Origin of the sequence: Bradyrhizobium sp. 138 (assembly GCF_023074075.1) — a bacterium.
Classification (GTDB): domain Bacteria; phylum Pseudomonadota; class Alphaproteobacteria; order Rhizobiales; family Xanthobacteraceae; genus Bradyrhizobium.
This window is the reverse complement of sequence record NZ_JADPKT010000063.1, coordinates 226,575-282,362: the sequence shown is the minus strand read 5'-3', so window position 1 is coordinate 282,362 and position 55,788 is coordinate 226,575. Positions and strand designations below refer to the sequence as shown.

Here is a 55,788-nt window from a genome sequence, read left to right as displayed (position 1 = left end):
ATGTCGGCGACCGTATCGGCGCTGCCGTCGACGATATTGCCGGCCTTGTCTCGGGTGGCCGAGATCATCTGCGAGACGAAACGGATCGTGAGCTGGGCGGTACGGTCGCGCAGCTCGGCGCCGACGAGCTCGGCCTTGTCGATTGAGACGAAGCGGGTCTCGGTCTTCTGCTCGTTCTTCTCGCGCTCCTTGATGGCGGCCTCGAAGCTGTCGTAGACGTCCGACGACAACAGGTCGCGCAGCGCGCGGCGGTCGCCATTGGCAAACGCCAGCACGATCATCTCGTAGGCGCCGCGGGCGCCCGAGATGAAATGACGCGGGTCGAACGTCGAATCCTTCTCGACGATGGCATCCAGGCCCTGCGCCAGCGCGGTTCCCGGCTCGGTCAGGCCCTTCCAGCGGTCGGAGGGCGCGGTCGGCTCGGCCGTCGGCGCCAGCGGGGCCTGATCGATCACCTTGCCCGGCATGGTCACGACGTTGTTGTCCTGGGCACCCCCCAACGCATTGCGGGCGGCGGTCCGATCGAACGGCGGTCGCTCGTTGCCGGTTCGCTGCCCGAGCACGCTGCGCAGCCGCAGAAAGATGAAGACCGCCAGCGCCAGGAAGATAATGGTGTAGATGTCCACGTCGTATTCGCTTTCTGGTCTTTGCTCTGGGTCTTCGTTTTGGGGTCGTCGCCGGGAAAATCAATCCGGCCAGTAGACCGTTCCATACGAGAACGGCAAGTCTACATCGCTATTTTAGGTCCACGTCAGGTCCGTGGGATGTAGGCACGAAATCTTGCCGGGCCAATGGCGCCTTTTGGCACAGCGCTGAGTGTAGCGCGTTTTATGCTTAAGGGGAAACCCGATCCTGCCCGGAAATCGCGCATCTTCAATCATTTAAGGCGCGATTTTGCGGAAAAGGCAGGTCGAGCGTCACAGTTGTGGGCGAGGCCCGAATTCCCCTCCGGGACCGTTCGTCCTTGTGGAACGAGGCGGCCCTATGTTAGCCAACCGCCGCGAAATTCAGCCCCAATCGGGTAAGGAGAGACTCTCATGACCAACGGCAACGGCACCCCTCCCGAGGCGGCCCAGGCTCCCCAGCTCAACGTGCTGGCGCAATATACCAAGGACCTTTCGTTCGAAAATCCGAACGCGCCGAGCTCGCTGCAGCAGCAAAGCCAGCCGCCCCAGATCAACATCCAGATCAATGTCAGCGCCAACAATCTCAGCGAACAGGAGTTCGAGGTGACGCTGTCGGTCGAGGGCAAGGCCGAGACCGCCGGTAAGATCATGTTCTCGTTCGAGCTCGCCTATGCCGGCGTGTTCCGCATCGCCAACGTGCCGAAGGAGAATCTGCATCCGCTGGTCATGATCGAGTGCCCGCGCCTGCTGTTCCCGTTCGCCCGCGAGATCATCGCGACCGCGGTGCGCGACGGCGGGTTCCCGCCCCTGATGCTGGATCCGGTCGACTTCGTCGGTCTCTATCGCCAGAACATCGAGCGGCAAATGGCTGCTCAGGGTGGCCAGACCGGCCAAGCCTAAAATCAGGCCTGACCAGCGAGAGGGGCGACTGGAGCGGCGAGATACTCGTTCCAGATCGCCTTGTCGCCGAGCGTCGCAATGAAAGCCCGGTGGGCCTCGCGCTCGGCGTCCGAAGTCCGCGGCGCAAGCGGCACCAGCCGCTGCCGCCGCGGCGCATCACCCGCCGCATTGACGCGAATCTCCTGAGCGTCCGAAGCCAGCAGCAGCTGCGACTGCCGCGCCCCGACCAGATCGACATAGACCTCGGCCAGCAGCTCGGCGTCCAGCAGCGCGCCGTGTTTGGTGCGATGTGAATTGTCGATCGCGTAGCGCGAGCACAGATCGTCGAGCCGGTTGGACACGCCGGGATGCTTGCGACGCGCCAGCAGCAGCGTATCGACCAGCCGTTCGCGCGGGATCGCCGTGCGTTTGATGCGATCGAGCTCGGCATTGATGAAGCCGACGTCGAACGAAGCGTTGTGGATCACCAGCGGCGCATCGCCGATGAATTCCAGGAACTCGTCGACGACCTCGTGGAACAGCGGCTTCGTCGCCAGAAATTCGGCCGACAGCCCATGCACCGCAAACGCTTCAGCCGGCATATCCCGTTCGGGATTGATGTAGACGTGAAAGCTCTGCCCTGTCGGCATGCGGTTGAAGATCTCGACGCAGCCGATTTCGACCAGGCGATCGCCGCGAAGCGGATCGAGGCCGGTGGTTTCGGTGTCGAGAACGATTTCGCGCATGACTTGAGATTGGGTGGCTTGAGATCAGTGCCGTGAGAGCCGTGTGAGGCGGCGAATCAGGCTCGCCGCTGCGGCATCTTAACGACCTCGGCCAGGATGTGCTTGATTTGCGTGCGCACCGGCTCAAGTCCGTGTGAGGTATCCACCACGAAATCGGCGCGCCGGCGCTTTTCGGCGTCGGGCGTCTGCTTGGCGATGATCGCGTCGAGCTTTGCTTCGTCCATAGTGCCGCGCGCCAGCACCCGCTCACGCTGCAGTTCCGGCGAGGTCGAGACCACGACCACGGCATCGACCCGCTTCTCGCCGCCGGTTTCGAATAGCAGCGGGATATCGAGAACCACGACCGGCGCCTTGGCAGCTTCCGCCGCTGCGAAGAACTTTTGCCGGGAGGCACCGAGCATCGGATGGACGATCTGCTCGAGTTGCTTGATGGCGGCAGGGTCGTGCACGACGCGCGCCGACAGCTTTGCCCGATCGACCTTGCCGTTCACAGTGGTGCCAGGAAAGGCGGCCTCGATCGCGGGGGCCGCTTCACCCTCGTAGAGCTGATGCACGGCGGCATCGGCGTCATAGACGGGCACACCGGCCTCCGCGAACAGTTTCGCGGTGGTGGATTTTCCCATTCCGATCGAGCCGGTCAGTCCGAGGATCCGCATCAGCGCCCAGCCATGTCTGTCGTTCACACCGCAACTAGCCGCTCGCGCCGCAGGAACGCAAGCAGCGGCAGCAGCGGCAGGCCGAGAATGGTGAAATGGTCGCCTTCGATGCGCTCGAACAGATGGATGCCGAGGCTTTCAAGCTGATAGGCGCCGACGCTGGTCGTGACGGCGTCGCCTGCAGCATCCAGATAGGCTGCAAGCTCGTCCTCAGTCATCGCTCGCATGGTCATGCGGGCGATCGAGACGTCTTCGAAAACAATCTTGCCGTCATGGGCCACGGCCACGGCGGAGTTCAGCTCGTGGCTGGTGCCGGCGAGATCGCGCAATTGCGCCAAGGCCTGCGCACGGCCTGCGGGCTTGTTGAAAAGGCGCTTGCCCAGAGCCAGTGTCTGATCGGCGCCGATCACGTGACTCCCCGGATGATGCGCGGAGACCGCTTTGGCCTTTTCGCGCGCCAGCAGCAGAGCGATCTCGCGCGGGTTTGAAAGCTGGGAGGCAGCCTGAACACCACGTTCGTCGATATCGGCGGTCACAGCCCTAAACTCCAGCCCGGCATTGGCCAACAGCATTTTTCGCGCGCTGCTCTGCGAGGCCAGGATCAACGGAAATTTGTCGAGCCACAAACTCATCGCGAAAACTATTCGGAGGGTCGGTTGCGCTGGCGGTCACTGTAGAGCTTCATGATCGCCGCCGCGGTTTCCTCGATCGAGCGACGCGTGACGTCCAGCAGCGGCCAATCGTGCTTGGCGCTGAGCTTGCGCGCGAACGCGACCTCCTCGGTGACCGACTGCCTGTCGGTATAGGTGTCGTTGCCGGAGTCGGAGCCCATGGAGAGCAGGCGGTTCTGACGGATCTGGATCAAGCGTTCCGGCGTCGCGTGCAGGCTGACGACCAGCGGCCGCGTCAGCGTCTCCAATTGCGAGGGCACCGGAATGCCCGGAACCAGCGGCACGTTGGCGGTGCGGATGCCGCGATTGGCGAGATAAATCGACGTCGGCGTTTTCGAGGTGCGGGACACGCCGACCAGGACGACGTCGGCATCGTCGAGACCTTCGACGTGCTGGCCGTCATCGTGGATCATCGTGTAGTTCAGCGCGTCGATGCGCTTGAAATATTCCGCGTTGAGGACGTGCTGAGCGCCGACGCGGCCGGTGGTTGCTGCGCCAAGATAGGCTTCGAACAACTGCATCACCGGGCCGATGATCGACAGGCTCGGAACGTTGATCCCCTTGCACTTGTCCTCGAGCCTGGAAACCAGATCCTTCTCGAGCAGCGTGAACAGCACGATCCCCGGCGCTTCCTCGATCTCGTCGAGCACCCGGTCGAGCTGCTTCTGGCTGCGCACCAACGGATAGACATGCTCGACCGGGGTCACGTTAGCGTATTGGGCTGCAACCGCCCGTGCCACGGTGATCAGCGTCTCGCCGGTGGAGTCGGAGACGAGGTGCAGATGGAAATAATTGTTCGAGGTCGGCACAAAAACCCTTTGTATGAGCGCGGTGTAGTTTGTGGATTTCTGTGGAGCTTAACCCCTTGGAAAGGGATGTGCGACACCAGGGGCGGGACAAGTGCCAATTTTCTTCACACTGCTGCCCGTCTGAACAAGTTCGTCGCCTTGTCCGGACGGAAACGGGATTGCGCGGACAACCCCCTTGATAAGCTGCCGACAGAAAGGCGCAAGCCTTTGAAGCTGGCGGACTTATCGCAAAGCGCCAGGAGCGGTCGGGGATATGTTGATGGGTGTGAACAAGCGCGCGTGAACCCGCGGACGGAATTGCATGAGTCCAATCCACGGTCACATAGACTCAAACCTTAAGAATCTAAGATTCTAGATTTGAGGAAGGCGCTACGGACGGATATGTGTGGAGGTGAGACCTTAACGAGTTCTTACTATCCCCAGTTCCTTTCGCTGGGCAGCAAGCCGGACCGCGAAAATGTTCGAAGACGTCTATCTCTGGATCAAGGCGCTGCATGTGATCGCGGTCATCGCCTGGATGGCGGGCATGCTCTATCTGCCGCGGCTGTTCGTCTATCATTCCGAGGCGGAGATCGGCTCGAAGCAGTCGGAAACCTTCAAGGTGATGGAACGCCGGCTGCTCAAGGCCATTATCAATCCTGCCATGATGGTCACCTGGCTCGCCGGGCTCTTTCTCGCCTGGTCCGGCCACTGGTTCTCGTTCGGTTGGCTGCACGTAAAACTGGCACTGGTCCTGGCGATGTCGGCGGTCCACGGCTTTTTTTCCCGCTGGCTGAAAGATTTCGCCGCCGACCGGCGCCCGCGGTCCCAGAAATTCTATCGAATTATCAATGAGGTGCCAACCGTCCTCATGATCATCATCGTCATCATGGTGATCGTGAAGCCGTTCTAGGCAAGGCCCCTGACGATTAGCTCAGCGCTTCGGCTTGCGGAGCGGGATGCGATTTTCTATATTAGCGATATCCCACCCAACGCAGGCGGATGTGGTTGTGTCTGAGCTTTCCAGAGGCCGGACACCGCATCAGGTTTGAAGCCTCACCGGCACTTAACCTTGCCAGACCTGCGGACCTTATCTTCTCACGTCCGCATTTCCGAGCCTCCTCGCACCCCTCCCAAGGTTACCCCACAGGACCACCCCAATGCGGGAAATTAAACTCGAAGACCTCAAGTCCAAAACGCCGGCCGAGCTCGTCTCGTTTGCGGAGGAGAATGGGGTCGAGAACGCCAGCACCATGCGCAAGCAGGAGCTGTTGTTTGCCATCCTCAAGCAGCTCGCACTCGCCGAGACCGACATCGTCGGCCAGGGCGTCGTCGAAGTGCTCTCCGACGGCTTCGGCTTCCTCCGCTCGCCCGATGCGAATTATTTGCCCGGTCCAGACGACATCTACGTTTCGCCGTCGCAGATCCGCCGTTTCGGCCTGCGCACCGGCGACACCATCGAAGGCCACATCCGCAGCCCGAAAGAGGGCGAGCGTTATTTCGCGCTGCTGAAGGTCAACACGCTCAATTTCGAGGATCCGGAAAAGGCCAAGCACAAGGTCAATTTCGACAACCTCACGCCGCTGTTTCCGAATCAGCGTTTCCGCATGGAAATCGACGATCCGACGCGGAAAGACCTGTCTGCGCGCGTCATCGATATCGTCGCGCCGATCGGCAAGGGTCAGCGCGCGCTGATCGTGGCGCCGCCGCGCACGGGTAAGACCGTGCTGATGCAGAACATCGCGCACTCGATCACCGCGAATCACCCTGATTGCTATCTGATCGTGCTGCTGATCGACGAGCGTCCGGAAGAAGTCACGGACATGCAGCGTTCGGTGAAGGGCGAGGTCGTGTCGTCGACCTTCGACGAGCCGGCGGTGCGTCACGTCCAGGTCGCCGAGATGGTGATCGAAAAAGCAAAACGCCTGGTCGAGCACGGCCGCGACGTCGTGATCCTGCTCGATTCGATCACTCGTCTCGGCCGCGCCTACAACACCGTGGTGCCGTCATCCGGCAAGGTGCTGACCGGCGGTGTCGACGCCAACGCGCTGCAGCGCCCGAAGCGCTTCTTCGGTGCCGCCCGCAACATCGAGGAGGGCGGCTCGCTGACGATCATCGCGACCGCGCTGGTCGATACCGGCAGCCGCATGGACGAAGTCATCTTCGAAGAGTTCAAGGGCACCGGTAACTCGGAACTGATCCTGGACCGCAAGGTCTCGGACAAGCGCACGTTCCCGGCGATCGACATCTCGCGCTCCGGCACCCGCAAGGAGGAGCTCATCACCGATCCGCAGGTGCTCAAGAAGATGTACGTGCTCCGCCGCATCCTCAATCCGATGGGGACGATGGACGCGATCGACTTCCTGCTCGACAAGCTGCGTTCGACCAAGAGCAATTCCGAGTTCTTCGACTCCATGAACACCTGAGTGCAGTGCAATATGAGCTTAAAGGGCGCCTCCGGGCGCCCTTTTTGTTGTGCGGCTTTGCTGCGGCAAGAGTGCAGCATGGCGAGCATTTGGGATGAAGGTTTGATGTTTTTCGTAAGTTGTTGATATATTTACGTAGTTCTTGACGTGAGCTGATGATGAGTTTGGAGCCGCGAGCGGATTTTGCGGCAAATGCTGCCTGATTTGTTGCATGGCAATATTAATTTTGCTGCGCGCGGAACCGCAGCAAAAATTGAAGACTAAGGTCATCTGGAAAGCGGCGTTTGCCTTTTCCCCGCCAGCCGGACAAATAGGCCATGCATCCGCGAGACCAGACCATCTTTGCGCTGTCGTCCGGCCGAGCGCCGAGCGCGATTGCTGTGGTACGAGTCTCGGGTCCGCAAGCGGGCCGGGTGCTGACGACCCTTGCGGGAAAACTGCCGGCGCCGAGACGAGCGAGCCGCCGGCTGCTGCATGACGGCACCGGTCAGCCGATCGACGACGCCGTCGTGCTCTGGTTTCCGGGACCGGGCAGCGCGACCGGCGAGGACGTCGCCGAATTTCACGTCCATGGCGGCCGCGCGGTGCTGGCGGCGCTCCTCGCCGCTATTTCGATAATTCCGCATACGCGCGCCGCCGAGCCGGGTGAGTTCACACGGCGGTCCTTCGAGAACGGCAAGCTCGATCTCACCGAAGCCGAAGGCCTCGACGACCTCATCCACGCCGACACCGATCGTCAGCGGCGCCAGGCGCTGCGCCAGCTGCAGGGCCTGCTCGGCGACCGCACGCGCGACTGGCGCGAGCGCATCATCGAAGCGTCGGCGCTGATCGAGGCCGGCATCGATTTTTCCGATGAAGGCGATGTGCCTGCGGAGCTGAGAGCGCCGGCGGTCAAGGCGATCAAGGCGCTGCATGATGAGATTGCAAAAGTCCTTGCGGCACAGGGACATTCGGAACGCCTGCGCGACGGCCTCGTGGTTGCCATCGCCGGTGAGCCGAACGTCGGCAAGTCGACGCTGATGAATCAGCTCGTGCGCCGCGAGGTTGCGATCGTCTCGCCATATGCCGGTACGACGCGTGACGTGATCGAGGTGCAGCTCGATCTCGACGGCTATCCGGTCACCGTGATCGATACCGCCGGCATTCGCGAGACCGACGATCCCGTCGAGCAGGAGGGCGTGCGCCGGGCGCGGGCGCGGGCTGGCAGCGCTGACCTCGTGTTGTGGCTGGTGGAGGGTGGCGAGGTCGTCGATCTGAACGCGATACGGTCGCCATTGTCGTCCGGCGCCGAGAAGGATCTGTCCGACAGCTCGGTCTGGATCGTCCGCAACAAGATCGATCTCGGTGGGGCCGGGGCAGCGGGACCGCAGGATGAGTTCGGGATCTCGGCGAGCCGGGGTGACGGCATTCCAGGGCTGGTCGATGCGCTGGTGAAATTTGCCGCGGAGTTCTTCGGAACTGCTGAGGGTGCGTTGGTAACCCGGACGCGCCAGCGCGATCTGCTCCGCCAGGCGTCGGATAGCTTGCGCCGAAGTCTGGAGCTTGTAGAACACGGCGAGGAGCTGGCCGCCGAGGAGCTGCGTGCTGCCGCTTATGCCCTCGGTCGGCTATTGGGCCGGGTCGACGTCGAGGATGTCCTGGGGGCCATTTTCCAGAAGTTCTGCATCGGAAAGTAGCGCTAGTTCTTCATTGTAGAATTAGACCTTGTTCCATTGTTTGTGTTTCACGTGAAACAGGCCTCGGCCTCAGCCCACCGATGTTGGCTCAAGCGCAGCAATCGCCGAGACTTGAGGTGCGGCTGTTCAATCCCGTCATTGCGAGGAGCCCCTTGCGACGAAGCAATCCAGACTGCCTCCGTGGAGAATTTCTGGTTTGCTTCGCTACGCTCGCAATGACGCGGCGAGACCGTCCGGCCATACCTAGCGAAGTGACTTCGGCTGACAAGCGGCGCTTTTGTTTCACGTGAAACAGCAGTCCTTTCAGCGCCCTTCTACTGTGCATGGGGTTGTTTTCGCGAAATGACTTTGGGCCCCGCGAGCCGCCCGTTTCACGTGAAACACCCTTCCCCCTCCAGTTTCCACTTCCGGCTTTCCTGCCTCTGAGCTAGAAGTCCGCCCATGCGAACACAGCGAGAGAGCTTCGACGTCATCGTGATTGGCGGCGGCCACGCCGGCTGTGAAGCCGCGGCTGCGTCTGCCCGGATGGGAGCAACGACCGCTCTGGTGACGCACCGTTTCTCCACCGTCGGCGCGATGTCCTGCAATCCCGCCATCGGAGGCCTCGGCAAGGGCCATCTGGTTCGCGAAGTCGATGCGCTCGATGGTCTGATGGGTCGCGTGGGCGATGCCGGCGGCATCCAGTTTCGCGTGCTCAATCGCCGCAAAGGTCCGGCGGTCCGCGGACCTCGGGCTCAGGCCGACCGAAAGCTCTATGCCGCTGCCATGCAGGCCGCGATCCGGCAGACCGACGGTCTTTCCGTCGTTGAAGGCGAAGCAGACGAGCTGATCGTGGCCGAGGGCCGGGTGACGGGTCTTCGCCTGGCGGACGGCCGCGAGCTTCGGGCAGGGGCTGTGGTCGTCACCACCGGCACCTTTCTCCGCGGTCTGATCCATCTCGGCGAGCAAAATTGGCCCGCCGGACGGGTCGGTGAAGCGCCCGCGATGGGTCTTTCGGCCGCCTTTGAGCGTGCCGGCTTCACCCTTGGGCGGCTCAAGACCGGAACCCCGCCGCGTCTGGATGGCACCACGATCGACTGGTCCGCGGTCGAGATGCAGCCCGGGGACGAGCCGCCGGAGCCCTTCTCGGTGATGACCGAGCGGATCACGACGCCGCAGATCCAGTGCGGGATCACCCGAACCACGGCCGCCACTCATGAGGTGATCCGCGCCAATGTCCATCGCTCTCCGATGTACTCTGGCCAGATCAAGAGCTCCGGACCGCGCTATTGCCCGTCGATCGAGGATAAGATCGTCCGCTTCGGCGACCGCGACGGCCACCAGATCTTCCTGGAGCCGGAAGGCCTCGACGACAGCACAGTCTATCCCAACGGCATCTCGACCTCGCTCCCCGAGGAGGTCCAGCTCGCGATCCTCGCCAGCATTCCCGGCCTGGAGCGGGTCAAGATGGTCCGTCCGGGTTATGCCATCGAGTACGACCACATCGATCCCCGGGAGCTCGATCCGACCCTGCAGACCAAGCGCCTCCGCGGTCTGTTCCTGGCCGGACAGATCAACGGAACCACCGGGTATGAAGAGGCCGCCGGGCAGGGCATCGTGGCCGGATTGAACGCCGCACTCTCCGCCGGTGGCGCCGCGCTGACGGTATTCGATCGGGCCGATGGCTATCTCGGCGTGATGATCGACGACCTCGTCACCCGCGGGATCAGCGAGCCCTATCGGATGTTCACGTCGCGGGCCGAGTACCGGCTGACGCTAAGGGCCGACAATGCCGATCAGCGCCTGACCGAGAAGGGGATTGCGCTCGGTTGCGTCGGCAATGCCCGGACCCAGCATCATCGCGCCAAGATGGACGCCCTGAATGCGGCCAGGGCGCTGTCGAAGTCGCTGACGATCACCCCGAACGAGGCGATCAAGCACGGCCTGTCCCTGAACCGCGACGGCCAGCGTCGTTCGGCCTTCGAGCTGATGGCCTATCCGGAGATCGGCTGGAGCCAGGTTCGTGCGATCTGGCCCGAGCTGGCGGGGATCGACCCCGTCATCGCGACCCATCTCGAGATCGACGCCAAGTACGATGTCTATCTCGAGCGCCAGAGGGCCGACGTCGAGGCCTTCCGGCGCGACGAGGGACTGGTGCTGTCGGAGGTCGATTACAGCCTCGTCCCCGGTCTCTCCAACGAGGTGCGAGCCAAGTTGGAGAAGGCGCGGCCGTTCACGGTCGGCCAGGCCGGCCGGATCGACGGCATGACGCCGGCTGCGCTGGGCATCCTCGCGGCCTATCTCCGGCGCGAGGCGCGAAAGACCTCCAAAGCAATAGCATAGGCGTTTCACGTGAAACAGCGCGGACCGGGCGGGGACAGGCCGCTATCGCGACGACAAGGAAAAGGCGAGGGCGCAGCTCGACCCGAACCGGCGCCGGCGAAACCGAAGATCGACAAGGCCAGCGCCAACGATCAGGTGCTCGATTCCATCATCGCCGCCGACAAGCGCGAGGCCCTGAGGCTCGCGCCCGTTTCACATGAAACGGAAGCCCGGCTTGACCGCTACATCGCGCTGCTGCGGGAGTGGCAGGCCAAGACCAATCTGGTCGCGCCCTCGACCCTGCCAAACCTCTGGACCCGGCACATCGCCGACTCGCTTCAGCTGATCGATCTCGCACCCGCTGCAAGACGTTGGGCCGATCTCGGCAGCGGCGGCGGTTTTCCCGGAGTCGTGCTGGCCTGCGCCATGGCCGGGACGCCGGGCGCCACCGTCCATCTCGTCGAGCGGATCGCCAAGAAGGCGGCGTTCCTGCGCGAGGCGATTCGCGTCACCGCATCGCCGGGAGTCGTACATCTCGCTGAGATCGGGGATAATGTGGATAGAATCACCGGCCCCGTCGATTGCATCACCGCGCGCGCGTTGGCTCCGCTACATCAACTCATCGGCTTTGCGGAGCCGCTGATGCGCCAGGGCGCAAAGGCGCTGTTTCCGAAGGGTCAAGATGTAGAGGCTGAATTGACCGAAGCCGCTAAATATTGGAATATTGAGCCTGAGCTCCACCGGAGCCGCACCGGCGACGGCTGGATCGTGGAGCTCAATGCCGCCGAACGGCGCAGCTGAGGCGCTCAGGGGTTGAGTGGGGAAATTCGATGACCGTGATTGACGAGCCGCAGCAAGAGCAGACCCAAGAACCTGGTCAAGAATCGACCAGCGAAGTCCCGCACGGCCACCCGCGTATCCTGGCGCTGGCGAACCAGAAGGGCGGTGTGGGAAAAACAACCACAGCGATCAACCTCGGCACGGCGCTCGCGGCGATCGGCGAGCGTGTCCTGATCGTCGATCTCGATCCGCAGGGCAACGCCTCGACCGGTCTCGGCATCGATCGTCGCAACCGCTCCTGCTCGACCTACGACGTGCTGATCGGTGAAGCTCCGCTGCGTGAAGCCGTGGTCTCGACTGCCGTGCCGCGGCTGCACATCGCGCCCTCGACCATGGACCTCTCCGGCCTCGAGCTCGAGCTCGGTACCACGCCCGGCCGCGCCTTCAAGCTGCGCGACGCGATCGGCGCGCTCAACAACAACGTCTCGCCGGATGCCGACTACACCTATGTGCTGATCGACTGCCCGCCTTCGCTCAACCTGCTCACGGTGAACGCGATGGCGGCGTCCGATGCGATCCTGGTGCCGCTGCAGTGCGAGTTCTTCGCGCTCGAAGGTCTGTCGCAATTGCTGCAGACCGTGGAGCAGGTGCGCTCGACACTCAATCCGAACCTGTCGATCCACGGCATCGTGCTGACCATGTTCGACTCGCGCAACAACCTCTCGAACCAGGTCGTCGCCGACGTCCGTCAGTTCATGGGCGAGAAGGTCTACAAGACCATGATCCCGCGCAACGTGCGCATCTCGGAAGCGCCGTCCTACGGCAAGCCGGTGCTGGTCTACGATCTCAAATGCGTCGGTAGCGAAGCGTATTTGCGGCTCGCCACCGAAGTCATCCAGCGCGAGCGCGAGCTGCGAACGACGCATTGACGCTGCCGTAGGGTGGGCAAAGGCGTCTTCGCCGTGCCCACCATCTTTCGCACACAACCGGTGGGCACGCTTCGCTTTGCCCACCTACGAGAATTCAGTTCTGGAGTGCTGCACCGTGAATCCAAGGGAGCTGGCAATGGCCGATGAAGCGCGTTCGCGACTGGGCCGGGGTCTTGCAAGTCTGATCGGCGATGTCGGCGGCGAGGCCCAGCATGTCGATCGTCCGCGCGCGCAGCGCAAGGTGCCGATCGAGTTCATCAAGGCCAATCCGCGCAATCCGCGCCGCACCTTTTCGGACGCCGAGCTGAGGGAGCTTAGCGAGTCCATCAAGCAGCATGGCGTGATCCAGCCGATCGTGGTGCGTCCGGTGAAGGGCGCACAGGACCGCTACGAGATCATCGCCGGCGAGCGGCGCTGGCGCGCTTCGCAAATGGCCGGCCTGCACGAAGTGCCGATCGTGCCGGTCGACATCAGCGACAGCGACGCGCTCGAGTTCGCGATCGTCGAGAACGTGCAACGCGAAGATCTCAACCCGATGGAAGAGGCGCAGGGCTATCACGCGCTCGCCAACGAGTTCAAACGCAGCCAGGACGACATCGCAAAGGTCATCGGCAAGAGCCGCAGCCACGTCGCCAACATGATGCGGCTGACGAAATTGCCGGCCGAGGTGCAGGCCTTCATCGCGACCGGCGAGCTGACCGCCGGCCACGCCCGCGCGCTGATCGGCGTGCCCGATCCGCTCGCGGCCGCCAAGCGCATCGTCGAGGAGGGCCTCAATGTCCGCCAGGCCGAGGCGCTTGCGCATGAAGAGGGCGTGCCGGAGCGCAAGCCGCAAAAGGCGCGCGCGACCAGCGGCAAAGAGAAGGACCCCGACACGATCGATCTGGAGAAGCGCGTCAGCGACGCGCTCGGCCTCAAGGTCACCGTCAGTCACCGCGATCCCGGCGGCTCGGTCCAGATCAACTATCGCAACCTCGATCAGCTCGACGAGGTGATGAAGCGGTTGGCCAAGGGCGCGCTCTAAGCGCACCGACTCCCTATCACCGTCACCCCCGCGCAACGGCGAAGCCGTTGTCGCTGGAGGTGGCCGCTTCTTCAGCGGCCCTCGAAGGGCGACGGCCCGGCTGCATCGGGGCCGTTCATCCTTCGAGGCTCGCCTTGCTTCGCAAGACGAGCACCTCAGGATGACGGTTTGGCGTTTTTCTCCATCATTGCGGGCGCACTGCTTCCACAACGTCATTGCGAGCGCACCGTTGTCCATTCTCGTGTCCCGGACGCGCTGCAACGCGCAGCGTTGCTGCGCTGAGCCCGGATCCAGAAGGCCAAGAACGAAATCGCAGAGGCATGGGCCCCGGCTCTGCAGCGCACCGCTAGGAAGCGCTGCTGCGTCCGGGGCACGAGAGCGTTCGGCCTATCCCCGCCGCTTCGCATTCGCGGCGATCGCCATCAGCGTGCGCTGGGCGATGGCGGCGGCGAGCGTGGATTGCTTGCGGGTGTCGAGCGCGGCGGTCGCCAGCTGCTCGATGATGGCGGCGAGCCGTGCCACGCTGAAATTGCGTAGCGCGGTTTCGACCGCGGGCTTTCGCGAAAAGTGCAGGCGCGGATAGCCGCTATCGAGCACCGCCGAGGCAGGTTGGCCGTCGGCGATGGCCAGCGCCGATTTGTGCAGCCACGCGGCCTGGCGCTGCGCTGCCGAGATGATCACGCCGGGATAGGTGCCGGCGATCATCGCCTTGGCGAATTCGGTCTCGACGATGTCGGGCCGGCCGGCAAAGGCGCCGTCGACGATCGGATCGAGCTTCAGCTCGGAGGCATCGGCGACCACGGACATCACGTCGTCCAGCGTAATCTCGCCTTTGCCATGCGCGTAGAGCGTGAGCTTGCGCAGCTCGTTGCGCGAGGCCTGGCGATCGCCGCCGAGGAACGACATCAGCGCCGCGCGAGCCTCCTGCGCAATGCGCAAATTGGCGATACGGAGCTCGTCCTCCATCAGCTTGGCGAGATCACGCTCGGTGTCGGGATAGCAGCCGATCGCCACCGCGGTCTTGGCGCGTTCGCAGGCTTTGCGCAGGGGCGATTCCGGGCGCAGCTCGCCCGCCTCAATCACGATGCGGCAATCCTTCACGCTCATCTCTGCGAGCGTGTCGACGCCGCTGGCAAAGCTGCGCGAGCCGGCCCGGATGCGGATCGCGCGGCGACCGCCGAACAGCGGCACGGTCATGGCTTCGTCGACGAGGCGGGACGGCTCGGCGGAGAGCTCGTCGCCATCCAGCTTGACCAGTGAAAAGGGATCGTTGGGATCGTCCACGGCAGAGGCGATCAGCGCATCGGCGCGCTCGCGCACGAGGCCGGCGTCAGGGCCGTAGAGCAGGATGATCGGACGGCCCGCATCAGGACGGGCAAGGAAGGCGTCGATCTCTTTTCCGCGCAGCGCGACCATCGGGCTCAATCGTCATTCCGGGGCGCGCAGCGCGCGAACTACGGTGCGCAATTGCGCACCAGAGAATCCAGAGGTTGGAGATCGAGATTCCGGGTTCGTCCTGCGGGCGCCCCGGAATGACTGGAGTGATTTACGTGCCGGCAGTGAAGAACGAGGCAAGCCGGGTTGTGATGTTCTCGGCGATCTCGTTGGCGGCGCGATCCTCGGCATCGCGCACGGCGCGGGTGCGCGAGAAGCGCTGATAGGACCCCGGCATGTCGTAGGACACGCGGGAGAAGGTCGAGCCGGTCATGACCGACCTGCCGGTCGCGACCTCGACCAGATTGTACTGGGCGTCGATACCGAGATTTTCGCTGGTCGGCAGTCCCGTCATGGCGCTGACGATCAGCGAGGAACGGCTGGTGGTGAAGCGGATGTCCAGCTTGTGGGTCGGCGGCATGCCTGTCGCGCTCCCGTAAAGCTTGAAGGCGAGCGCGTTGCGGATTTCGACGCCGACGCGGGCCTCGCGGGAGGCATTGGGCTTGTTGATGGGAGGCAGCTCGATGCCCATCAGCTTCTCGCGCAGGCCGGGGGTGCCGTCGCTTCGCTCGGCATACATCGGCTGGAAGCAGCCGGCCGTCAGCGCGGCCAAGGCGGCGACCGCCAGCAAGCGGGCTGCGATGCGGATCCTAGCCGACAACATTTACGATCCTCTTGGGGACGATGATCACCTTGCGGACGGGCTTGCCGTCCAGGGCCAGCTTTACCGCATCGAGGGCCAAAACGGCAGCCTCGATTTCCGGATTCTGGGCCGCTGTTGCAACTGTGACCTCACCCCGCTTCTTGCCATTGACCTGGACCACAAGGGTCACGCTGTCTTCAACCAGCAAATCGCGTTCGATTTGGGGCCAATTGGCCTCGGAAACCAGCCCGCTCTGGCCCAAAACCTGCCAGCACTCCTCGGCGAGGTGCGGCATCATCGGGGAGAACAGCTGGACCAGGATCTGGCCGGCCTCCCGGATCGCCCAGGCCAAATCTGGCGGGAGGTTGGCCGCCGGCTGGCCGGGGCGCTGCAGGATCTCCGAGAAGGTATTGGCGAACTCGCGGATATGGGCGAGGCAGACGTTGAAGTGCAGCCGCTCGATCCCGGTGGTGACTTTGTCCAGCGCACCATGGGCGGCTTTGCGCAAGGCTGTGGCATCGGGGCCGAAGCTGGCCGGTCGGGCCGCCGGCGCGCCCTTGCCGACCTCGACGGAATCGTTCACCAGCCGCCACAGCCGCTGCACGAAGCGCGAGGCGCCCTGGACGCGCTCATCGCTCCAGATCACGTCGCGGTCGGGCGGGGAGTCCGACAGCATGAACCAGCGGGCGACGTCGGCGCCGTAGGTCTCGATGATGTCGTCGGGGTCGACCGTGTTCTTCTTCGACTTCGACATCTTCTCGATCGGGCCGATCTGGATGTCCTCGCCTGTGCCGAGCAGCGTGGCGCGGCGTCCGTTGCCGCCGACCTCGACCTTGACCTCGGCCGGCTGCACATAAGTGCCGTCGGCCTTCTGGTAGGTCTCGTGTACCACCATGCCCTGGGTGAACATGCCGGCGAACGGCTCGTCCATGCCGATATGTCCGGTCGCCTTCATCGCGCGGGTGAAGAAGCGGCTGTAGAGCAGATGCAGGATCGCGTGCTCGACGCCGCCGATATACTGGTCGACCGGGAGCATCCGGTTGGCGACGGCGGGCGTCGTCGGCGCGTTCTCGTTCCAGGGATCGGTGAAGCGGGCGAAATACCAGGACGAATCCACGAAAGTGTCCATGGTGTCGGTTTCGCGCTGGGCCTTGCCACCGCATTTCGGACAGGTGACGTGCTTCCACGTCGGATGGTGATCCAGCGCGTTGCCCGGTCTGTCGAAGCTGACATCCTCCGGCAGCACCACCGGCAGGTCGGCGTCCGGCACCGGGACCACGTCGCACGTTGGACAATGGATGACCGGGATCGGGCAGCCCCAATAGCGCTGGCGCGAGATGCCCCAGTCGCGCAGGCGGAAGTTCACCTGCCGCTCGCCGACCGGCGCGTTGCCGCGCAACTCGTTTTCCAGACGTTTTGCAACTTCGTCCTTGGCCTGATCGATCGTCATGCCGTCGAGGAAGCGCGAATTGATCATGCGGCCGTCACCGTCATAGGCGGTATCGGTGATCACGAACGTCTTCGGGTCTTGGCCCTCGGGGCACACGACGGGCGTGTTGCCGAGATTGTACTTGTTGACGAAGTCGAGGTCGCGCTGGTCGTGCGCCGGACAGCCGAAGATGGCGCCGGTGCCGTACTCCATCAGCACAAAATTGGCGACATAGACCGGCAGCTTCCAGGAGGGATCGAACGGATGCACCGCGCGGATGCCGGTGTCGAAACCCTGCTTCTCCGCGGTGTCGATGATCGACTGTGCGGTGCCGATCTTCTTGATGTCGGCGATGAATTCCGCGAGCTTCGGATTCTTCGCGGCGGCTGCCTGCGCCAGTGGATGATCCGCGGAGATCGCCATGAACTTCGCGCCGAACAGCGTGTCCGGGCGCGTCGTGAATATCTTCAGCTCGCTCTCGCCGGCCGGCGTCGTCGCCGCATCCAGCGCAAAGCGGACCAGCAGGCCTTCGGAGCGGCCGATCCAGTTGCGCTGCATCAGCCGCACCTTGTCAGGCCAGCGGTCCAGCCCATCCAGTGCCGACAGCAATTCCTGCGAGTACTTCGTGATCTTGAAGACCCACTGGCTCATCTCGCGCTGCTCGACGATCGCACCGGAGCGCCAGCCGCGGCCGTCGATGACCTGCTCGTTGGCGAGCACGGTCATGTCGACCGGATCCCAGTTGAGCTTGCGCTTCTCGCGCTCGGCGAGGCCCGCGGCGAGCATGTCCAGGAACATCTTCTGCTGATGCTTGTAGTAGCTGGGATCGCAGGTCGCGAATTCGCGCGACCAGTCCAGCGACAGCCCGATCGAGCGGAGCTGCTTCTTCATCGCGGCGATGTTGTCGTAGGTCCAGGCCTTCGGCGCGACCTTGCGCTCGATCGCGGCATTCTCGGCCGGCAGGCCGAAGGCGTCCCAGCCCATGGGGTGCAGCACGTTGAACCCCTTGGCGCGCATGAAGCGGGCCAGCACGTCGCCGAGCGTATAATTCCGGACATGGCCGATATGGATGCGCCCGGACGGGTAGGGGAACATCTCGAGCACATAGTATTTCGGCCGCGCATCGTCGTTGCGCGAGACGAAGATCGCCTGTTCGTCCCAGAGGCGTTGCCAGCGCGGTTCGGCGTCGCGGGCGTTATAGCGTTCGGAGGTCATGGAATCGTTCGGGTTTTCGTGGGTTCGGCCGTCTCAAGACGGCGGACTAGGCCATAAAAGTCCGTAACGGGTCAATGGGTTGCCGAAAACCGATGGAATCCCCTCGGTCACACGTCCAGGCTCCGGTCCATTACGGAGGAGGCTCGATCTCAAGAGGTGATTAAGGCTGTGGGGCCAAGTTGTTGGGAACCTGAGGCCGGGACCTTGCGTCTATGATCGCCACCGCTTTCGACGAACTCGATTACGATTACGCAGCATCCGTCGCGCAGAAAGCCGTTCAGTGCATGGCTGCGCAACACGTGCCCGCCACGCCGGATAATTTCAACGTCTGGTTCGTCTATTCGATGGGCGTGCCAAGCGACCTGCAGCGCGCCATCGATATCCTCATCGGCAACAGGTGCAAGTTCGACGCGAACGTCAACCGGGATCTGTTTTCCACCTATGTCGCCGCGCCCGATGGCTCGGCGGCCTCCTTGGCTTCCCAGCAGCTGCACTCGGTGATGGATGCGGCTCAGGTCTTTCTCGCAACCGCCATTGCCGACAACCACGCGCAGATGCGGGCGATCCATGATGTTGCCGACCAGGGACAGGCCGGCTCCGATCCGAAATTGCTCGTGCAGCAGTTGATGAGCGAGCTTGCCAAGGCCGCCAGTCGCGCAACCAAGCTCGAGGCAAGCTTCGCGGACAAGACGCGAGAGCTCGAGGCTATCAGGGAAAACCTGAGCAAGTCCGAGGAGCGCGCCAGGACCGATACGCTCACCGGCCTGCCCAATCGCCGTGCGCTGGAGGAGTTCTTCCGCAAGGCCCAGATCGCCGCGATGGAGCAAGGCGAGCCGCTCAGTCTGCTGATGCTCGACATCGATCACTTCAAGAAGTTCAACGACAGCTTCGGACATGGCGTCGGCGACCAGGTCTTGCGCCTCATGGCCCAGGTCCTGCGTGACAAGGTCCGCGAGGTCGATTTGCCGGCGCGCTATGGCGGCGAGGAATTGATCGCCGTGTTGCCCGGTGCCGATCTTTCTGCCGCGGCGGTGATCGCCGAGCGTGTCCGACGCTCCATCGCCGAGTGCCAGATTACCCGCCGTTCGACCGGCGAAACGCTTCCCTCCATCACGGTTTCGATCGGTGCTGCGCAGTTTCAGCCGGGAGAGGCCATGGGCGACCTGGTCGAACGCTGCGACCGCGCGCTCTATCTGGCGAAAAGAAACGGCCGCAATCGCGTGGTTGCCGAGACGGAGCTCGATCGGGAGATTGCGGCGGTCTAGCCCGCCATCGCGATCTCGGCCGCGCCGTGGTCGATCACCAGGATGCCGTGCTCGACGACGTTGTTGCGGCCGCGGTGTTTTGCGGCGTAGAGCGCGGCGTCGGCGGCTTCGATCAGGTCGCCCGGACGCAAGCTCTCGTTGGGCTTCGTGGCGGCAACGCCGATCGAGACCGTGACGATCATATGGGCCGACGTGATGTGCGGCAGGCAGAGCTTCAGCACGGCTGCGCGCACCTGCTCGCCGATTTCGACGGCGCGCGTCACGTCGGTGTTCGGCAGCAAAAGGCAGAATTCCTCGCCGCCGTAGCGTGCCGCGAAGCCCATGTTGTCGGCGGCAATGCCGGACAGGGATTCGCCGAGCCTGGTCAGGCAGGAATCGCCTTCGAGATGGCCATAGGTGTCGTTGAACAGCTTGAAATGATCGACATCGATCATCAGCAGCGCGAGGTCGCTGCCATATTGCTGCGCGCGCATCCATTCGAAGTCGAGCCGGCTCTGGAAGCCGCGCCGGTTGGCGAGCCCCGAGAGCATGTCGATCGAGGCCATCACCGTCAGGCGGTCGTTGCTCGCGATCAGCTCGCGCTCGCGCTGGCTCAGCTGCGCGGCCATCGCGTTGAACGCGCGGGCCAGCGGCACGAACTCGGCCGGCAGGCGATTGCGCGCCGCGCGGGCCGACAGATCGCCCTCGCCGAGACGCTTGGCCATGTCGACGAGCATCTCGATCGGCTTGATGACAAGTTTCTCGGCGGCAATCAGCGCGCCGAGCAGGACGAACACGACGACGAAAGCGAGCTGAAGATAGGCGGTGCGAATGTCGCGGCTGACCGCCGCGGACACCTTGTCTTCGTCGATGCTGGCGATCAGGCGGGCATTGGTGCCCGCGATGCGGATGTAGCTGACCGCGCGGCGGGAGCCGTCGGCGGCGAGGAAAGACAGCGAGCCCTCATCCTGGTCAGACCGTAGCGCACGGTCGGCGATCGCGGACATCAACGGCAAATTGTCGAGGGGCCGGCCGACCGCGCTGTGCTGATCGGCGGGGGCGGCGAGCACGGTGCCCGCGCTGTCGACCAGCACGGCGGTGATGCCGGCGCGGCCGCCCAGATTGCTCATCACCTTCGACATCCAGTCGAGATTGACCGTGGCGAGCACGACGGCATCGGGCACGCCGCTGAAGGCGGACACCGGGTAGACCGCCATCACGGTCGGCGTCGGCACCGGCCGCGACATGATGAAGTCGCTCAGTACGAAGCGGCCGGTTTCCTGGGCCTGCTGGAAGTAGGGCCGGTCACTGAGATCGAGGCCGACATACATGTTGTTGGTGGCGCATTGAATGCGTCCGTCCTGGCCGGCGATCAAAAGCGTGCGGATCCAGGGCAGGTTCGACGGCAGACTCGCGCGCAGCACGTCGCAGCTCTTGCTGACGCCGCCGGCGGAGGCGCGGATGAAAGCTTCCGATTTCAGGATGGTTTCGACCGACGAAATCACCTCGCGCTGCGCGTCGGCGCTGTGCCTTGCGACGGTCGTGAATTCAACCGTGGCCTGCGCGATCTGCCGGGCGCGGGTGTCTTCGAGCGAACGGATGCGCTCGAGCATCAAGGGCGCCACCAGAATCACCGCGAGCAACGCGAGCCGCGCCCGGATTCCGACAACCTGCTTGAGTTTCGCTCGCTTGCGGTTGAGACTGATGCTTGCCATCTTCGCTACCCACCCCGCGGGCCAAGGTAAAGCGAAGGGTTCAAAAACTCTTGCTTGAACTCGGTAAAATTGGACTTACCTCCGGTTACGAGCACAACCAAACGACGCCATGACAGAAGCCAATGCCGCGCCGGTAACCGGCCATTCACCAAACGCGCTCGCCGCGGTCGAAGCCGAAATTGCACGCGCCTGCAAGGATGCGCAGCGCGACCGCGCCTCCGTGACGCTGATCGCGGTATCCAAGACTTTCGCCGCGGATGCCATCACGCCGGTGATCACCGCCGGACAGCGTGTATTCGGCGAGAATCGGGTGCAGGAGGCCAAGAGCAAGTGGCCCGCGTTAACGTCTGTTTACTCTGGCATCGCGCTGCATCTGATCGGCCCGCTGCAATCCAACAAGGCGAAAGAGGCGGTCGCGTTGTTCGATGCGATCCATTCGGTCGACCGTCCGAGCATTTGCCAAGCGTTAGCCAAGGAAATCGAATCCCAGAACAAGCATCCGCAGCTCTTCGTCCAGATCAACACCGGCGAGGAGCCGCAGAAGGCCGGCGTCGCGCCCGGCGAGGCCGACGCCTTCCTCGCCAGCTGCCGCGACACCTATGGTCTGACGATCTCCGGATTGATGTGCATCCCGCCGGTCGACGAACCACCGGCGGCGCACTTTGCTCTCACCGCCAAGATCGCCGCGCGCAATGGATTGACGAATCTCTCGATGGGCATGAGCGCGGATTTTGCCAACGCCATCATGTTAGGTGCCACCCATGTGCGCGTAGGCAGCGCGATCTTCGGACACAGGTGATAGGCGTTGGCGAGGATCGGGAGTTACGCGAGCTCTCTATTTCGTCATTGCGAGCGCAGCGAAGCAATCCAGAATCTTTCCGTTGAGGCAGTCTGGATTGCTTCGCTGCGCTCGCAATGACGCGCTGAGGGAGATGGGCTCGGAATGACAGCGGAGTGGTTGCGCCTACACGAACCCCACCGACACCTTCCCCAACACACCAAAATCCACCGCAAACTGATCGCCGGCCTGGATCGGCAGCGGCGGATGACACGTGCCTGTTGTCACGACCTCCCCTGCCCGCAAGGTGATGCCGAGCCCGCGTAGCTCATTGGCAAGCCAGGCCAGCGCAACGCGGGGATCGCCGAGCACGTTCTTGCCGTGGCCGATATAGCGCTCGCCGCGCAGCGTGATCGCTGGCCGCTCCTCGACGAGATCCATCGCGCGCCAGTTCGCAGCCGTCGCCGCGCCCAGCACGAACAGATGCGCGCAAGCATTGTCGGCGATGAGCTGCGCCTCGCCGGCATTGGCGAAATCGGTAAAGCGCGAATCGGGAATCTCGATCGCGGGATGGAAGCTGTCGACGGCGGCCAGCACCTCGTCGACCGTATACGGCGCCGCGCGCGGCGGCAGGTCGCGTCCCATGCGGAAGGCGAATTCCGGCTCGCCGACGCGCATCTCGTTGCCCTTCATCGCGGCGGTGCCGCCGTCTGCGATCACGGTGTCGCTCAGGATGCGGCCGGCCAGCGGCCCCGCGACATTGATGTGCTTCTGTCCTGATACGCTGGTGGCCGCGATCTTCCAGCCGAACAGTTTTCCAAACGACTGGGTTTCGAGCGCAGCCTGGATGGCGTAGCCCTCAGCGCGGCTCTGCGGCCGCAAGCGCGTCTCCAGCGCGTCAAGCTTGGAGCCGTCGCGCCAATGTTGAACGAGGACGCGCGATGCGGCCGCGATCTGATCCCTGTCGAGCATGTATCCTCACCCGATGATGATTTTTGTTCTTGGTCCCAATCGCCGCAGCAATTGCAGCATCGCAGATTTCGTCATGGAGACGCAGCCTGCGGTCGGGCCGAAATTGTCGCGAGCCAGGTGCAAAAATACCGCGCTGCCACGGCCGGCGATCCGTGGCCGCGTGTTGTGGTCGATCTCGATGATGAAGTCATAGAGATGGTCGGCGCGTTTGAGCCGGTCACCGCCCTGCCCCTCGCCGAGCCGGATTCCCTGATTGTAATGGCGATCGCTGGGATCCTCGCACCAAGCGTCCGCTGCGGTGATGATCCGGGCCGGCAAGAAGCTCTTGGGACGACTGTGCCGGTCGCCCCGCCACCACAACCGCCTGGGACGGAAGCTGCCCCTGGGGGTGCCGCCGTCGCCCTCGCGCTTGTTGGCCAGGATGCCGCCACGCCCCAGCGCGACCGGTATGGTCAGCGATCCCGCCGTCAGCCAGCCTCGGCGCGGATTGCCGGCTGCAGGCTTAACGCGGATCGCGGAGAGCGGCCTGGCGCTTCGATTCATGGTGTAACCAACTGACGTTGCTTTGTTTTTCATGTGAAAATGCGATGTCGAATTCATTACAGGACATTCATCAAAGTGCCCTGCTATTCTGGGTTAGAGTGGTTCTGGCTTGTGAATCGGTGACAGCCCACTACTTCAACACGAACAACAATAACAACAGCGACCCCCTAAACTTCCCTCACGGCTGGGTGCAGCATGGATGCGCGCCGAGTCGGACCCCCAAAAGGATGACCCCCTATGGCCAATGCCCGCAAGATCCTGATCGTGGATGACGATACCGATCTGCGCGACACGTTGGTGGAGCAATTATCGCTACACGAAGAGTTCGAAGCTTCCGCCGTCGATACCGGCGCCAAAGGCGCGAGCGCCGCGAAGGCCAATGCCCCCGATCTCGTCCTGATGGATGTCGGCCTGCCCGACACCGACGGCCGCGAGGTGGTCCGCTCCCTGCGCAAGGGCGGATTCAAGGCCCCGATCATCATGCTGACCGGGCACGACACCGATTCCGACACGATTTTGGGGCTGGAATCCGGCGCCAACGACTATGTGGCAAAGCCCTTCCGCTTCGCCGTCCTCTTGGCCCGTATCCGCGCCCAGCTCCGCCAGCACGAGGCCAGCGAGGACGCGGTGTTCTCGGTCGGCCCCTACTCCTTCCGGCCCGGCTCCAAGATGCTGACCGCCGCCAATGCGCGCAAGGTGCGGCTCACCGAGAAGGAAACCGCCATCCTCCGCTTCCTCTACCGCGCCGGCCAGATGCCGGTCTCGCGCGAGACCCTGCTCCAGGAGGTCTGGGGGTATAATTCCGGCGTCACCACCCATACGCTGGAAACCCACATCTACCGCCTGCGCCAGAAGATCGAGAAGGACGCCGCCAACCCGGAAATCCTGGTCACGGAAGCCGGTGGCTACAAGCTGGTGCCGTGATACGCTTGAAGGGCGTGCGAATCGTTTTAGATCGCATGCCCTTGAGCCTCGGATCTGAATGTCAATCGACGACGACGTAGCGCTTCTCGAGCGTGTCCCGACATTGCGCCTGTTGGGAGACGCCTCGTTGCGCATGCTGGCGATCGGCTCCGAGCAGCGCAACTTCGTCCGCGGCGACATCCTGTTCAATCTTGGCGACGATGCCGATGCCGGCTTCGTGGTCCAACGCGGCGCCTTCCGGGTCGATGACGGCGCCGGCGCCGAAATGATCGCAGGTCCCGGCGCGTTGATCGGCGAGCTTGCGCTGGTGGTGCCGATGAAGCGGCCGTCGAGCGCGATCGCGCTGGAGCACTCCTCCGTCATCCGCGTCGCCCGCAGCCTGTTCCAGCGCGTGCTCGAGAGTGACCCGGCTGCGGCCGTGCGCCTGCGCGACGAATTCGCGGTGCGCTCCAGCCAGATTGCCAGCGACATTTTGATGGCGGGTGCGAAGCTGACGAGCTGAGGCCCGTAGCCTCGTAGCCCGGATGGAGCGAAGCGAAATCCGGGATTCTCGCCTGCGGAAAGACTGCCCCGGATTGCGCTTCGCTCCATCCGGGCTACGGACCTTACACCTCCAGCGTCACCGTAACAGGCACATGGTCCGACGGCCGTTCCCAGCTCCGCGCATCGCGCAGAATCCTGAAATCGCTGACCGCGTCCTTCAGCGCGCGCGAGACCCAGATGTGGTCGAGCCTGCGGCCGCGATCGCCGACGGTCCAGTCGGCGGAGCGGTAGCTCCACCACGTATAGACTTTCTCGGACAGCGGAATGCGATCGCGTGCGACGTCGACCCATTCGCCGGCTTCGAGCGCGGCCTGCAGCTTCTCGGTTTCGACAGGCGTATGCGAGACCACCTTCAGCAGCTGCTTGTGCGACCACACGTCGTTCTCGTGCGGGGCGACATTGAGATCGCCGACCAGGATGTGGCGGTCCTCTCCACGCGGATGCAGCGGCTCGCACGCCTTCATCTCGTCGAGGAAACGAAGCTTGTGGTCGAACTTCTCGTTCAGCGCGGGATCGGGAATGTCGCCGCCGGCAGGGACGTAGAAATTATGCAGCACCAGCGGCTTTGCAATGTTGGCCTTCTCGCCGAACGACACCGAGATGTGGCGCGAATCCACCTTGTCGCAGAATGTGCGGATGTCCTTCGACTCGAATGGGATCTTCGAGACGACGGCGACGCCGTGATAACCCTTCTGCCCGTTCAGCGCGACATGCTCATAGCCGAGCCGCTTGAAGCGCTTCAGCGGGAAGGCATCGTCGATACATTTGGTTTCCTGCAGGCACAGCACGTCCGGCCGCGCGCTCTTGAGGAATTTCGCGACCAGATCGATGCGCAGCCGCACCGAATTGATGTTCCAGGTTGTCAGGGAAAGACGCATGAGAGTTGCGTCTTAGCAAGCTCTCGTGGGGTGGGCAAAGGCGCAAAGCGCCGTGCCCACCGTCTTCTCGAGTCCGAATGCGAGGATCTGAGCGAGCTCTCGTAGGGTGGGCAAAGCGGAAGCGTGCCCACGTGCCCGCCCTGAGGCGAGAGTGGTGGGCACGGCGCAAGCGCGCCTTTGCCCACCCTATGGCAGCGGAGCGCTCAACCCGGCGCGGGGGCGTAATTGGTGAAATCGATCTTGAACATGCCGGGATCGAGCTTCTTGCTCGAATCCAGATTGTAGACCGCGATTGTGGTGTCGTAGCCCTGCGGGTCGGTGACGGTCCACTGTTTCAGCTGGCCGTCCTTGGCGCCGAACATCAACAGGAGGCGGCTGGTGCCGACGAGCGCCTGCTTCTCCTCGATGGTGACGCTGACGAAGACGTCGTCGGCGGAGACGTTGACGACGTTGGTGTCCTTCATCAGGTCGATGCGGTCGGACAGCAGGAAGCGCAGCGGCGTTTGCGACAGCGGGTAGACGTCCTGTGTCGCCAGCTTGCGGTCGCGCACCACCAGCGAGGATCCGTCGGCGACGATGTCGATCGGGCTCGGCTCGTCATATTCGAAACGCACCTTGCCCGGCTTCTGGATGTAGAAGTCGCCCTTCGTCTTGCTGCCGTCGGGGCCGACCTGGACGAAATTTCCGACCAGCGTCTGCAGCGACGAGAGATAGGCACTGACCTTGGCCGCCTGCGCCTTCTGGTTGGTATCGAAGGTCTGGAAGATGCTGCTCGGCACGTTACGGCGCGGATCGGGGATCACCGGGTTCGGCGGCGTCTGCGTCGCGCCGGTGACAGCGGGGCCACCGCCTCCGGATTGAGCACCATCACGGCCCTTCGGCGCGGGCTTCGGCACCGGCACGGTCTGCGCGAGCGACGTCGCGGTCACCATCGCGGCAGTGACAGTGACGAGCAGCACGCCGGCCATGCGCGCGCTTCGCGCAGCGATGGTGGCAGCGAATCGAATGTCCGGATGTCTGATCAACGCGTCGTCCTAACGTGGCTGGGCGTCTTTTAGCGTGATTTCGGGCAAAAGCAGATATCGATTTTGCGTGAAATGATGTGTCGAGGTGACTGCCTCACATATGGCTGTCTTCTTCCTCGACCAGAATCTCGCGCTTGCCGGCGTGGTTGGCGGGTCCGACGATGCCTTCCAGTTCCATGCGCTCCATCAGCGAAGCGGCGCGGTTGTAGCCGATCTGCAGGCGGCGCTGGATGTAGCTGGTCGAGGCCTTGCGATCGCGTTTGACGATGGCAACGGCCTGCGTGAACAGATCGCCGCCGCCATCCCCGCCCATGCCTGTGGCGTCGAACACCGCGCCGTCCTCGTCCTCGGTCGGCTCTTCGGCGGTGACCGCTTCGAGATATTCCGGCTGGCCCTGCGTCTTGAGGTGACGTACCACCTTCTCGACTTCCTCGTCGGAGGCGAAAGGTCCGTGCACGCGGCTGATGCGGCCGCCACCGGCCATGTAGAGCATGTCGCCCTGGCCGAGCAGCTGCTCGGCGCCCATCTCGCCCAAAATGGTGCGGCTGTCGATCTTGGAGGTGACCTGGAAGGCGATGCGGGTCGGGAAGTTCGCCTTGATGGTGCCGGTGATGACGTCGACCGACGGACGCTGCGTCGCCAGGATCACGTGCAGGCCGGCGGCGCGCGCCATCTGCGCGAGGCGCTGGACCGCGCCTTCGATGTCCTTGCCGGCGACCATCATCAAGTCGGCCATTTCGTCGACGATGATGACGATGTAGGGCAGCGGGTCGAGCGAGAGCTTCTCTTCCTCGTAGATCGCCTTGCCGGTCTCCTTGTCGAAGCCGGTATGCACCGTGCGCGTCGGCTCTTCGCCCTTGGCCTTCAGCTCGAGCAGGCGCGTGTTGTAGCCATCGATGTTGCGCACACCGAGCTTGGCCATGTTCTTGTAGCGCTCTTCCATCTCGCGCACCGCCCATTTCAGCGCGACCACCGCTTTCTTCGGGTCGGTCACGACCGGCGTGAGCAAATGGGGAATGCCGTCATAGACGGAGAGTTCGAGCATCTTCGGATCGACCATGATCAGGCGGCACTGGTCCGGACGCAGCCGATAGACCAGGCTGAGGATCATGGTGTTGATGGCGACCGATTTGCCGGAGCCGGTGGTGCCGGCGATCAGCATGTGCGGCGTGCGCGCGAGGTCGATGATGACAGGATCGCCGCCGATGGTCTTGCCGAGGCAGAGCGGCAGTTTCGCCACCGTATCGGTCGCCTCTTTTGCGATCAGCAGTTCGCGCAGATAGACCTTTTCCCGATGCGCATTCGGCAGCTCGATGCCGATGGCGTTGCGGCCGGGTACGACGGCGACGCGCGCGGACAGCGCGCTCATCGAGCGGGCGATGTCGTCGGCGAGGCCAATCACGCGCGACGACTTGATGCCGGGCGCCGGCTCCAGCTCGTACAGCGTGACGACGGGACCGGGGTTGGCCTTCACGATCTCGCCGCGCACGCCGAAATCCTGCAGCACGCCTTCGAGTGAACGCGAATTGGCTTCCAGCTCGGCCTTGCTGAGCGGCTGGCGATCGCCGGCCTTGGGCGCTGCCAGCACCGACACTGACGGGAGTTCGAACTTGTCGGAGGATTTCTTGGAAGCGGCTTTCGGGGCTGCCTTCTTGCGCGGGGCGCGCGCGGCCGGCTCCTCTTCCTCCTCATCTTCTTCTTCGTGCTGGTCGTCGTATTCCTCGTCTTCGGGCTGCGGCGAGATCGAGGGCGCGGCGCGGCTGCCGCCGAGATTCGGTTCCTGGCGGCTGAACTGAGCGGCCTTGGTCTTCGGGGCGCTCGAGACCAGCGAGCGGTAAGCGGCACCACACAGCCAGATCAGCCGTGCCTTCGTGCTCATCAGTGCATGGAACAACCAGCCCAGCGACACCGAGCCCCGGTCGCTCTCCTCGCCTTCGTCGAGCGGCTTGTCGTCATCCTCGATCTCCGCGAGCTCGTCGTCATGCTCACGGGCGCCGAGACCGCATGCGATCAGGAAGGTCGCGGCCATCGCGGCGAACAGGATCGTGCCCAGCACGATGCGATAGATCGTGCCGGCCGGTCCGAAGATCACCGCAGGCGCCCGCACCAGGGCGTCCCCGACCACGCCGCCAAGGCCGGTCGGCAGCGGCCATGCGCCGCCATGCGGCCAGCAGCTGACGAAGCCCGCCGCAATCGCCGTGCAGAGAATCCAGGAGCTCAGCCGCAGCGCTTCGCGGTCGAACGGGCGATGCGTCATCATACGCCAGCCCCAGACCGCGACGGTCAGGACCAGCATGATCGCGCCGAGCCCAAGAATCTGCATCGCAAGATCGGCGCCGATGGCGCCGGCATAGCCGAGGATGTTGCGGATCGGCCGCGAGGTAGCGTGGCTGAGGCTGGGGTCCTGCACCGACCAGGTCATCAGCGCGGCTGAGGCGACGCCGGACAGTGCGATCAGGCCGAGGCCGGTGAGCTCGCGCATACGCCGCGCCAGACCCTCGCGGATCGATGGCGGCAGATGACCGACCAGTGGAATGACACGTTCGATTGCCGACATGCTCATGGGCCCCGCCTAACCCAGAGTCTCGACCAGCCGGTGCAGCGCCTGCGCCGTGGTCTCGCCATCCTGCACCAGCGCGAGGCGAATGTAGCCCGCGCCGGGATTGAATCCGTCTGGCTGCTGCCGCGCCAAAAAGCTGCCGGGCACCACGCGCACGCCTGCTTCGGTGAAGAGTTTCAGACACACCGAGACATCGTCGCCGATAGCAGACGTGTTGAGCCAGACACAGAAGCCCGCATCGGGCCGGCGATAGCCGTAGCGATTGCCGATGATCTGGTCGGCGAGATCGAACTTGATCCGGTAGAGCCGGCGGTTCTCTTCGACATGCGCTTCGTCGCCATAGGCAAAGGTCGCAACGTGCTGGAGCGGCACGGGCACCTGGGGAGCAGCGATGTTGCGCAGCTCCAGGAACATGCCGATGAATCTCTTGTCGCCGGCGGCGAAGCCGACGCGCAGGCCCGGCAGGTTGGAGCGCTTCGACAGCGACTGGAACGCGGCCACACGGGTGAAATCCGCACCCGCGCATTCGAGCGCACTGCCTGGTGCTTGCCGGGTGTAGATCTCCGAATAGCACTCGTCGCTGAGGATCATGAAGCCGTAGCGATCGGCGAGGCCCTTCAGGCGCGTGAAGTAATCGCGCGAGGCGACCGAGCCCTGCGGATTGGCAGGCGAGGCCAGATAGAACGCCACGGTGCGCGCCAGCGTCGCTTCGTCGATGGCGTCGAGATCGGGCAGGAAGCCGTTTTCGATCGTGGTCGGCAGATGGACCGGCTCGCAGGCTGCAGCCAAGGCCCCGGCGCCATAGACCGGATAGAACGGGTTCGGCATCAGGATCGCCGGCTTGCCGGGACGCGGGCCGACGTAGCGCTTTGCGGCGATCGCGGCGAGGAACAGCCCCTCGCGGCTGCCATTGAGGACGAGAATCTCGCTTTTGGGATCAAGCGGCCGCGGCAGCTTGAATCGCGACGACAGCCAGGTGCTTGCGGCCTGGCGGAACGGCTCGGTGCCCTGGTTCATCGGGTAACGGCCGAAATCGGCGATGTGCTTGGCCAGCACCGGGCCGACGAAATCAGGCACGGGATGCTGCGGCTCGCCGACCGCAAGCGAAATCAAGGGCTTGCCGGGTTGATGCGGCGCCAGCAGCTCGTTCAGCCGGACGAAGGGCGAGCGTTCGTTGTTGGAGCTTCCACCGGCCTGCGGCGCGCGGGATGAAGCGGTCATGACCATTCTGGGCGCCAGTACTCTCGGAACGGCCGGTCGCAGCACGGCGCCGGCGGGAAGCGGTTCAGTTCACCATAGATAGGGCGAGGTTAAGACGCGATTAACCATCGGTCGCCGCCTCCGTCCAGAGCAGGAATATTAAGGCCGGATAACAACGGGATGCGGGGTTACTCCCGTATGCGGGGCTCGATCACGCCTTTGCTGGGGATCCGGATACTTCGGCAACGTCATGGCCGGGCTTTGTGAACCAGACAGCCTCAATGCCCCGGCAGCTTCGCGAATGCCGGCATGCCCTCCGGGATCGCATGAAACTTCTGCCTGTCGCAGGTGTAGATCGCCATTTGCGGCTGGAACTGTCCCGGCTCGTCCAACGTGCCAACCTTCACGACGACGACACGCAAGCCCGGAACGTTGTTCACCAGATGTGTGCCGCATTCGGGACAGAACTCGCGCGTGATGGCGCGTTCGAGGTCCCTGCGCGTGAACTGTTGGGGTTGGCCGGCGATGTAGGTAAAGCCAGCCGCCGGCATTGCGATGAAGATGTTGGGCGCGCCGCCGGTGATGTACTGGCACTCGCGGCAGTGACACTGGGCCTGCATGCTCGGATCGCCTTCGGCTTTGTAGCGAACTGCGCCGCAATAGCATCCGCCTTCCAAACGCATGGCGACCTCCCGATTTTCGTTTCTTGTGGTCGATATTTCTGCGCCGGCGGTGCGGAATGGCAATCCCTTTCTTCGGTGCGAAATCAAAAAGATCCCTGCCAAAAGAAAGGGGCTCCAGCTTGCGCTGGAGCCCCTCAACGGTCAGGGCATTGCCGGGTATGTGCCCGAACCGTAGTTCTGGGCGCGGTCTCCGTGGAGACCGCGCCCGGGAGGAGACTTACATGTTGTAGGCGCGCTCGGTGTGCTCGGTGATGTCGAGGCCTTCACGCTCGCTCTCGACATTGGTGCGCAGACCAACGATCACGTCGACGACCTTGTAGAGGATCGCCGATCCGATGCCCGACCACACCAGCGTGGTGCCGACGCCCCAGATCTGGGACATCATCTGCGCCGCGAAGTCGTAGTCGGCGGCCTTCGGCGGGATCGCGGTGTAGTCCATGATGCCGGCGCCGCCGAGGGCGGGGTTGACGAGAATGCCGGTGCCGATGGCGCCGACGATGCCGCCGATGCAGTGCACGCCGAACACATCGAGGCTGTCGTCATAGCCGAGCGCGTTCTTCACGACGGTGCAGAAGAACAGGCAGACCACGCCGACGATCAGGCCGAGGACGATCGCGCCCATCACGCCGGAGTAGCCGGCCGCAGGGGTGACGGCCACGAGGCCCGCGACAGCGCCGGAGATGACGCCGAGCACCGACGGATGACCCTTGATGATCCACTCCGCGAACATCCACGACAGCGCGGCGGCTGCGGTGGCGACGAAGGAGTTGGTCATGGCGAGGGCTGCGCCGCCATTGGCCTCTAAGTTGGAGCCGGCGTTGAAGCCGAACCAGCCGACCCAGAGCAGCGAGGCGCCGATCATCGACATGGTCAGCGAGTGCGGAGCCATCAGCTCCTTGCCGTAGCCGACGCGCTTGCCGATCAGGAGAGCGCCGACGAGACCTGCGATGCCGGCGTTGATGTGCACCACGGTGCCGCCAGCGAAGTCGATCGCGCCCTTCTTGAAGATCCAGCCGGCGTCGGCGTTGATCTCGTCGAGCTTGGCCTGTGCCGCGGTCTTCGCCGCCGCGTCAGTGGCAGCAGCGAGCGCCTTGGCTGCATCCTGGATCAGATCCGGACCCTGCCAGTACCAGACCATGTGCGCGATCGGGAAGTAGATCAGCGTGACCCAGAGCGGGATGAACAGCGCGATCGCCGCGAACTTCATGCGCTCGGCAAAGGCGCCGACGATGAGGGCGGGCGTGATCGCCGCGAAGGTCATCTGGAAGCAGACATAGATGAGTTCCGAGATGTTGGCGTCGACCGAGAAGGTCGCCGCCTTCGTATCGGTGGTGACGCCCATCATGAAGGCCTTGGAGAAGCCGCCGATGAAGTCGGAGCCGCCGGTGAAGGTGAGGCTGTAGCCGTAGACGGCCCAGATCACGGTGACGACGCAGACGGTGTAGAACACCTGCATCAGGACGGAGAGCATGTTCTTGGAACGGACGAGACCGCCGTAGAACAGCGCGAGGCCCGGGATCGTCATCAACAGCACGAGCACTGTCGATGTCAGCATCCAGGCGTTGTCTCCCTTGTTGACCGTTGGCTCGGCGTAGGCTGCGGTCGCAGCGAACAGGCCGACTGCGAGAGCCGCCAATCCCGCGCCATAGGGACGCTTGAACGTCATATTATTCACTCCTGAATTGGATAAAGGTTGAGCGCGAAATCAGAGGGCCGCGGCATCGGCCTCGCCGGTGCGGATGCGCACCGCGTGGTCGAGGTTGATGACGAAGATCTTGCCGTCGCCGATCTGCCCGGTTTTCGCGGCAGACGTGATGGCGTCGATGGTCTTGTCGACCTGGTCGGAGGCGACAGCGACCTCGATCTTGATCTTGGGCAGGAAGCTCACGGCATATTCGGCGCCGCGATAGATTTCCGTATGGCCCTTCTGGCGGCCATATCCCTTGACTTCCGTCACCGTGAGACCGTGAACGCCGATGGCGGTCAGGGCGTCACGGACTTCTTCCAGCTTGAATGGCTTGATAATCGCCATAACAATTTTCATGGGTCCTATCCCCGCTTGGCCCGGTCCGGACATGGCCGGGCGTTTCTCGACTGGTTCGCCACGAGGGAGAAGTTCACTACGCGGGCACAGCCGCACCCCTAGAATCAAATGCCGTGCCAGATCAGGCGCGTTGCCTAACGGACTATGAAGACGGGGGTTTTCGCGTTTGACGGGTATTGCGGCGCGGTGCGCCATTCGGTCGCGCCCAAAACGTGGTCACACCTGCTCAAAAGGCGGGCACGACAGGCTGCCGACACAATGTTGCTCATGCGTCGGGCAGCGGAAAGGTATCTTATTAAGGACGAGGGCGTCGCCAAGCAGCGAAATGTCGTAGCCCTGGCGCTTGTGCTCACGAGATGCGCGGCGGCGCGTGACTAGCTTGAGCGGGGTCGAGGCCTGGCGGACGGCTCAAGACCATCAAGCGGCTTCGCGCTCTGCAAACACCCTGTCGATCAATCCCCATTCAACTCCCTGCTGCGCGGTCATGAAGTGGTCGCGGTCCAGGGTCCGTTCGACCTCCTCTTCCGTCCGTCCGCAATGTTGCGCGTAGAGCCGGGTAATGCGCCGCTTGGTTTCCTGCATTTCGTTGGCATGGATCAGGATGTCGGACGCCTGGCCCTGAAAGCCGCCGAGCGGCTGATGCACGTGAAGGCTGGCATTGGGCAGTGTGGCGCGGTGACCAGGTTCGCCGGCCATCAGCAGGAACGAGCCCATGGAGCGCGCGGTGCCCATGCATAGCGTATGAACGGGCGCCTTGATGAACTGCATGGTGTCGTACATCGCAAGCCCAGAGGTGACCACGCCGCCATAGGAGTTGATGTAGAGATTGATCGGCCTGTTCGGATTCTCCGCTTCCAGGAACAGCAATTGCGCGCAGACCAATCCGGACATCGCGTCATTGACTTCGCCGTTAAGGAAGATGATGCGCTCGCGCAGGAGTCGCGAGTAAATGTCGAAGGACCGCTCGCCACGGGCGGATTGTTCGACGACCATAGGGACGAGCTGAAGCACGTCGCGCATCGGCGACCTCCATGTCTGCGGATGATGAAGTCTCGTTGGTGTTAGGCGGCGACGCGCATCAGGCAGCAATTGCTGTTGGCCGGCTGCGGCAGCTTCGCATCATCGTCGCAGGCTTGCTGGATGATACGAAACCGCGTGCCGCCATCCGCATTCGGCCCGATCCGGAAGATGACATGGCTCTCGCGATAGGGCGGTTCGGAATCGCGAAGCCGGTAGCGCACCTCTTCGCCCGGGATCGATGTTTCAGGCGCGGCGCCCGCAAGGTCGCGATCCGGCAGCCAGCGCTCCCGCAATTCAGGAATAGTCACGGCGCGCCAGACTTTTGCCGGCGGTGCATCGAAATCGAATTCCAGCACCAGCTTCGCATCGGGGCGATCAGGTTTCACGGCATCGCTCATTGATCCCTGTCCTTATTGATCCATGTCCTTCAGGAGGTCAGCGAGGGCTTCCATGCGCTTCGGCCAGTAGGCGCGGTAGCGCGCAAGCCAGGTCCCGATGGCGGCGATTCCGTCCGGGTCGACTTCGTAGTTCACAAAGCGGCCTTGCCGCTGCTCGCGCACGAGGCCTGCTGCGCGCAGCACCGAAAGATGCTGCGACATCGCCGGCTGGCTGATCTCCAACCCGTCGCGCAAGGCGCTGGCATTCAGGCTGCCCCCAGCGAGCTTTTCAAAGACCTTTCGACGCGTCGGGTCGGCCAGCGCCTTGAAGATGTGGGCTTCGATCATGACAACACATAAGCACGCGCTTATGTGTTGTGCAAGCCCCTATTGAAGCGCTTCGCCGTGCTGCGAAATATCCAGCCCTTCGAGCTCGTGCTCACGCGATACGCGCAAGGGCACGAACAGGCCGACCAGCTTGAGCAGAACGAAGCTCACGCCTGCCGACCAGACGAAGGTGACGGCGACGCCATAGAACTGGATCAGCAGCTGCTGCGGATGGTCCTCGAACAGGCCCGCGGTGCCGCCAATGGCGCTGGTTGCGAACACGCCGGCGAGCAGGGTCCCGGTCAGGCCGCCGATGCCGTGGACGCCGAACACGTCGAGCGAATCGTCATAATTGAAGCGGTGCTTCAGCCAGGTGCAGGCCCAATAGCAAATCGCACCGGCGATAATGCCGATGACGATGCCGTGCCAGGGCGCCACGAATCCGGAGGCCGGCGTGATGGTGCCGAGACCGGCCACCGCGCCGGAGATCATGCCGAGCACCGAGGGCTTGCGCCGGGTCGACCATTCGATCGCGCCCCAGGTCAATGCGCCGGCGCAGGCGGCGAGATGGGTGGCGATGATCGCCATCACCGCGCGTGAATTGGCCGCGCCTGCCGAGCCGCCGTTGAAGCCGAACCAGCCGACCCACAACAGGCCGGTGCCCATCACCGCGAGCGACAGATCGAAGGGCGAGAGATTTTCCGTGCCGTAGCCGTGGCGGCGCCCCATCACCTTCGCCGCAACGAGGCCGCCGGTGCCGGCCGACAGATGCACCACGAGGCCGCCGGCGAAATCCAAAACGCCCATGCTGGCGAGGAAGCCGCCGCCCCACACCCAATGCGCCAGCGGAATGTAGACGAAGATGAACCAGGCGACGGAAAAAAGCAGATAGGCGGAGAACCGCATCCGGTCGGCGACCGAGCCCGCCACCAGCGCCACCGTGATGATCGCGAACGTCATCTGGTACAGCATGAACAGCGCTTCCGGGATGGTCTTCGCCGCCGGGTTGACGCTGTCCATGGTCATGCCGGCGAGAAACCAGCGGTCGAGCGTGCCGATCCACGGGCCGTCGCCGACGAAGCAGAGCGAATAGCCGAACGCGACCCAGAGAATGGAGATCAGCGCCACCGCGGCGAGGCTCTGCGCCATCGTGGCGAGCACGTTCTTCTTGCGCACCATGCCGGAATAGAACAGCGCAAGGCCGGGGATCGTCATCATCAGCACCAGCGCGGTGGCGACGATCATCCAGGCGGTGTCGGCGGCGTTGATCTCGGAAGCGGCGGCGTGTGCCGACGATGTCGTGATCGACGCAAACCCTATCGGCGCAGCGATACACGCTGCGCGGCGCAACAGTCCCGCCATCTCGTTTCCCCCAGCATAGAAATTACGTCGCACGCTATGGCCTCGTTGCCCGGTGCGATCGACGAAAGTTGTTATTTGGTTAGAGCGTTTTTCGAGTGAAGTGGATTCCGGTTCGCGCGAGGAAAACGCGTCAAACCAAAATTCAGAGCGCGTCGCTGTCGGTTTCGCCGGTGCGGATGCGCAGCGCATGGTCGATCGGCGTGACGAAGATCTTGCCGTCGCCGATCTGCCCGGTGCGCGCGGAGGCGGTGATCACACCCACGGCCTTGTCGGCGATGTCGGAGGCGACCGCGATCTCGATGCGCAGCTTGGGCAGGAAGTTCACGACATATTCGGCGCCGCGATAGATCTCGGTGTGGCCCTTCTGGCGGCCGTAGCCCTTCACTTCGGTCACGGTCATGCCGTGGACGCCGATCGCCGTCAGGGCCTGGCGGACCTCGTCGAGCTTGAAGGGTTTGATGATCGCGACGACGAGTTTCATGGTCAGGCCTATTCCCCGGGATGCGCCGCGCCGTATGTCCCCGGCGCTGCGTCAATCTGGCATCTTTCCGGGCAAATGGCACAAAAAAGTTGCAGATTGAAGCGGAAAAACGTTTGGCCGTGTGAACGGCCGCCTCTGTACAGGGCAGCCGTTCATCCTTCACAATGCATTTTTGGCATGGATGCGGTGAACCCAAGCATCCGGGCCGGTACATAAGTATGTTCGAGGGGGGGACGGTACATGGCGAGTTGGTTCTACGCATCCGAGGGCAAGCAGCAGGGGCCCTTTCCGGAAGGGCAATTCCGCGATCTCGTCGCCCAGGGCATCGTGCGCCCGGACACGCTGGTGTGGACCGAGGGCATGGCCGGCTGGCAGAAGGCCGCCGAAATCCCCGGCCTGGTTGGGGGCGGCGGCGCGCCGCCGATGATGCCGGCGGGCGGCCCGCCGATGATGGGCGGAAGTGGCTACGGCAGCGCCGGCGGTTACGCTGCGGCCGGCACCGGAGGATCGCTGGCGGTCGATTTCGGCATTCTCGAGTTCACCTGGCGGACGCTGGTGCTCGTGATCGGCTCGTGCTTCGTCATTCCGGTGCCGTGGCTGTTCGTCTGGTACACGAAATGGATCGTGCCCTGCTTCAAAGTCCCCGGCCGGCCGAATCTCAGCTTTACCGGCACTGCGATGACGCTGGTGCCCTGGTTCTTCGGCTTCATCGTTCTGGCGATCGTCATCGGCTTCATCGGCAGCCAGATCCTGAGCAATCTGCTGTTCATCGTGCAGATCGTTCTCTACTGGCTCCTGATCAAATGGTTGATCGCGAACCTCGCCTCCAACGGGCAGCCGTTGGGCTTGAGCTTCACGGGCTCCATCTGGGCCTATATCGGCTGGAATCTGCTGTTCGCGATTTCCATCATCACCATCATCGGCTGGGCCTGGGTCGCCGCGGCACAGATGCGCTGGTTCTGCCGTAGCATCGAAGGCACGCGGCGCGAGATCATCTTCAAGGGCAGCGGCCTCGGCATCCTCTGGCGCGGCATCGTCGCCGCGATCCTGTGCAGCCTGATCATCCCGATTCCGTGGGTGTATCGCTGGATCATGAACTGGTTCGCATCGGAGACCGTACTCGCGCCGCGCGGGTCGCAGGCGGGCATGTAATGGCCGCTGGCTTTCGGTAGCGGGCAGACGAGATGTCGAATCGAATCTGGTTTCATGCATCCGAAGGCCAGCAGAGAGGGCCGTTTCCGGAGCCTCAGTTCCGCGATCTGATCGCTCGGGGAATCGTGCGATCAGATACGCTGGTCTGGAGCGAAGGGATGACGGGCTGGCAAAAGGCCGGCGCGGTCCCTGGTCTCGTGCCCGGTGGGTCACCGTTGGTAGCTTCAGGCACAGACAGCGGAGGCCGGCTGTCGGTCGACTTGCCGCTATGGTCGTTCCTGGGATGGTGCATCCTGCTGGTGGTCGGCAACCTCGCCGTGGTTCCGGCTCCCTGGATCGCCACCGGCTACTATCGCTGGCTCTTCCCGCGCGTTCACGTTCCGCAGCGGCCGAACATCAGTTTCACCGGCCAGGTCGGCGATATCTGGTACGTCTTCGTCGCACTCGCGCTGGCGGGCTATGCGGGCCTTGTCGACGACCTGCTTCAGCTGGCGACGATCCCGCTCCAGGCGTTCCTGTCCTGGATGATCATGCGATGGGTGGTCGCCAATGTCAGCTCGAACGGTCAGCCGATTCCGATGACGTTCAACGGCAGCCCCTGGGTCTTTATCGGCTGGCAGCTGCTGATGTTTCTCGCCATGTTCACGATCATCGGCTGGGCCTGGGTCATGGCCGCATGGATGCGCTGGATTTGCCGAAACGTCGTGGGAACGCGGCGTGAGATGATATTCGTCGGCACGGGCCTGCAACTGCTTTGGCGAACCCTGGCATTCGGTTTCGGCTGCGTCCTGATCATTCCGATTCCGTGGCTGCTGCGCTGGTACTTCACCTGGACCATGACGCAGTTCGAGCTCGTCGAGCGCGCGAGGGCGACAGCCTAAGACTTGCGCTCGCGCACGGGAGCCTTCCTGCGCGACCGAGGCCACCAGCGTGCCGTCGGGCTTGAAGATGGAGCCGCGGGTCAAGCCGCGGCCGCCGCGCGCGCTCGGCGAGTCCTGCGCGTAGAGCAGCCATTCATCGGCGCGGAAGGGGCGGTGAAACCACATCGCGTGGTCGAGGCTCGCGGGCATCATGCGCTTGTCGAACAGCGTGCGGCCATAGCGCGCCATGATCGCGTCCAGCAGCGAGAAGTCGGAGGCATAGGCGAGCGCGCACATGTGCAGCGCCGGATCGTCCGGCAGCTTAGCTGCTGTCTTGATCCAGACGTGAATGCGGCCGTCATCGATCTTCTGGCCGAAATAGCGGCCGAGCTCGACCGGGCGCAGCTCGATCGGCCGATCGGATTCATAGTAGCGGCGGATGAAGTCCGGCATCTCCCGGAACATCGGCTGCTTCGCCACCTCCTCCGCCGTGAGTTTTTCCGGCGGGGGCACGTCAGGCATCCTGTCCTGATGGTCGAACGCGCTCTCCTCCTCGGCATGGAACGACACCATGATCGAGAAGATCGCGTTGCCGTGCTGGATCGCCGTGACGCGGCGTGTCGAGTAGCTCTTGCCGTCGCGCAGGCGCTCGACCTGGTAGATGATCGGGATCTGCGGATCACCCGGCAGGACGAAATAGCAATGCAGCGAATGCGGCAGCCGGCCCTCGACCGTGCGGCAGGCCGCCACCATCGCCTGCCCGATCACCTGACCGCCGAACACACGCTGCCAGCTCGTCTTCGGGCTGTTGCCGCGGAACAGATTCACCTCGAGCTGTTCGAGGTCGAGGATCGAAATGAGGTCGATCAGGCTTTTGGACATGAAATGAACTTTCTCGCCGTCATTCCGGTTCAATGCTCCGGTATGACACATCTGGGCCGCTCAGCCCTTGTTTCACCGCACTGTTTCGCCCAGCTCAAGTCTGCTAGCAAGACCATGGATGAGCCGGGAAGCTTGGTATGTCGGTACAGGGTAGCATTGTCATTGGTGGTGGCGCGTTTGCAGGGCTTGCGCTGGCGCTGGCGCTGCGACAGGGGCTCGGGCCCGAGATTCCCGTCGTCGTCGCCGATCCCGCGCTCGCCACGCGCCCGAGCCACGACCCCCGCGCCACCGCGATCGTGGCCGCCTGCCGCCGCCTGTTCGAGGCAATCGGCGCCTGGGACGACGTCAGGAGCGAGGTGCAGCCGATCCTCGACATGGTCGTCACCGATTCCAAGCTGGAGGACGCCACCCGCCCGGTGTTCCTCAACTTTGCCGGCGATGTCGCGCCGGGCGAGCCCTTTGCGCATATGGTCGAGAACCGCCGTCTGATCGATGCGTTGGTGGCGCGCGCCGAAGCCGAGGGCATCGATCTGCGCGCCACCGCGGTGACTTCCTACGACGCGCGTTCCGAGGGCATTGATGTGACGCTCGGTGACGGCAGCGTCGTCGCAGCAAGTCTTCTGGTCGCCGCGGACGGCGCAAGGTCAAAGCTGCGCGAGCGCGCCGGCATCGCGACCCATGGCTGGGAGTATGACCAAGCCGGCATCGTCGTCACCGTCGGCCATGAGCGCGATCACGAGGGCCGCGCCGAAGAGCATTTTCTTCCCGCAGGCCCGTTCGCGATCCTGCCGCTCTCGGGAAGACGCTCGTCGCTGGTCTGGACCGAGGGCCGCGCCGAGGCCGCGCGCATCGTTGCGCTCAGCGACGAGGAATTTCACGGCGAGCTCGAGCAGCGTTTTGGCCTGCATCTCGGTGAGGTGAAGGCGCTCGACAAGCCGCGCGCGTTTCCGCTGTCCTATTTCGTCGCGCGCTCCTTCATCGCCCCCCGCCTCGCGTTGGTCGGCGATGCCGCCCATGTCATCCACCCCATTGCGGGCCAGGGCCTCAACATGGGGTTGAAGGATGTCGCGGCGCTGGCTGAAGTCGTCGTCGATGCCGCGCGGCTCGGCATGGATCTCGGCGGGGCCGACGTGCTCGAACGCTACCAGCGCTGGCGCCGCTTCGACACCATGGCGATGGGCGTTGCCACCAATTCGCTGAACTTCCTGTTCTCCAACCAGTCGACGCTGCTGCGCACCGTCCGCGACATCGGCCTCGGCCTCGTCGACCGCGCCCCGCCGCTGAAGAACCTCTTCATCCGCCAGGCCGCCGGGCTGACGGGCGAGGTGCCAAGATTGTTGAAGGGCGAGGCTTTGTGAGGAGCGAATAGGGAGTGGCGAATAGCAAGTAGATCCATTCGCTACTCGCCACTCCCCACTCGCTCTTTCTCAATCGATCTTGCGCGCCTCTTCCGGCAGCATGATCGGGATGCCGTCACGGATCGGATAAGCCAGCTTGGCGCTGCGCGAGATCAGCTCCTGCTTTGCAGAATCGAACTCCAGCGGGCCCTTGGTCAGCGGGCAGACGAGAATCTCCAGCAATTTGGGATCGACGCTGGCTTCGGGACGGTCGGTGGGCGCGTTCATTGGGGTCTCCGGCAATCGATTGCCTCTAGCACAGAAATTCGCGCCCGCCCATCACGTGGCTCAAGTGGAAACCATCATTAAGATCTCGTCGAGCAGGGCCTGGAGCCGCGCTGCCGGCACCGGCGCCCCCGACAGGGCGAAGCCGAGAAACGTCCAGTACAGGATCTGTGCGCGGGCCTGCGCCGTCGCCGGGGCGAGCCCGCGCTTCGCCAGCAGCTGCTCGATATAGTCGAGCCTGCGGCGGTCGATCGCGCGCACGGCGCCTTGCGCGGCTGCATCGAAGGCCGCCCAGTTGCGCACCGCGCGTTCGAGATCGAGGCGCGCGCCGAACGACCTGCGCAGCAGCGCCTTCAGTGGCTCGTCGCTGGTGGCCTCGACGTCGGCGATGACCTGCTCGGCCGCGATCTCGCGCCAGCGCTTCAGCACGGCGGCGTGGAACGCGCCGAGATCGGCGAAATGCCAATAGAAGCTGCCGCGCGACACGCCCATGGCCTTCGCCAGCGGATCGGCCTTGAGCGCGGTGAAGCCGCTCTTGGCGAGCGCCTTGAGGCCTTCCTTGATCCAGTCGTCGGCGGAGAGCTGTTCGGTCATGTCGAGTTCCCGAGACTCGACCATACACTAGTGTATTGACAGCGCGAAACAAGCGGGTGCATAACCATACATCACTGTATGGAGATCTTCCCATGCGCGACCTGCTCTTGCAATGCTCCGGCCTCGCCGCGATCGTGATCGCGCTGATCCACGGCATGCTCGGCGAGACCAAGGTTTTCGCTCGCGCCCGTATCGAGCCGCCGCGGCTCCGCACGCTGATCCGGCCGGTATGGCAGGCCGGCACGGTGGCGTGGATCGGCGGCGGCGTGCTGCTGCTCGCCGCGCCCTGGATGGACTCGAACCCCGCCCGCCACTGGATCGTCGCCACATTCGCGGTCGTGTTTGGCTTTGCGGCCCTGGCCAACGCCTTCGCGACGCACGGTCGGCACTTCGGCTGGGTCGGCATGGGCGCCGTCGTCGCGCTCGCCGTAGCCGGCTACTAGCGCCGCGCATCCGTCCTGTGAGGCGTAAGGCCGCAGCAGCCGTTCAAATGCACGCGGCGCACGGAGAGCATTCGCCTTTTTGCCGACGTTAGAACTTATCTAAAGCGTTGCATGCTCGTACCGGATTGACTTCATCTCCCCCTTTGCTTCCTTCAGTTCCGCTTCGCGGCTCGCGTAGCGCACGACAGAGGAGGAGACGTTCGTGAAGGTTATTCGTGTTGTTGCCATTGCACTGGCGGTCGGGATGGGCATGGGGTCGGCGGCCATGGCCGACGGCTTCAAGGACTGCACCAAGCTCGACAAGGCGTCATGGAAGCCGGCCAGCGAGGCCGAAGCCAAGGCCAAGGCGCTCGGTTATGAAGTGCGGCGCTCCAAGATCGAGGGCTCGTGCTACGAGGTCTACGGCGTCAAGGAAGGCAAGCTTTACGAGCTGTTCTACAGCCCCGAAGATCTCAGCCTGAAGCACACGGTCGCCAAGTAAATCGCCAAGTAAGGCGTGAAGTAGACTGCGCGAATTGATCCGCGCAAAGCAGGACTCGAGGATGGTCTTTGCTTGATTGATGAAGCGATGCCAGAAGCGCGCGGGGTGTCCCACAGGACCCCCGCGGATCGAGCCGCTTCGCGGATGGTCGCAGTCTGGGATCTCCCGCTGCGCCTCTGGCACTGGGCTCTCGCGGCCTGCGTTCTGGCCGCGTGGTTCACGCCCACCGTCTATGATCAACTTCACCGCATCGTCGGCTATGCGGTGATCGGACTTCTAGCCTTCCGCCTGGCCTGGGGTTTTTGGGGAAGCCGCTATTCGCGCTTCCGCATGATCAGGGTCAGGCTCCGGGCCGCGCCGGGCTATCTCTGGAATCTGCGCCGCGGCATCACCGGCCGCTATATCGGGCTCAATCCCGCCGGCACGTTGATGCTGGTGGCGCTGCTGGTCTCGCTCGCGGTCTCGACCATCACGGGCGCGATGTCGGTGACCGTCACCTTCTTCGGCGTCTGGTGGGTCGAGGATACCCACCATTATTCGTCGGATGCGGTCATCGTCCTGGTCGTGCTGCACGTGCTCGGCGTGTTGATGATGGCGATTCTCCAGCGCGAGAATCTGATCCGCGCGATGCTCACCGGCCGCAAGCACATCCGCAATCGCCCCTAGACCTTTGCTGCCGATCACTGCTGTGGCGCTTACGGCGCGGCATCGTCGCGCGTCAATTGTCGGGATATTTCAAATTGCGCGGATGCGCTTAATGCACCGATAAGCATCCAACCAGCCACGGCACAAAATTAACGCGATTAGCTCGTTTCTAATCGACGATGTCGCCGATGGGAGGCCTGGATGTTTCGCGTTTTGTCTTGCCTTACCGTCGAGCATGACCTTCGGCTCGTCGTCCTCGCCGGTCTCGTCTGCTTCGTCGCGAGCATTGTCGCGGTCAGTATTTTCCATCGCGCGATCGCGGTGCGTGCAAGAACGCGCCTGATCTGGATCGCGATTGCCGGCGCCGCCATCGGATACGGAATCTGGGCGACGCATTTCGTCGCCATGCTCGCCTACGAGCCCGGCGTCACGACCGGCTACGGCATCGTGCTGACGACGCTTTCGCTTGCCATCGCAATGCTTCTGACGTCGGGGGGCTTCGGCGTTGCGGTCGGCGAATCCGGCCGTTGGCGGGCGGGGGCAGGCGGCGTCATCATCGGCGGTGGCATCGCCAGCATGCACTATCTCGGAATGTGGGCACTTGAAGTGCCGGGCCGCGTCGCATGGTCGCTCGACCTCGTGCTGGTCTCGATCATCCTGGGCATGTGCTTCGGTTATGCCGCCCTGGCTGTCGCGATCAAGTACCGGAACTACCGCGGAACGCTCGCGGCGGGAATCCTGCTGACTCTCGCCATCATATCGCATCATTTCACGGCGATGGGCGCGGTGCACATCACACCGGATCCAACGCGTGCGACGGGCGCCCTGTCGCTGTCTCCGGCGGTGCTCGCGCTTGCGATCGCGGGTGTCGCACTGTCCGTGCTGGGCATGAGCCTGATCGGCGTGCTGGCCGATCGTCGCCTGGCAAGCAGGACCGCCAAGTTCGAGGAGATCATCAGCCAGCTTTCGGACGCCCGGCAGCAGCTCGAGGATTCGCAGCACGAATTGCAGGAGCAGACGCTGAGGCTGGATACGGCGATCAACCATATGGTCGAGGGCCTTTGCATGTTCGATGCCGAGAAGCGGCTCGTAATATGCAACGAGCGCTACGCCAATCTGTACCGTTTGCCGCCGCAGCTGCTGCGCCCGGGAACGCCGCACGGCGACATCATCAGGCATCGCATCATCAGCGGCACGCTCAAGGGCGATACCAGCGACGTTGCCGCCAAGCAGCTGATCGCGAAGCTCGATGCCCTGCCCGTCAATGCGGTTTCGAGCCGGATCGACGAGTTCTCTGATGGCCGGTTGATCTGCGTGACGAGACAGCCGATGGCCGGGGGCGGCTGGGTGGCAACCCATCTCGATGTCACGGAGCAACGCCGGTCCGAGGCCAAGATCGCCTATATGGCACAGCATGACGCGCTGACGGAGTTGCCGAATCGCGTGCTGCTGCGGGCGAGCTTGGATCAGGCCTTTTCCATTACGCGCAATGGAGATCTCCATCTGACGGTCCTCATGCTCGATCTCGACCGCTTCAAGGAGGTCAACGACACGCTTGGCCATCCGGCGGGCGATTCGCTGTTGCGCGCGGTGGCGACGCGCTTGCGCCAATGCAGCAGGGAGATGACGTTGATCGCCCGGTTGGGCGGCGACGAGTTCGCCGTCGTGGACTACGCGACAAATCCGGTCGTGGAGGCGGCCGCCCTCGCGGAGACGATCAAAGCGGCGCTCTGCGAACCGTTTGACCTCGGCGACCATCAAGTCACGGTGGGAGCCAGCGTCGGCATAGCCATTGCGCCCCGCGACGGCGCCGATTCCGATGTCATTCTCAAGAGCGCCGATCTCGCCCTCTACGCGGCGAAGGCCGGCGGACGCGGCGCATTCCGTTTCTTCGAGCCGGAGCTGGACCAGCTCATGCACGTCCGGCGCAACCTGGAAAAGGACATGCGGAAGGCACTGGCGCGAGGTGAATTCGAGCTTCACTACCAGCCGTTCGTGAGGGTGGAGAGCGGACGAACCTGCGGCTATGAGGCGTTGTTGCGGTGGCATCACCCCGAGCGCGGTCTGGTCTTGCCTGGCGAGTTCATTCCGCTCGCCGAGGAAACCGGCCTGATCCTGCCCATCGGCGAATGGGTCTTGAGGGCGGCCTGCGCCGAGGCCGCCAACTGGCCTTCCGATCTGACGATCGCAATCAACCTGTCTCCCGCTCAGTTCAGGAGCAAGGAGCTCGTCTCCATCATTGTCGGCGCCCTCGCAACCTCAGGCATTGATCCGCAAAGGCTCGAGCTCGAGGTCACCGAAACGGTCATCATGCATGACAGCGAAGCGGTGTTCGCAGCCCTCGGACAGTTGCGCGAGCTCGGCGTGCGGATTGCCCTCGACGATTTTGGTACGGGCTATTCGTCGTTGAGCTTCCTGCAGAAGTTTCCGTTCGACAAGGTCAAGATCGACCGCAGCTTCGTCAGTGAGCTCGCCAGCGAGCGGGAAGAGGCGCGTCGAATCGCCCGGGCCGTGGTTGCGTTCGCCGTCAGCCTCGGCAAGACGACGACTGCCGAAGGCGTCGAAACCGCCGAGCAACTGGCTGTTCTGCGCGAAGAGGGCTGTAGCGAGGCGCAGGGCTACTATTTCAGCCGGCCCATGCAGGCCTCCAGGATCGCGCAATCCACCCAGCGGAAGACCGAAGCGGAAATCTGCGCGGCCTAACTGGAATACACCCTCACTGCAGCGGCGGATCGCCGCTGGTGCGCTTCTTGGCGAGGTCCATCTCGGTGACGGCGATCAGAATCTCTGCGCGGGTCTTCAGGTCGGGCGCCTCCAGCATGGCCTGCTTCTCCGCGGGGCCATAGGGCGACATCATCGCCAGCGCATTGACGAGCGCTTCGTTGGGCGCGCTTTCGACGCCTTCCCAGTCGACCTTGAGATTGTTTGCCTTCAAAAAGTCTGCCAGCACGGCCAGCAGCGCCTCGCGGTCGACCTGATCCTCGCCCATACGGGCGGTGAAGTCATCGACGAAGGCGAAGAAATCCACCTTGCACTGCCGGTAGGCGGTGAGCACTTCGAGCTCCTCGACCACCTTGAAGCGCGAGACGCCGGTGAGCTCGAGGATGTAGCGGCCGTCACCGGATTCGGCGAGCTGGGTGATGCGGCCGACGCAGCCGACGCGGAACAGCGTCGGCTTGTCGGAATTTTTCGGAGAGTGCGCGACGTCAGGCTGGATCATGCCGATCAGGCGATGGCCGTCGCGGAAGGAATCATCGACCATCGCAAGGTAGCGCGGCTCGAAGATGTTGAGCGGCATCTGGCCGCGGGGCAGCAGCAGCGCGCCCGGCAGCGGAAACACCGGAATGATCTCCGGCAGGTCAGCGGGCCCGCGATATTCGATGTTGATCGGCATCTGCCCGGTCCCCCTGGCGTTGCCAGCACGCCGTTACGAAAACAGGATCGTCGACAAACGCTTGCGTCCCTCGACGGTTGCATCATCCGTGCCGCCCCAGGCCTCGAAGAACTGCACCAGCTGCTTGCGGGCGCCGTCGTCGTTCCATTTGCGGTCGCGCTTGACGATCTCGAGCAGCTGCGCGGTGGCAGCAGTGCGGTCGCCTTGCGCGTTGAGCGCGGTCGCCAGATCGAATCGCGCTTGATGATCGAGCGGGTTTGCGGCGACTTTCTGTTCCAGCTCCGCGACCGGTCCGAGCGATTGGGCCTGCTCGGCGAGATCGATCGCGGTCTGCACGGCCTTCACCGCGGGGTCGTTGCGCTTGGATTCCGGCACCATGGCCAGCGTCTGCTTGGCCTGCTCCATCGCGCCGGAGACGGCGTAGCATTTTGCGAGCCCGGCAAGCGCGGCGATATTGGTCGAATCGTACTGAAGCACCTCGGCATAAATCTGCGCGGCGGCCGCGGCATCGCCCTCGGCGAGCACGGCCTCGGCCTCTTGCAGGATTTCAGCGATGTTCGGCTCACCCGGCGCGACCACGCCCTTGGTCAGCTTTTCGATGAAGGCATTGAGCTGGCTCTCGGGCACCGCGCCCATGAAGCCGTCGGCCGGCTGGCCATTGACGAAGGCGATCACGGCCGGGATCGACTGGATGCCCATCTGGCCGGGGATCGCCGGGTGCTGGTCGATGTTCATCTTGACCAGCTTGACCTTGCCCTTGGCCGCCTTGACCGCCTTTTCCAGCAGGGGGGTCAGCTGCTTGCAGGGGCCGCACCACTCCGCCCAGAAATCGATCAGCACAGGCTGGCGCTTCGATTCCTCGATGACGTCCTTCACGAAGGTCTGGGTGGTGGTGTCCTTGATCAGGTCGGCCGCAGCCGGGCCTGCCGCTCCGTTACCCTGGTCGATGATCGTCACGGGATCCCCTCGTCTGATGTCCGGAATGGCGGGTCTTTAGCACGTCGCCGCTTCCTATGCTTCGCTGTCGGCTCCTAAATTGGGCCGAATGGGCCGAATTTCAATCCACCGCGGCCGATTCGGCAGTTCCGGGGCCTTTTCGGGCGATTTGGTCACATCCGGGGTCGATATGGGGCCTCCAAATGCGAATTGATGCCGCCGGTAGCTGTTGCATTCCCCTCCCGCTTTTGGCATACGACAGCCGTTGCCGGCGCGTCACGCGACCGACACAGGATGCGGGTGTAGCTCAGTGGTAGAGCACGACCTTGCCAAGGTCGGGGTCGAGGGTTCGAGCCCCTTCGCCCGCTCCAATTTTCTCCAGAGCATCCAGCTGATCCGGGCGGAAACGTGGTTCTCCACGCCGCTGGCGGCTGTCTTGGGTTCGCGATGGCAATCCTAATCACCGGCAGCGCGGGCCACCTCGGCGAGGCCATCCTCCGAACGCTCCGTGGGCGCGGTTTGCCCGCGCGTGGGGTTGATCTGAAGCCATCGCCCTTCACCGATGCCGTCGGCTCAATCACGGACCCCGGCTTCGTGCGGCGCCAGATGGATGGCGTCACTGCTGTGATCCACACCGCGACGCTGCACAAGCCGCATGTGGCGACCCACGCCAAGCGGGATTTCGTCGACACCAACGTGTCAGGCACGCTCAATCTGCTCGAGGCGGCCGTGGCCGCCGGCGTGACGAGCTTCGTCTTCACCAGCACCACCAGCGCGTTCGGCTCGCAGCTTCGCCCCGCGGCGGGCCAGGCGGCCGTGTGGGTCACCGAGGATTTGCCGTCCGTGCCGAAGAACATCTACGGCACGACAAAGCTGATGGCCGAGAACCTGTGCGAGTTGTTCTATCGCGAGCGCGGACTGCCGATCGTCGTCTTGCGGACCTCGCGCTTCTTTCCGGAGGCTGACGATGATCCGGCGATGCGGTCGGCGTACACGACGGAGAACGCGCAGGCCAATGAGCTGCTGTATCGCCGGCTCGATATCGCGGACGCGGTGAGCGCTCATCTGCTCGCTGCCGAACGCGCGCCGAAGATCGGCTTCGCCCGCTACATCGTCTCGGCCACCAGCCCGTTCGAGCAACGCCAACTCGCGGCGCTCGCGCACAACGCGGCCGATGCCGTGCGCGAGCTTTATCCGGATTGCGCGCAGCTCTATGCGGCGCGCGGCTGGAACCTCTTCCCCGCCATCGACCGCGTCTATGTCAACGAACGCGCGCGGCGCGAGCTGGGCTGGCGGCCCGAATTCGACTTCGCGCATGTGCTACGCAGCCTTCGCCAGGGTCGCGATTTTCGCAGCCCGCTGGCGCGCGAAATCGGCTCAAAAGGCTATCATGACGCTGTGTTCGACGACGGGCCCTACCCCGTCGCCGGTTAAGCGCCGCGTTTGCTATTTTGCGCGACAGGTCAAATGCCTGTCCGGCGCACCGCGAGCAGCGCGCGTATGCCGTTCTACTGTGCATGGGGTTGTTTTCGCGTTTTATGTTGCCCGCCCTTTGTGCCTGCCTGCAAATGAGGCGCGCGCGGTTTTGATTCCGCGTTGCAGCGAGGGTTTTCGCGGCCTTCGCCCTCGTTGACATTCCGTCTCAATTTTTGCGCGGCGCAATCGCGGTGGATGCGCCGCGCTTCTCACCGCTCGCAGATGTGCTAACCTTTTTGCGTCTGTCGTGCCGACGGACCCAAAACTTCGCCTCTCGACTAGCAGAATAAAATAAATCGCAGCCCTGACGGCTGCCTTAGGGGAGTGACGCGATGACATCGATGTTCCATCGATCCGTGTTGGTGCTTGCGGCCGTGGCCCTCTTTGCGGGGACCAGCGCCGGCAATGCGCAGCAGCAGGACAAGAACAGGGCACTGAAGAAATACGAATCCGGCACCAAGGAGTTCTGGACCCATCCGCCGGATGACTGGTTCCTGGGCGATGAGACCGAGGCACAGAAGGGCCTCGCGCCGCCCTCGGGTCCACCGACCGGCGCCTCCGATGCCGAGCTCGCCAACATCATCAAGAAGATCAAGCTGCCGGCGGGATTCAAGATCGAGGTCTATGCTTCGGGCGTGCTGGCCGCGCGGCAGATGGCCTGGGGTGACAAGGGCACGCTGTTCGTCGGTTCGTTCGGCCTCGGCAACGTCTATGCCATCAAGGACAACAACGGAAAGAAGGAGGTCAAGACCGTCCTCAAGGGCCTGAACATGCCCACCGGTCTCGCCTTCAAGGACGGCGCGCTCTACGTCATCGCCGTCGACAAGCTGATCCGCTACGACAACGCGGAGGCCAATCTCGACAAGCTCGGTGATGGCAAGGTCGTCTATGACGACATGCCGTCCTATGCCGCGCATGGCTGGAAATACATCGCGGTCGACAAGGACGGCTGGTTCTTCCTGCCGTTCGGACCGCCCTTCAACGTCGGCATCCCGCCGACCAGCGTGTCGCAGATCCGGCGGGTCGATCCGAAGACCGGCAATGCCGAAATCTGGGCACTCGGCGTTCGCAACTCGGTCGGCGGCGACGTCGATCCGCGCACCGGCAAGCTCTGGTTCACCGAGAATGCCCGCGACTGGATCAGCGATGATCTTCCCTCAGACAAGCTGAACATGATCAACAGGATCGGCGAGCACTTCGGCTATCCCTACTGCCATCAAGGCAATTTGCTGGATGACAAGTTCGCGATGGGCCACAAGTGCTCCGAGTTCACGCCGCCTGTGCTGAATCTCGGTGCGCATGTCGCGCCGCTCGGCATGAAGTTCTACACCGGCAGCCAATTCCCGGCCGAGTACAAGAACAACATCCTGATCGCGGAGCACGGCTCCTGGAACAGGCACAAATATCAGGGCGCGCGCATCGTGCGCGTGATCGTCGGGCCCGACGGCAAGAACCCCAAGCAGGAGATCTTCGCCTCCGGCTGGCTCGAGGGTGATCAAGGCTATCTCGGCCGTCCCAACGACATCCTGCTCGACAAGGATGGCTCGATCCTCGTTGCCGATGACTGGGCCGGCGCGATCTACCGCATCAGCTACAGCAAGAAGTAGCGCACACACGATAGGAGGCTGCGGTGGCCGGAAGCTGCCGCAGCCTTTTGCTTTTAGGTCGATGTCGTTACGGATCACGCGTCGGTGTGAGTCCGGAACCCATAGCCGCAAATCGAGGTTATGGGCTGCGGAGGCCTCTTGGGAGGGATGACGCGCTTGTCAGATCGGGATTCAATCATGCGCCGCCAGTTTTCCTCGTATGTCGTCGGCGCGCTTTCGCTCGCAGCGCTCGCATTCGTCCCAGCTCGGGCCGCTGACAATTCTGCGATCAAGGAGAAGGCTTCGGCCTGCTCCGGATGTCATGGCGAGAACGGCATTTCGCAGATGGAGAACGTCCCCTCGCTCGCCGGTCAGCCCGATCAGTTCGTCCAGTGGCAGCTCGTGTTCTTCCGCGCAGGCTCGCGCAAGAACGACCAGATGCAGCCGATCGTCGAGGAGATCACCAACGAGGACATCCGCAATTTCGGCGCCTATTTCGCCTCGTTGCCGCCGCCGAAGGGCTCGGACGACGACGACCCGGATTTGTCCAAGAAAGGCGCGCAGGTCGCAGCAGGCCGCCGCTGCGCCTCATGCCACACGGACAGCTATGCCGGCACCAAGGCGGTTGCGAGGCTTGCGGGTCAACGCGAGGAATATCTCGTCAAGGCGCTGCGCGACTACAAGGCCGGCCAGCGCGTCGGCGGTGGCGTTGCCGCGATGGCCGATGTCGCCTATCACATGAGCGAAGAGGAAATCACGGCCGTCTCGCACTATCTCGCGCATTTGAAATAGTGCTGAGCTGCTACGGCGGAGTGTGCGCCTACCCCGCCCGCTGCTTCTCATACGCCTTCAAATGCGTGTAGGCGATGCGCAGCTTCGGCACCGGCACCTTGGCAGCGTCAGCACGCGTGATGAGGTCGCCGATGACGTGGTCGGCCTCGACCGGCAGGCCCGCCTTGACGTCGCGGAACATCGAAGCGGTCATCGGTGAGCCTTCGGTGGTGAGCAGACCCTTGACGCGCTCGAAGAACGGCCCGCCCGGCGGATAGCCCGACGCGGCGGCGATCGCGCTGGTCTCATCCAACATGCCGAGCAGGAAATCCCGACCGCCGGGAGCGGCGAGGATGTTGCCGACGGAGGTCCGCATCAGGCTGGTGGATGCCGCGAGCGAGGACAGGAACACCCACTTCTCCCACATGTCCTGCATGATGTTCTGACTGGCGGCGGCCCCCGTGATGCCGCTCTTGAAGGCCTCGTCGATCGCCTTGACGCGATCCGACAGCTTGCCGTCGCGTTCGCCGTAATTGATCGACTGCATCGGTTGGAGCTGCACAACCTCGCGCTTCTCGTTCAAGGTCGCGGCGATGGCACAGAGGCCGCCGAGCACGCGCTCCTTGCCGAACTTGGCATCCAGCGTGTCGAGATGCTTCATGCCGTTCAGCATCGGGATGATCGCGGTATCAGGCCCGACCGCCGCGGCAAACGATTTGATGGCGTCGTCGAGATCGAACGCCTTGCAGCTCAGGAGCACGACGTCGAACTTGTCCTTGAGCGCGTCGGCCTGCACGGTCGGCGGATTCTTCAAGGTCACATCGCCGTTCGGGCTCTTGATGACGAGCCCGGCGCTGACGAGCTCGCTGGCCCGGCGCGGCCGGACCAGGAAGGTGACGTCGCGGCCGGCCTGCAACAGCCTTCCACCAAAATAGCCGCCGATGGCGCCGGCGCCGACCACGAGGATACGCATGGAGTGCTCCGTTCTATTCCTGGCGAATGGCGAATAGGGAGTAGCGAATAGTAGGTACGATTTCCACTCGCTATTCGCTATTCGCCATTCGCGCGATTCACTTTCCCGACACCATCTCCTCGACCTCGCGCAGCTGCTCCTTGCCGAAGAACATTTCGCTGCCGACGAAGAAGGTCGGCGAGCCGAACGCGCCGCGGGCCACGGCCTCCTCGGTGTTCTTCATCAGCTTGCCCTTCACCTCGGGCTCCCCGGCGCGGGCAAACAGCTTCTGAGCATCGAGGCCGGAGGACGCCAGCGCCTTCGCCGCGGTTTCGGGATCGTCCATCTTCTTCGGCTCGCGCCACATGTGGTGGAAGGCGGCCTCGACATAGGGCTCGAACACGCCCTCGAGCTGCGCCGCGATCGCCGCGCGCATCAGGTTCAGCGTGTTGACCGGGAAAAACGGATTCATGACGTAAGGCTGGACCTTGAAGCGCTTGATGAAGCGCTCGGTCTCGATCGCGTGGAACTCGCGCTTGTTCTTGATGCCGGCGAGGGTCTCGGCCGGCGACTTGTTGTTGGTCGCTTTGAAGATGCCGCCGAGCAGGATCGGGACGTATTCGAACTTGAGGCCAATGCGCTGCTCGATCGCCGGAATCGCCAGATGGCTGAGATAAGCGTTCGGGCTGCCGAAATCGAACAGGAATTGCGGGGCGGTGCGGGTCAAATTCGATCTCCCTGACTTCTCTTCCGCTCATTTTGGCGCAGCATACGCCACAGGTCCACCGTTTAATGACGATCGTAATACCTAGGCGGTCAGACCAACCGTTCGATCGCTCGCCTGCGCCACATCAGGACGTAATAGCCCATCTGCAAAACAAACATGGCGCAGAACACGATGGGATAGGCGGCCCATACGCCCGCAAGGCCGACGCTGCGGCTCAGGATCACCGCGGCAGGCAGCTCGATCGCGACAATTGCGAAGATCGAGAGCAGCATCGGCGTCAACGCGGTGCCGGCCGCGCGCATGGCGCCGGAGAACACCGTGGCGAGGCCAAACGGCACCGAGCTCCACAGCGCGATGTCGAGCAGGCCTTTCGCCAGATCGAGCACGGCGACGTCGGTGATGAAGATGCCGAGAATGGCGCGCGGGGCGAGATAGATCAGCGCCACCAGCCCGCCGGTCAGGACGAGGTTGAAGGCGAGGCCGGTCCGCACGATGCCATTGAGCCGGGCTCTGTCGCCGCTGCCAACCGCCTGCGCACCGAGGATCGAGACCGCGATCGAAATCGACATCGCCGTGAACTGCGTGTAGCCCATCACCTGGTTGACGGCACCATAGGCCGCAGTGGCGTCCGACCCAAAGCCGTTGACGAGACCGAGCAAGACCAGCTCCGCGATCGCCATCACCACCATGCCGATGGCGCTCGGCAAGCCGATGCCGAGAATCTTTCCGAGCATGCCGCCGTCGAGCCGCAGCTGACGCAGCAGCGCCGCATCCGGTGCGAGCGCGTGCTTCTTCCGCCGCAGATAGAGGGCCAGAACGATCAACGTGATCGCGTTCGAGATCGCTGCTGCCCAAGCCGGACTGGTGATGCCGGCCGCCGGCAATCCGAACGACCCGCGGATCAGCAGCGGCGTCAGGATCAGGCCGATCGCGGTCGACAGTGCCAGCGCCAGCAGCGGCGTGAGCGCATCGCCGACGCCGCGGACCATTGCCGTCATCAGCAGGAAGACGAAGCCGAGCGGCATGGTGAGCAGCATGATCCGCGCATAGGCGCTGGCAGGAGCGAGAATGTCCGCGGGCGTCGCGAGCGCCATCATCAGTTGACGGCTGCAGAGCCCGCCGATCAGCGCAACCGAGATGGAGAGCAGAAGGCCGATCGCAAGCGTCGTGCCCGCGACGCTTCTGATCTTGTCGTGCTCGCGTGCGCCAAAGGCCTGACCGATCAATACGGTCGCGCCGGTGCTCAGCCCCATGACGAAGGCGAACAGGAAGAACATCACCGGAAAGAACACCGAGACGGCCGCCAGCGCGTCGACGCCGAGCATCTGACCGAGGTAGACGTTGCTGACGGTGCCGAACAGCGATTGCAGCGCGTTGCCCAGCATCAGCGGGGCCAGGAAGCGGAGGAATGTCGTCCAGAGCGGTTTGGTGGCGGGCATGGATGTGTCTTTCATCAAGGCATGCGAAGCCGCTGCCGCGCAAGGTGCACGGCTCGGCCGTCGATGGAGTTGAGCGAAGGGCCGCGCGGTTAAGCGCGGTCGCTGTAGGCGAGCTTGACGATGTGGTCGCGGATATCGGTCGGCCAGTCCGCGATCAGTCCGGTGAAGCGGCGCCGGTCATCCGCGAACAGCGCCCGCGAGGCTTCCTCGAACTGCGGCAGGTTGCCGGCCATGGTCGACATGAAGTGATAGGCCGCCTCGCGCGCCTGCCGCTCGCGGTCCTTGTCGCCGCTCGCGCGCCTGGCCTCGTCAACGAGCTTGCGCAACGCGACGGAGGCGCCGCCTGGCTGCGCACCGAGCCATTCCCAATGCCGCGGCAGCAGCGTCACCTCGCGCGCGACCACGCCGAGCTTCGGCCGGCCGCGGCCGCGCGGCTCGCTTGGTGCCGTGCTCTCCTCGACCGGCGGCGGGACAAGCTTGGCCAAGCGCGCCAGCACCTCGCGATCCCCGCCGCGCAGATCGAAGTCGATCGATCGGCCCGTGGCGTCCTCGAAGATGATGATGGGCTCGTCCGGCCGTGGTGCCACCCGCTTGACGACGAGTGCGACTTCCCCGGCCGGCCCGGACACCAGACGGCGCGGCCCCTGGAAAGCGGTGAAAATCTTCTGCATTGGAATCATTGCCATATTGACGACGTTGGGCTCTTTAATACCCGGGTAAAACACCATCGTCAATATACCCGGGTGAAAATATCCGCGCCGACGGCTCGACATTGCGTTCCCGGGCTGGCACGAACGGCGCGGCCAACCGACCACGCCTATCCCTGGGGACCTCGCCGATGCTGATCGTTCACCACCTCAACAATTCCCGCTCGCAGCGCGTGCTGTGGCTGCTCGAAGAGTTGGGCGTGCCCTACGAGATCGTGCGCT

Annotated in this window: 54 protein-coding genes, 1 tRNA gene and 1 pseudogene (2 of these 56 running past the window's edge); 24 read left to right on the top strand and 32 right to left on the bottom strand. The window is 63.8% G+C overall.

Translation table 11 applies throughout. The features are described from left to right. On the bottom strand, positions 1-626 hold the 5' portion of the coding sequence (locus IVA79_RS21515) for a Tim44/TimA family putative adaptor protein (RefSeq protein ID WP_247556360.1). 82 nt of this gene lie to the left of the window's left edge; only the first 626 of its 708 coding nucleotides appear in the window; its start codon is at positions 624-626; the stop codon falls past the left edge of the window. Between the two features lie 411 nt (positions 627-1,037). Here IVA79_RS21515 and secB point away from each other — a divergent pair, with 411 nt between their 5' ends. Next, complete coding sequence (gene secB / locus IVA79_RS21510) at positions 1,038-1,526, top strand: protein-export chaperone SecB (protein WP_247556357.1); 489 nt, start codon at positions 1,038-1,040, stop codon at positions 1,524-1,526. Between the two features lie 2 nt (positions 1,527-1,528). On the opposite strand, the gene dnaQ is transcribed toward secB, so the two are convergent. From dnaQ to IVA79_RS21490, 4 genes are read right to left on the bottom strand one after another with little or no spacing between them, the layout of a single operon-like run. Further along, positions 1,529-2,251 (bottom strand): DNA polymerase III subunit epsilon, encoded by a 723-nt coding sequence (gene dnaQ / locus IVA79_RS21505; RefSeq protein ID WP_247556355.1) that lies wholly within the window; start codon positions 2,249-2,251, stop codon positions 1,529-1,531. 56 nt (positions 2,252-2,307) lie between these two features. Continuing rightward, positions 2,308-2,907, bottom strand: coding sequence for a dephospho-CoA kinase (coaE, locus tag IVA79_RS21500; RefSeq protein WP_247556562.1), 600 nt, complete (start codon positions 2,905-2,907; stop codon positions 2,308-2,310). A 23-nt stretch (positions 2,908-2,930) separates the two neighbouring features. Then, positions 2,931-3,539: a Maf family nucleotide pyrophosphatase gene (locus IVA79_RS21495; RefSeq protein ID WP_247556354.1), complete on the bottom strand. Its 609-nt coding sequence runs from the start codon at positions 3,537-3,539 to the stop codon at positions 2,931-2,933. Positions 3,540-3,547: 8 nt separating this feature from the next. Continuing rightward, complete coding sequence (locus IVA79_RS21490; protein ID WP_247556351.1) at positions 3,548-4,387, bottom strand: pyruvate, water dikinase regulatory protein; 840 nt, start codon at positions 4,385-4,387, stop codon at positions 3,548-3,550. 457 nt (positions 4,388-4,844) lie between these two features. Between IVA79_RS21490 and hemJ the strand changes: the two genes are divergently transcribed. From hemJ to IVA79_RS21455, 7 genes are all read left to right on the top strand, one after another. Then, a complete protein-coding gene (gene hemJ, locus IVA79_RS21485; protein ID WP_247556349.1) occupies positions 4,845-5,279 on the top strand; it encodes a protoporphyrinogen oxidase HemJ in 435 nt (144 codons plus the stop codon). A gap of 247 nt (positions 5,280-5,526) precedes the next feature. Continuing rightward, positions 5,527-6,792, top strand: a complete 1,266-nt coding sequence (gene rho / locus IVA79_RS21480; RefSeq protein WP_057751982.1) for a transcription termination factor Rho — start codon at positions 5,527-5,529, stop codon at positions 6,790-6,792. A gap of 317 nt (positions 6,793-7,109) precedes the next feature. Beyond that, a complete protein-coding gene (mnmE, locus tag IVA79_RS21475) occupies positions 7,110-8,468 on the top strand; it encodes a tRNA uridine-5-carboxymethylaminomethyl(34) synthesis GTPase MnmE (protein WP_247556347.1) in 1,359 nt (452 codons plus the stop codon). Between the two features lie 441 nt (positions 8,469-8,909). Further along, on the top strand, positions 8,910-10,790 hold the full coding sequence (mnmG, locus tag IVA79_RS21470) for a tRNA uridine-5-carboxymethylaminomethyl(34) synthesis enzyme MnmG (protein ID WP_247556346.1): 1,881 nt from the start codon (positions 8,910-8,912) through the stop codon (positions 10,788-10,790). 135 nt (positions 10,791-10,925) lie between these two features. Next, positions 10,926-11,570 carry a 16S rRNA (guanine(527)-N(7))-methyltransferase RsmG gene (rsmG, locus tag IVA79_RS21465; protein ID WP_247556560.1) on the top strand — a complete coding sequence of 215 codons (645 nt, stop codon included), beginning with the start codon at positions 10,926-10,928 and terminating at the stop codon, positions 11,568-11,570. A gap of 29 nt (positions 11,571-11,599) precedes the next feature. Beyond that, complete coding sequence (locus IVA79_RS21460; protein ID WP_247556344.1) at positions 11,600-12,478, top strand: ParA family protein; 879 nt, start codon at positions 11,600-11,602, stop codon at positions 12,476-12,478. 136 nt (positions 12,479-12,614) lie between these two features. Next, complete coding sequence (locus tag IVA79_RS21455; RefSeq protein WP_247556342.1) at positions 12,615-13,502, top strand: ParB/RepB/Spo0J family partition protein; 888 nt, start codon at positions 12,615-12,617, stop codon at positions 13,500-13,502. A 387-nt stretch (positions 13,503-13,889) separates the two neighbouring features. Here IVA79_RS21455 and holA read toward each other — a convergent pair whose 3' ends face one another. The 3 genes from holA to leuS form a co-directional block, all read right to left on the bottom strand. Then, positions 13,890-14,918 carry a DNA polymerase III subunit delta gene (gene holA / locus IVA79_RS21450; RefSeq protein ID WP_247556559.1) on the bottom strand — a complete coding sequence of 343 codons (1,029 nt, stop codon included), beginning with the start codon at positions 14,916-14,918 and terminating at the stop codon, positions 13,890-13,892. 130 nt (positions 14,919-15,048) lie between these two features. After that, positions 15,049-15,600 carry an LPS assembly lipoprotein LptE gene (lptE, locus tag IVA79_RS21445; RefSeq protein ID WP_247556340.1) on the bottom strand — a complete coding sequence of 184 codons (552 nt, stop codon included), beginning with the start codon at positions 15,598-15,600 and terminating at the stop codon, positions 15,049-15,051. Continuing rightward, complete coding sequence (leuS, locus tag IVA79_RS21440) at positions 15,587-18,223, bottom strand: leucine--tRNA ligase (RefSeq protein WP_247556336.1); 2,637 nt, start codon at positions 18,221-18,223, stop codon at positions 15,587-15,589. The genes lptE and leuS overlap by 14 nt, the downstream gene beginning before the upstream one ends. Positions 18,224-18,507: 284 nt before the next feature. Here leuS and IVA79_RS21435 point away from each other — a divergent pair, with 284 nt between their 5' ends. Beyond that, positions 18,508-19,488 (top strand): GGDEF domain-containing protein, encoded by a 981-nt coding sequence (locus IVA79_RS21435; protein WP_247556557.1) that lies wholly within the window; start codon positions 18,508-18,510, stop codon positions 19,486-19,488. Here IVA79_RS21435 and IVA79_RS21430 read toward each other — a convergent pair. Then, on the bottom strand, positions 19,485-21,182 hold the full coding sequence (locus IVA79_RS21430; protein ID WP_247556333.1) for a diguanylate cyclase: 1,698 nt from the start codon (positions 21,180-21,182) through the stop codon (positions 19,485-19,487). The two genes, IVA79_RS21435 and IVA79_RS21430, sit on opposite strands and share 4 nt — an antisense overlap. Positions 21,183-21,291: 109 nt before the next feature. Between IVA79_RS21430 and IVA79_RS21425 the strand changes: the two genes are divergently transcribed. Next, positions 21,292-21,981, top strand: coding sequence for a YggS family pyridoxal phosphate-dependent enzyme (locus tag IVA79_RS21425; RefSeq protein ID WP_247556331.1), 690 nt, complete (start codon positions 21,292-21,294; stop codon positions 21,979-21,981). A 165-nt stretch (positions 21,982-22,146) separates the two neighbouring features. Here IVA79_RS21425 and IVA79_RS21420 read toward each other — a convergent pair whose 3' ends face one another. Together IVA79_RS21420 and IVA79_RS21415 are read right to left on the bottom strand one after the other, a co-directional pair. After that, positions 22,147-22,932, bottom strand: a complete 786-nt coding sequence (locus IVA79_RS21420; RefSeq protein WP_247556329.1) for a fumarylacetoacetate hydrolase family protein — start codon at positions 22,930-22,932, stop codon at positions 22,147-22,149. 6 nt (positions 22,933-22,938) lie between these two features. Further along, on the bottom strand, positions 22,939-23,508 hold the full coding sequence (locus tag IVA79_RS21415; RefSeq protein WP_247556327.1) for a L,D-transpeptidase family protein: 570 nt from the start codon (positions 23,506-23,508) through the stop codon (positions 22,939-22,941). Between the two features lie 204 nt (positions 23,509-23,712). Between IVA79_RS21415 and IVA79_RS21410 the strand changes: the two genes are divergently transcribed. Continuing rightward, positions 23,713-24,399: a response regulator transcription factor gene (locus IVA79_RS21410; RefSeq protein ID WP_007598630.1), complete on the top strand. Its 687-nt coding sequence runs from the start codon at positions 23,713-23,715 to the stop codon at positions 24,397-24,399. Positions 24,400-24,457: 58 nt separating this feature from the next. Further along, entirely contained in the window at positions 24,458-24,901 is a 444-nt protein-coding gene (locus IVA79_RS21405; RefSeq protein ID WP_247556325.1) for a cyclic nucleotide-binding domain-containing protein, read from the top strand. A 103-nt stretch (positions 24,902-25,004) separates the two neighbouring features. On the opposite strand, the gene xth is transcribed toward IVA79_RS21405, so the two are convergent. The 12 genes from xth to IVA79_RS21345 all read right to left on the bottom strand — a co-directional run bounded on the left by xth (position 25,005) and on the right by IVA79_RS21345 (position 36,899). After that, positions 25,005-25,820, bottom strand: a complete 816-nt coding sequence (gene xth / locus IVA79_RS21400; protein WP_247556324.1) for an exodeoxyribonuclease III — start codon at positions 25,818-25,820, stop codon at positions 25,005-25,007. 203 nt (positions 25,821-26,023) lie between these two features. Continuing rightward, on the bottom strand, positions 26,024-26,788 hold the full coding sequence (locus IVA79_RS21395) for an outer membrane lipoprotein carrier protein LolA (RefSeq protein WP_247556554.1): 765 nt from the start codon (positions 26,786-26,788) through the stop codon (positions 26,024-26,026). Positions 26,789-26,939: 151 nt separating this feature from the next. Beyond that, positions 26,940-29,408, bottom strand: a complete 2,469-nt coding sequence (locus tag IVA79_RS21390; RefSeq protein WP_247556321.1) for a DNA translocase FtsK — start codon at positions 29,406-29,408, stop codon at positions 26,940-26,942. 9 nt (positions 29,409-29,417) lie between these two features. After that, the gene (locus tag IVA79_RS21385) at positions 29,418-30,632 is read right to left on the bottom strand and encodes an aminotransferase class I/II-fold pyridoxal phosphate-dependent enzyme (RefSeq protein WP_247556319.1); all 1,215 of its coding nucleotides are present in this window, start codon (positions 30,630-30,632) and stop codon (positions 29,418-29,420) included. A gap of 251 nt (positions 30,633-30,883) precedes the next feature. Then, entirely contained in the window at positions 30,884-31,390 is a 507-nt protein-coding gene (locus IVA79_RS21380) for a GFA family protein (protein WP_247556318.1), read from the bottom strand. Between the two features lie 115 nt (positions 31,391-31,505). Next, the gene (locus IVA79_RS21375; RefSeq protein ID WP_247556316.1) at positions 31,506-32,954 is read right to left on the bottom strand and encodes an ammonium transporter; all 1,449 of its coding nucleotides are present in this window, start codon (positions 32,952-32,954) and stop codon (positions 31,506-31,508) included. 39 nt (positions 32,955-32,993) lie between these two features. Next, positions 32,994-33,332, bottom strand: coding sequence for a P-II family nitrogen regulator (locus tag IVA79_RS21370; RefSeq protein ID WP_008142813.1), 339 nt, complete (start codon positions 33,330-33,332; stop codon positions 32,994-32,996). Between the two features lie 417 nt (positions 33,333-33,749). Beyond that, positions 33,750-34,352: an ATP-dependent Clp protease proteolytic subunit gene (locus IVA79_RS21365; protein WP_247556314.1), complete on the bottom strand. Its 603-nt coding sequence runs from the start codon at positions 34,350-34,352 to the stop codon at positions 33,750-33,752. 41 nt (positions 34,353-34,393) lie between these two features. Next, positions 34,394-34,750 carry an SRPBCC domain-containing protein gene (locus tag IVA79_RS21360; protein ID WP_247556311.1) on the bottom strand — a complete coding sequence of 119 codons (357 nt, stop codon included), beginning with the start codon at positions 34,748-34,750 and terminating at the stop codon, positions 34,394-34,396. Positions 34,751-34,762: 12 nt separating this feature from the next. Next, on the bottom strand, positions 34,763-35,077 hold the full coding sequence (locus tag IVA79_RS21355) for a metalloregulator ArsR/SmtB family transcription factor (RefSeq protein WP_247525495.1): 315 nt from the start codon (positions 35,075-35,077) through the stop codon (positions 34,763-34,765). A gap of 39 nt (positions 35,078-35,116) precedes the next feature. After that, the gene (locus IVA79_RS21350) at positions 35,117-36,418 is read right to left on the bottom strand and encodes an ammonium transporter (protein ID WP_247556308.1); all 1,302 of its coding nucleotides are present in this window, start codon (positions 36,416-36,418) and stop codon (positions 35,117-35,119) included. 142 nt (positions 36,419-36,560) lie between these two features. Continuing rightward, positions 36,561-36,899 carry a P-II family nitrogen regulator gene (locus IVA79_RS21345; RefSeq protein WP_027535359.1) on the bottom strand — a complete coding sequence of 113 codons (339 nt, stop codon included), beginning with the start codon at positions 36,897-36,899 and terminating at the stop codon, positions 36,561-36,563. 240 nt (positions 36,900-37,139) lie between these two features. Between IVA79_RS21345 and IVA79_RS21340 the strand changes: the two genes are divergently transcribed. Continuing rightward, positions 37,140-38,051 carry a DUF4339 domain-containing protein gene (locus tag IVA79_RS21340; protein WP_247556305.1) on the top strand — a complete coding sequence of 304 codons (912 nt, stop codon included), beginning with the start codon at positions 37,140-37,142 and terminating at the stop codon, positions 38,049-38,051. 32 nt (positions 38,052-38,083) lie between these two features. Next, entirely contained in the window at positions 38,084-38,932 is an 849-nt protein-coding gene (locus tag IVA79_RS21335) for a DUF4339 domain-containing protein (RefSeq protein WP_247556551.1), read from the top strand. On the opposite strand, the pseudogene tesB reads toward IVA79_RS21335, so the two are convergent. After that, positions 38,929-39,793, bottom strand: a pseudogene (tesB, locus tag IVA79_RS21330) (acyl-CoA thioesterase II). The gene IVA79_RS21335 and the pseudogene tesB sit on opposite strands and share 4 nt — an antisense overlap. 137 nt (positions 39,794-39,930) lie before the next feature. Here tesB and IVA79_RS21325 point away from each other — a divergent pair. Beyond that, a complete protein-coding gene (locus IVA79_RS21325) occupies positions 39,931-41,151 on the top strand; it encodes a ubiquinone biosynthesis hydroxylase (RefSeq protein WP_247556302.1) in 1,221 nt (406 codons plus the stop codon). Positions 41,152-41,220: 69 nt separating this feature from the next. Here the strand turns inward: IVA79_RS21325 and IVA79_RS21320 are convergent, their stop codons facing one another. Both IVA79_RS21320 and IVA79_RS21315 read right to left on the bottom strand, forming a co-directional pair. Then, on the bottom strand, positions 41,221-41,418 hold the full coding sequence (locus tag IVA79_RS21320) for a Trm112 family protein (protein WP_247556300.1): 198 nt from the start codon (positions 41,416-41,418) through the stop codon (positions 41,221-41,223). Between the two features lie 60 nt (positions 41,419-41,478). Continuing rightward, positions 41,479-42,009 (bottom strand): TetR/AcrR family transcriptional regulator, encoded by a 531-nt coding sequence (locus IVA79_RS21315; RefSeq protein WP_247556298.1) that lies wholly within the window; start codon positions 42,007-42,009, stop codon positions 41,479-41,481. Positions 42,010-42,101: 92 nt separating this feature from the next. Between IVA79_RS21315 and IVA79_RS21310 the strand changes: the two genes are divergently transcribed. The 4 genes from IVA79_RS21310 (at position 42,102) to IVA79_RS21295 (ending at position 46,281) form a co-directional block, all read left to right on the top strand. After that, positions 42,102-42,452: a hypothetical protein gene (locus IVA79_RS21310; RefSeq protein ID WP_247556296.1), complete on the top strand. Its 351-nt coding sequence runs from the start codon at positions 42,102-42,104 to the stop codon at positions 42,450-42,452. Positions 42,453-42,654: 202 nt separating this feature from the next. Beyond that, the gene (locus tag IVA79_RS21305) at positions 42,655-42,933 is read left to right on the top strand and encodes a PepSY domain-containing protein (protein WP_247556294.1); all 279 of its coding nucleotides are present in this window, start codon (positions 42,655-42,657) and stop codon (positions 42,931-42,933) included. 72 nt (positions 42,934-43,005) lie between these two features. After that, positions 43,006-43,599 (top strand): cytochrome b/b6 domain-containing protein, encoded by a 594-nt coding sequence (locus IVA79_RS21300; RefSeq protein ID WP_247556292.1) that lies wholly within the window; start codon positions 43,006-43,008, stop codon positions 43,597-43,599. 180 nt (positions 43,600-43,779) lie between these two features. Then, positions 43,780-46,281: an EAL domain-containing protein gene (locus IVA79_RS21295; protein ID WP_247556290.1), complete on the top strand. Its 2,502-nt coding sequence runs from the start codon at positions 43,780-43,782 to the stop codon at positions 46,279-46,281. Between the two features lie 13 nt (positions 46,282-46,294). Here the strand turns inward: IVA79_RS21295 and IVA79_RS21290 are convergent, their stop codons facing one another. Then, entirely contained in the window at positions 46,295-46,972 is a 678-nt protein-coding gene (locus tag IVA79_RS21290; RefSeq protein WP_247556289.1) for an LON peptidase substrate-binding domain-containing protein, read from the bottom strand. Between the two features lie 33 nt (positions 46,973-47,005). Beyond that, complete coding sequence (gene trxA, locus IVA79_RS21285) at positions 47,006-47,929, bottom strand: thioredoxin (RefSeq protein ID WP_247556287.1); 924 nt, start codon at positions 47,927-47,929, stop codon at positions 47,006-47,008. Positions 47,930-48,204: 275 nt separating this feature from the next. Between trxA and IVA79_RS21280 the strand changes: the two genes are divergently transcribed. The 4 genes from IVA79_RS21280 (at position 48,205) to IVA79_RS21265 (ending at position 51,762) form a co-directional block, all read left to right on the top strand. After that, positions 48,205-48,279, top strand: a tRNA-Gly gene (locus tag IVA79_RS21280). Positions 48,280-48,355: 76 nt separating this feature from the next. Further along, positions 48,356-49,342, top strand: a complete 987-nt coding sequence (locus IVA79_RS21275) for an NAD(P)-dependent oxidoreductase (RefSeq protein ID WP_247556285.1) — start codon at positions 48,356-48,358, stop codon at positions 49,340-49,342. A gap of 374 nt (positions 49,343-49,716) precedes the next feature. Beyond that, positions 49,717-50,991: a PQQ-dependent sugar dehydrogenase gene (locus tag IVA79_RS21270; RefSeq protein ID WP_247556281.1), complete on the top strand. Its 1,275-nt coding sequence runs from the start codon at positions 49,717-49,719 to the stop codon at positions 50,989-50,991. A gap of 177 nt (positions 50,992-51,168) precedes the next feature. Continuing rightward, on the top strand, positions 51,169-51,762 hold the full coding sequence (locus IVA79_RS21265) for a c-type cytochrome (protein ID WP_247556278.1): 594 nt from the start codon (positions 51,169-51,171) through the stop codon (positions 51,760-51,762). Between the two features lie 28 nt (positions 51,763-51,790). Here IVA79_RS21265 and panE read toward each other — a convergent pair whose 3' ends face one another. From panE to IVA79_RS21245, 4 genes are all read right to left on the bottom strand, one after another. Then, positions 51,791-52,714, bottom strand: coding sequence for a 2-dehydropantoate 2-reductase (gene panE, locus IVA79_RS21260; protein WP_247556276.1), 924 nt, complete (start codon positions 52,712-52,714; stop codon positions 51,791-51,793). 97 nt (positions 52,715-52,811) lie between these two features. Beyond that, a complete protein-coding gene (locus IVA79_RS21255) occupies positions 52,812-53,420 on the bottom strand; it encodes a 2-hydroxychromene-2-carboxylate isomerase (protein ID WP_247556274.1) in 609 nt (202 codons plus the stop codon). An 89-nt stretch (positions 53,421-53,509) separates the two neighbouring features. After that, the gene (locus tag IVA79_RS21250; protein WP_247556272.1) at positions 53,510-54,859 is read right to left on the bottom strand and encodes an MATE family efflux transporter; all 1,350 of its coding nucleotides are present in this window, start codon (positions 54,857-54,859) and stop codon (positions 53,510-53,512) included. A gap of 89 nt (positions 54,860-54,948) precedes the next feature. Next, positions 54,949-55,545, bottom strand: coding sequence for a DUF2239 family protein (locus IVA79_RS21245; protein ID WP_247556270.1), 597 nt, complete (start codon positions 55,543-55,545; stop codon positions 54,949-54,951). 152 nt (positions 55,546-55,697) lie between these two features. On the opposite strand from IVA79_RS21245, the gene IVA79_RS21240 reads away from it, so the two are divergent. Beyond that, a protein-coding gene (locus tag IVA79_RS21240) for a glutathione S-transferase (RefSeq protein ID WP_247556268.1) crosses the window boundary here: on the top strand, positions 55,698-55,788 show its beginning. It continues 575 nt past the right edge of the window; 91 of the gene's 666 nt are visible here — the first part of the coding sequence; the start codon lies at positions 55,698-55,700; its stop codon lies off the right edge, out of view.

Excerpts from the sequence above, each read along its gene's own strand:
- secB (WP_247556357.1), top strand. The coding sequence starts at position 1,038 with ATGACCAACGGCAACGGCACCCCTCCCGAGGCGGCCCAGGCTCCCCAG.
- dnaQ (WP_247556355.1), bottom strand. The coding sequence starts at position 2,251 with ATGCGCGAAATCGTTCTCGACACCGAAACCACCGGCCTCGATCCGCTT.
- coaE (WP_247556562.1), bottom strand. The coding sequence starts at position 2,907 with ATGCGGATCCTCGGACTGACCGGCTCGATCGGAATGGGAAAATCCACC.
- IVA79_RS21495 (WP_247556354.1), bottom strand. The coding sequence starts at position 3,539 with ATGAGTTTGTGGCTCGACAAATTTCCGTTGATCCTGGCCTCGCAGAGC.
- hemJ (WP_247556349.1), top strand. The coding sequence starts at position 4,845 with ATGTTCGAAGACGTCTATCTCTGGATCAAGGCGCTGCATGTGATCGCG.
- rho (WP_057751982.1), top strand. The coding sequence starts at position 5,527 with ATGCGGGAAATTAAACTCGAAGACCTCAAGTCCAAAACGCCGGCCGAG.
- mnmE (WP_247556347.1), top strand. The coding sequence starts at position 7,110 with ATGCATCCGCGAGACCAGACCATCTTTGCGCTGTCGTCCGGCCGAGCG.
- mnmG (WP_247556346.1), top strand. The coding sequence starts at position 8,910 with ATGCGAACACAGCGAGAGAGCTTCGACGTCATCGTGATTGGCGGCGGC.
- IVA79_RS21460 (WP_247556344.1), top strand. The coding sequence starts at position 11,600 with ATGACCGTGATTGACGAGCCGCAGCAAGAGCAGACCCAAGAACCTGGT.
- IVA79_RS21455 (WP_247556342.1), top strand. The coding sequence starts at position 12,615 with ATGGCCGATGAAGCGCGTTCGCGACTGGGCCGGGGTCTTGCAAGTCTG.
- holA (WP_247556559.1), bottom strand. The coding sequence starts at position 14,918 with ATGGTCGCGCTGCGCGGAAAAGAGATCGACGCCTTCCTTGCCCGTCCT.
- lptE (WP_247556340.1), bottom strand. The coding sequence starts at position 15,600 with ATGTTGTCGGCTAGGATCCGCATCGCAGCCCGCTTGCTGGCGGTCGCC.
- leuS (WP_247556336.1), bottom strand. The coding sequence starts at position 18,223 with ATGACCTCCGAACGCTATAACGCCCGCGACGCCGAACCGCGCTGGCAA.
- IVA79_RS21435 (WP_247556557.1), top strand. The coding sequence starts at position 18,508 with ATGGCTGCGCAACACGTGCCCGCCACGCCGGATAATTTCAACGTCTGG.
- IVA79_RS21430 (WP_247556333.1), bottom strand. The coding sequence starts at position 21,182 with ATGGCAAGCATCAGTCTCAACCGCAAGCGAGCGAAACTCAAGCAGGTT.
- IVA79_RS21425 (WP_247556331.1), top strand. The coding sequence starts at position 21,292 with ATGACAGAAGCCAATGCCGCGCCGGTAACCGGCCATTCACCAAACGCG.
- IVA79_RS21420 (WP_247556329.1), bottom strand. The coding sequence starts at position 22,932 with ATGCTCGACAGGGATCAGATCGCGGCCGCATCGCGCGTCCTCGTTCAA.
- IVA79_RS21415 (WP_247556327.1), bottom strand. The coding sequence starts at position 23,508 with ATGAAAAACAAAGCAACGTCAGTTGGTTACACCATGAATCGAAGCGCC.
- IVA79_RS21410 (WP_007598630.1), top strand. The coding sequence starts at position 23,713 with ATGGCCAATGCCCGCAAGATCCTGATCGTGGATGACGATACCGATCTG.
- IVA79_RS21405 (WP_247556325.1), top strand. The coding sequence starts at position 24,458 with ATGTCAATCGACGACGACGTAGCGCTTCTCGAGCGTGTCCCGACATTG.
- xth (WP_247556324.1), bottom strand. The coding sequence starts at position 25,820 with ATGCGTCTTTCCCTGACAACCTGGAACATCAATTCGGTGCGGCTGCGC.
- IVA79_RS21395 (WP_247556554.1), bottom strand. The coding sequence starts at position 26,788 with ATGGCCGGCGTGCTGCTCGTCACTGTCACTGCCGCGATGGTGACCGCG.
- IVA79_RS21390 (WP_247556321.1), bottom strand. The coding sequence starts at position 29,408 with ATGAGCATGTCGGCAATCGAACGTGTCATTCCACTGGTCGGTCATCTG.
- IVA79_RS21385 (WP_247556319.1), bottom strand. The coding sequence starts at position 30,632 with ATGGTCATGACCGCTTCATCCCGCGCGCCGCAGGCCGGTGGAAGCTCC.
- IVA79_RS21375 (WP_247556316.1), bottom strand. The coding sequence starts at position 32,954 with ATGACGTTCAAGCGTCCCTATGGCGCGGGATTGGCGGCTCTCGCAGTC.
- IVA79_RS21370 (WP_008142813.1), bottom strand. The coding sequence starts at position 33,332 with ATGAAAATTGTTATGGCGATTATCAAGCCATTCAAGCTGGAAGAAGTC.
- IVA79_RS21365 (WP_247556314.1), bottom strand. The coding sequence starts at position 34,352 with ATGCGCGACGTGCTTCAGCTCGTCCCTATGGTCGTCGAACAATCCGCC.
- IVA79_RS21360 (WP_247556311.1), bottom strand. The coding sequence starts at position 34,750 with ATGAGCGATGCCGTGAAACCTGATCGCCCCGATGCGAAGCTGGTGCTG.
- IVA79_RS21355 (WP_247525495.1), bottom strand. The coding sequence starts at position 35,077 with ATGATCGAAGCCCACATCTTCAAGGCGCTGGCCGACCCGACGCGTCGA.
- IVA79_RS21350 (WP_247556308.1), bottom strand. The coding sequence starts at position 36,418 with ATGGCGGGACTGTTGCGCCGCGCAGCGTGTATCGCTGCGCCGATAGGG.
- IVA79_RS21345 (WP_027535359.1), bottom strand. The coding sequence starts at position 36,899 with ATGAAACTCGTCGTCGCGATCATCAAACCCTTCAAGCTCGACGAGGTC.
- IVA79_RS21340 (WP_247556305.1), top strand. The coding sequence starts at position 37,140 with ATGGCGAGTTGGTTCTACGCATCCGAGGGCAAGCAGCAGGGGCCCTTT.
- IVA79_RS21335 (WP_247556551.1), top strand. The coding sequence starts at position 38,084 with ATGTCGAATCGAATCTGGTTTCATGCATCCGAAGGCCAGCAGAGAGGG.
- IVA79_RS21325 (WP_247556302.1), top strand. The coding sequence starts at position 39,931 with ATGTCGGTACAGGGTAGCATTGTCATTGGTGGTGGCGCGTTTGCAGGG.
- IVA79_RS21320 (WP_247556300.1), bottom strand. The coding sequence starts at position 41,418 with ATGAACGCGCCCACCGACCGTCCCGAAGCCAGCGTCGATCCCAAATTG.
- IVA79_RS21315 (WP_247556298.1), bottom strand. The coding sequence starts at position 42,009 with ATGACCGAACAGCTCTCCGCCGACGACTGGATCAAGGAAGGCCTCAAG.
- IVA79_RS21310 (WP_247556296.1), top strand. The coding sequence starts at position 42,102 with ATGCGCGACCTGCTCTTGCAATGCTCCGGCCTCGCCGCGATCGTGATC.
- IVA79_RS21295 (WP_247556290.1), top strand. The coding sequence starts at position 43,780 with ATGTTTCGCGTTTTGTCTTGCCTTACCGTCGAGCATGACCTTCGGCTC.
- IVA79_RS21290 (WP_247556289.1), bottom strand. The coding sequence starts at position 46,972 with ATGCCGATCAACATCGAATATCGCGGGCCCGCTGACCTGCCGGAGATC.
- IVA79_RS21275 (WP_247556285.1), top strand. The coding sequence starts at position 48,356 with ATGGCAATCCTAATCACCGGCAGCGCGGGCCACCTCGGCGAGGCCATC.
- IVA79_RS21270 (WP_247556281.1), top strand. The coding sequence starts at position 49,717 with ATGACATCGATGTTCCATCGATCCGTGTTGGTGCTTGCGGCCGTGGCC.
- IVA79_RS21265 (WP_247556278.1), top strand. The coding sequence starts at position 51,169 with ATGCGCCGCCAGTTTTCCTCGTATGTCGTCGGCGCGCTTTCGCTCGCA.
- panE (WP_247556276.1), bottom strand. The coding sequence starts at position 52,714 with ATGCGTATCCTCGTGGTCGGCGCCGGCGCCATCGGCGGCTATTTTGGT.
- IVA79_RS21250 (WP_247556272.1), bottom strand. The coding sequence starts at position 54,859 with ATGCCCGCCACCAAACCGCTCTGGACGACATTCCTCCGCTTCCTGGCC.
- IVA79_RS21245 (WP_247556270.1), bottom strand. The coding sequence starts at position 55,545 with ATGGCAATGATTCCAATGCAGAAGATTTTCACCGCTTTCCAGGGGCCG.